The sequence below is a fragment of the Paenibacillus sp. MMO-177 genome (assembly GCF_037147795.1).
Lineage (GTDB): Bacteria > Bacillota > Bacilli > Paenibacillales > Paenibacillaceae > Pristimantibacillus.
The window spans coordinates 57,672-115,342 of the sequence record NZ_JBBCUR010000004.1 but is presented as its reverse complement, the minus strand read 5'-3'; the positions used below and the strand labels follow the sequence as shown (position 1 = coordinate 115,342).

General features: G+C 50.5%; 40 protein-coding genes (1 of these 40 only partly in view). 39 read left to right on the top strand and 1 reads right to left on the bottom strand.

The genetic code is table 11. The features are described 5' to 3' along the window. From WFK81_RS16015 to WFK81_RS15975, 9 genes are all read left to right on the top strand, one after another. On the top strand, positions 1-888 hold the 3' portion of the coding sequence (locus WFK81_RS16015; protein ID WP_336787416.1) for an NADH-quinone oxidoreductase subunit C. The gene continues 114 nt to the left of window position 1, outside the view; only the last 888 of its 1,002 coding nucleotides appear in the window; its start codon lies off the left edge, out of view; the stop codon is at positions 886-888. A 7-nt stretch (positions 889-895) separates the two neighbouring features. Continuing rightward, complete coding sequence (locus tag WFK81_RS16010; protein WP_336787415.1) at positions 896-1,996, top strand: NADH-quinone oxidoreductase subunit D; 1,101 nt, start codon at positions 896-898, stop codon at positions 1,994-1,996. Further along, complete coding sequence (gene nuoH / locus WFK81_RS16005) at positions 1,996-3,009, top strand: NADH-quinone oxidoreductase subunit NuoH (RefSeq protein WP_336787414.1); 1,014 nt, start codon at positions 1,996-1,998, stop codon at positions 3,007-3,009. The genes WFK81_RS16010 and nuoH overlap by 1 nt, the downstream gene beginning before the upstream one ends. A 124-nt stretch (positions 3,010-3,133) precedes the next feature. Then, positions 3,134-3,583 carry an NADH-quinone oxidoreductase subunit NuoI gene (nuoI, locus tag WFK81_RS16000; protein WP_336787413.1) on the top strand — a complete coding sequence of 150 codons (450 nt, stop codon included), beginning with the start codon at positions 3,134-3,136 and terminating at the stop codon, positions 3,581-3,583. Between the two features lies 1 nt (position 3,584). Continuing rightward, positions 3,585-4,100, top strand: a complete 516-nt coding sequence (locus tag WFK81_RS15995) for an NADH-quinone oxidoreductase subunit J (RefSeq protein ID WP_336787412.1) — start codon at positions 3,585-3,587, stop codon at positions 4,098-4,100. Between the two features lies 1 nt (position 4,101). Further along, positions 4,102-4,404, top strand: coding sequence for an NADH-quinone oxidoreductase subunit NuoK (nuoK, locus tag WFK81_RS15990; protein WP_336787411.1), 303 nt, complete (start codon positions 4,102-4,104; stop codon positions 4,402-4,404). A gap of 8 nt (positions 4,405-4,412) precedes the next feature. Then, entirely contained in the window at positions 4,413-6,290 is a 1,878-nt protein-coding gene (nuoL, locus tag WFK81_RS15985) for an NADH-quinone oxidoreductase subunit L (RefSeq protein WP_336787410.1), read from the top strand. Next, positions 6,291-7,922, top strand: coding sequence for a complex I subunit 4 family protein (locus WFK81_RS15980; protein WP_336787409.1), 1,632 nt, complete (start codon positions 6,291-6,293; stop codon positions 7,920-7,922). A 3-nt stretch (positions 7,923-7,925) separates the two neighbouring features. Continuing rightward, positions 7,926-9,491: an NADH-quinone oxidoreductase subunit N gene (locus WFK81_RS15975; protein ID WP_336787408.1), complete on the top strand. Its 1,566-nt coding sequence runs from the start codon at positions 7,926-7,928 to the stop codon at positions 9,489-9,491. A 138-nt stretch (positions 9,492-9,629) separates the two neighbouring features. Here the strand turns inward: WFK81_RS15975 and WFK81_RS15970 are convergent, their stop codons facing one another. After that, positions 9,630-10,826 carry a hypothetical protein gene (locus tag WFK81_RS15970; protein ID WP_336787407.1) on the bottom strand — a complete coding sequence of 399 codons (1,197 nt, stop codon included), beginning with the start codon at positions 10,824-10,826 and terminating at the stop codon, positions 9,630-9,632. A gap of 265 nt (positions 10,827-11,091) precedes the next feature. Between WFK81_RS15970 and WFK81_RS15965 the strand changes: the two genes are divergently transcribed. The 30 genes from WFK81_RS15965 to WFK81_RS15820 all read left to right on the top strand — a co-directional run bounded on the left by WFK81_RS15965 (position 11,092) and on the right by WFK81_RS15820 (position 57,064). Continuing rightward, the gene (locus tag WFK81_RS15965; RefSeq protein WP_336787406.1) at positions 11,092-13,971 is read left to right on the top strand and encodes a S8 family serine peptidase; all 2,880 of its coding nucleotides are present in this window, start codon (positions 11,092-11,094) and stop codon (positions 13,969-13,971) included. Between the two features lie 46 nt (positions 13,972-14,017). Next, positions 14,018-14,281 carry a DUF1146 domain-containing protein gene (locus WFK81_RS15960; RefSeq protein WP_336787405.1) on the top strand — a complete coding sequence of 88 codons (264 nt, stop codon included), beginning with the start codon at positions 14,018-14,020 and terminating at the stop codon, positions 14,279-14,281. A gap of 314 nt (positions 14,282-14,595) precedes the next feature. Further along, positions 14,596-15,960: a UDP-N-acetylglucosamine 1-carboxyvinyltransferase gene (gene murA / locus WFK81_RS15955; RefSeq protein ID WP_336787404.1), complete on the top strand. Its 1,365-nt coding sequence runs from the start codon at positions 14,596-14,598 to the stop codon at positions 15,958-15,960. A 223-nt stretch (positions 15,961-16,183) separates the two neighbouring features. Beyond that, positions 16,184-17,815, top strand: a complete 1,632-nt coding sequence (locus tag WFK81_RS15950) for an efflux RND transporter periplasmic adaptor subunit (RefSeq protein WP_336787403.1) — start codon at positions 16,184-16,186, stop codon at positions 17,813-17,815. Continuing rightward, a complete protein-coding gene (locus tag WFK81_RS15945; protein WP_336787402.1) occupies positions 17,812-18,567 on the top strand; it encodes an ABC transporter ATP-binding protein in 756 nt (251 codons plus the stop codon). The genes WFK81_RS15950 and WFK81_RS15945 overlap by 4 nt, the downstream gene beginning before the upstream one ends. Beyond that, positions 18,509-19,699: an ABC transporter permease gene (locus WFK81_RS15940; protein WP_336787401.1), complete on the top strand. Its 1,191-nt coding sequence runs from the start codon at positions 18,509-18,511 to the stop codon at positions 19,697-19,699. Before WFK81_RS15945 ends, WFK81_RS15940 begins: the two co-directional genes overlap by 59 nt. A 137-nt stretch (positions 19,700-19,836) precedes the next feature. After that, positions 19,837-20,988 (top strand): stage II sporulation protein D, encoded by a 1,152-nt coding sequence (gene spoIID / locus WFK81_RS15935; protein ID WP_336787400.1) that lies wholly within the window; start codon positions 19,837-19,839, stop codon positions 20,986-20,988. A gap of 82 nt (positions 20,989-21,070) precedes the next feature. After that, complete coding sequence (locus tag WFK81_RS15930; protein ID WP_336787399.1) at positions 21,071-21,823, top strand: M23 family metallopeptidase; 753 nt, start codon at positions 21,071-21,073, stop codon at positions 21,821-21,823. A 156-nt stretch (positions 21,824-21,979) separates the two neighbouring features. Then, entirely contained in the window at positions 21,980-22,267 is a 288-nt protein-coding gene (gene spoIIID, locus WFK81_RS15925) for a sporulation transcriptional regulator SpoIIID (protein ID WP_336787398.1), read from the top strand. Between the two features lie 137 nt (positions 22,268-22,404). Continuing rightward, the gene (mreB, locus tag WFK81_RS15920) at positions 22,405-23,406 is read left to right on the top strand and encodes a rod shape-determining protein MreB (RefSeq protein WP_336787397.1); all 1,002 of its coding nucleotides are present in this window, start codon (positions 22,405-22,407) and stop codon (positions 23,404-23,406) included. Between the two features lie 165 nt (positions 23,407-23,571). Beyond that, complete coding sequence (locus WFK81_RS15915; protein WP_336787396.1) at positions 23,572-24,438, top strand: flagellar hook-basal body protein; 867 nt, start codon at positions 23,572-23,574, stop codon at positions 24,436-24,438. 88 nt (positions 24,439-24,526) lie between these two features. Then, entirely contained in the window at positions 24,527-25,354 is an 828-nt protein-coding gene (locus tag WFK81_RS15910) for a flagellar hook-basal body protein (RefSeq protein ID WP_336787395.1), read from the top strand. Positions 25,355-25,367: 13 nt separating this feature from the next. Further along, positions 25,368-25,664, top strand: a complete 297-nt coding sequence (locus WFK81_RS15905) for a DNA-directed RNA polymerase subunit beta (protein WP_336787394.1) — start codon at positions 25,368-25,370, stop codon at positions 25,662-25,664. A 179-nt stretch (positions 25,665-25,843) separates the two neighbouring features. Next, entirely contained in the window at positions 25,844-26,386 is a 543-nt protein-coding gene (locus tag WFK81_RS15900; RefSeq protein ID WP_336787393.1) for a CDP-alcohol phosphatidyltransferase family protein, read from the top strand. 161 nt (positions 26,387-26,547) lie between these two features. After that, positions 26,548-26,976: a 3-hydroxyacyl-ACP dehydratase FabZ gene (fabZ, locus tag WFK81_RS15895; protein WP_336787392.1), complete on the top strand. Its 429-nt coding sequence runs from the start codon at positions 26,548-26,550 to the stop codon at positions 26,974-26,976. Positions 26,977-27,072: 96 nt separating this feature from the next. Further along, entirely contained in the window at positions 27,073-28,785 is a 1,713-nt protein-coding gene (locus tag WFK81_RS15890) for a phospho-sugar mutase (RefSeq protein WP_336787391.1), read from the top strand. 64 nt (positions 28,786-28,849) lie between these two features. Next, entirely contained in the window at positions 28,850-30,952 is a 2,103-nt protein-coding gene (locus tag WFK81_RS15885) for a DUF5693 family protein (protein WP_336787390.1), read from the top strand. Continuing rightward, complete coding sequence (csaB, locus tag WFK81_RS15880; protein ID WP_336787389.1) at positions 30,916-32,073, top strand: polysaccharide pyruvyl transferase CsaB; 1,158 nt, start codon at positions 30,916-30,918, stop codon at positions 32,071-32,073. The genes WFK81_RS15885 and csaB overlap by 37 nt, the downstream gene beginning before the upstream one ends. Positions 32,074-32,131: 58 nt before the next feature. Beyond that, positions 32,132-32,842 carry a WecB/TagA/CpsF family glycosyltransferase gene (locus tag WFK81_RS15875; protein ID WP_336787801.1) on the top strand — a complete coding sequence of 237 codons (711 nt, stop codon included), beginning with the start codon at positions 32,132-32,134 and terminating at the stop codon, positions 32,840-32,842. A gap of 105 nt (positions 32,843-32,947) precedes the next feature. After that, a complete protein-coding gene (locus tag WFK81_RS15870) occupies positions 32,948-34,084 on the top strand; it encodes a glycosyltransferase family 4 protein (protein ID WP_336787388.1) in 1,137 nt (378 codons plus the stop codon). A 594-nt stretch (positions 34,085-34,678) separates the two neighbouring features. Further along, complete coding sequence (locus WFK81_RS15865; RefSeq protein WP_336787387.1) at positions 34,679-38,812, top strand: S-layer homology domain-containing protein; 4,134 nt, start codon at positions 34,679-34,681, stop codon at positions 38,810-38,812. 499 nt (positions 38,813-39,311) lie between these two features. Further along, entirely contained in the window at positions 39,312-41,852 is a 2,541-nt protein-coding gene (locus WFK81_RS15860; RefSeq protein WP_336787386.1) for an S-layer homology domain-containing protein, read from the top strand. 202 nt (positions 41,853-42,054) lie between these two features. Then, a complete protein-coding gene (locus WFK81_RS15855) occupies positions 42,055-44,136 on the top strand; it encodes a hypothetical protein (RefSeq protein ID WP_336787385.1) in 2,082 nt (693 codons plus the stop codon). Positions 44,137-44,255: 119 nt separating this feature from the next. Next, positions 44,256-44,753 carry a hypothetical protein gene (locus WFK81_RS15850; protein WP_336787384.1) on the top strand — a complete coding sequence of 166 codons (498 nt, stop codon included), beginning with the start codon at positions 44,256-44,258 and terminating at the stop codon, positions 44,751-44,753. A 113-nt stretch (positions 44,754-44,866) separates the two neighbouring features. Next, complete coding sequence (locus WFK81_RS15845; RefSeq protein ID WP_336787383.1) at positions 44,867-45,139, top strand: alpha/beta-type small acid-soluble spore protein; 273 nt, start codon at positions 44,867-44,869, stop codon at positions 45,137-45,139. A gap of 170 nt (positions 45,140-45,309) precedes the next feature. Then, complete coding sequence (gene metK / locus WFK81_RS15840) at positions 45,310-46,518, top strand: methionine adenosyltransferase (RefSeq protein ID WP_336787382.1); 1,209 nt, start codon at positions 45,310-45,312, stop codon at positions 46,516-46,518. A gap of 179 nt (positions 46,519-46,697) precedes the next feature. Continuing rightward, entirely contained in the window at positions 46,698-51,128 is a 4,431-nt protein-coding gene (locus tag WFK81_RS15835; RefSeq protein WP_336787381.1) for an Ig-like domain-containing protein, read from the top strand. Between the two features lie 1,034 nt (positions 51,129-52,162). Continuing rightward, positions 52,163-54,877 carry a stalk domain-containing protein gene (locus tag WFK81_RS15830; RefSeq protein WP_336787380.1) on the top strand — a complete coding sequence of 905 codons (2,715 nt, stop codon included), beginning with the start codon at positions 52,163-52,165 and terminating at the stop codon, positions 54,875-54,877. A gap of 290 nt (positions 54,878-55,167) precedes the next feature. Next, positions 55,168-56,328 (top strand): sensor histidine kinase, encoded by a 1,161-nt coding sequence (locus WFK81_RS15825; protein WP_336787379.1) that lies wholly within the window; start codon positions 55,168-55,170, stop codon positions 56,326-56,328. A gap of 7 nt (positions 56,329-56,335) precedes the next feature. Continuing rightward, positions 56,336-57,064: a response regulator transcription factor gene (locus WFK81_RS15820; RefSeq protein WP_336787378.1), complete on the top strand. Its 729-nt coding sequence runs from the start codon at positions 56,336-56,338 to the stop codon at positions 57,062-57,064. Positions 57,065-57,671: the final 607 nt, after the last annotated feature.

Here is a 57,671-nt window from a genome sequence, read left to right as displayed (position 1 = left end):
GATGCGGGCGGTGCGAAGGAGGCGGACGCGGTAGGCGCAAGCGCAGCACCGGAGGACGCGGTGGATGCGGAGCGGGAGGCGAAGCTGAAGGCGGCGGCGGAAGCCCGCGCGGCGAGGGCCGCGGCGAAGGAAGCCGCAAACGCTGGCGGAGCAGCGCCGGAGGGCGCGGTGGATGCGGAGCGGGAAGCGAAGCTGAAGGCGGCGGCGGAAGCCCGCGCGGCAAGAGCGGCGGCGAAGGAAGCCGCAAACGCGGGCAGAGCAGCGCTGGAGGGCGCGGTGGATGCGGAGCGGGAGGCGAAGCTGAAGGCGGCGGCGGAAGCCCGCGCGGCGAGGGCCGCGGCGAAGGAAGACGCAAACGCGGGCGGAGCAGCGCCGGACGCGGCAGAGACGGCGCCACCGCCGGAGCCGTCGCCCAAGCAGCCGGAGCTTGATTCGGTGGCGAGGTTGATTCGCAGCCTCGTTGACGAAGAGGCGCTGGAGGATGCTTATATTAATGAGATGAGCCGGCATATGCCGACGATAATCGTGAAGAATGAGCATTGGATCTCGACGGCCGAACTGCTGAAGCGGCATGAAGAGCTTCATTTTACCTACTTGCGGAATGTATCCGGCGTTGATTATGAGACGCATTTAGAGGTTGTCTATCATTTGGTCCATCTCGAAAGCCGGCGCGAGCTGGCAGTGAAGGTGAAGGCAGACCGCGGCGACCCTGTTATCGCTTCGGTAACGCCCGTCTGGGCAACCGCAAATTGGAACGAACGCGAAATTTATGATCTGTTAGGAGTATCATTCCCGGGCCATCCCGATCTGCGCCGCATTATGATGTCCGACGACTGGGTCGGCCACCCGCTGCGCAAAGATTATGAGCCGCTCGATTCGGAGGTGTAGCTGCAGCGTGATTCGTACCGAAGAACTGCTATTGAATGTCGGTCCCCAGCATCCCAGCACGCATGGCGTTTTCCGTATCGTTGTCAAACTCGACGGCGAAGTCATCACGGAAGCAACTCCGGTTATGGGGTATTTGCACCGCGGTACCGAGAAGCTAGCCGAGCAATTGAATTATACGCAGATTATTCCTTATACCGACCGGATGGATTATGTGTCGGCCATGACCAATAACTACGTGCTGGTTCATGCCGTTGAGACGATGATGGGCCTTGAAATCCCGGAACGCGCGGAGTTTATGCGCCTTATTGTGATGGAGCTGCAGAGGGTGGCCAGCCACCTCGTCTGGTGGGGTACCTATCTGCTAGACATCGGGGCGATGAGCCCGTTCCTCTATGCCTTCCGCGATCGGGAGATTATTATTAATTTATTTAATGAACTTTGCGGGGCCCGTTTGACTTACAATTATATGAGGGTTGGCGGAGTGAAATGGGATGCGCCGCCGGGCTGGCTGGATAAAGTGCGGGATTTCATTCCGTATATGTACGGCAAACTGCAGGAATACGACAAGCTGGTGAGCGGCAACGAGATTTTCCTCGCCCGGATCAAAGGTGTTGGCCGATACGATGCGGCAACGGCGATCGACTATGGTCTATCCGGCGCCAACCTGCGCTGCACCGGCGTAGACTGGGATTTGCGCAAGGCGGAGCCGTACAGCTTGTATAACCGCTTCGAATTTGATGTGCCGCTGGGGCATAACGGGGATTGCTATGACCGTTACGTCATCCGGTTGGAGGAAATAAAGCAGAGCCTGCGCATTCTCGAGCAAGCGCTTGAGCAAATGCCGTCCGGCGGAGAGACGATGGGCAAGGTGCCCCGCGTTATCCGTCCTCCGGCGGGAGAAGTGTATGTCCGTATTGAATCACCACGCGGGGAGATCGGCTGTCATATCGTCTCGAAAGGAAAAGCAGAGCCCTACCGCCTGAAGTTCCGGCGGCCGTCCTTTGTGAATCTGCAGATTTTGCCCAAGCTGCTGGTGGGAGAGACGATGACCAACCTGATTACGATCCTCGGCGGCGTCGACATTGTAGTCGGGGAGGTTGATTGCTGATGGGTGCATGGCTGCATGACTCGATGACTTGGGGCAATGCTGTTATTATTTTTCTATGGGGCGCGGTGTTCCTGTTCGTTGTGCTTGGCTTTGTTACCTACGCCATTTATTTCGAACGGAAGGTTATCGGCTGGATGCAGCTTCGGATCGGCCCAAACCGGGTTGGTCCGCTAGGCCTTCTCCAGACGGTGGCCGACATATTCAAGCTTCTTATTAAGGAAGACACGATTCCGCGCAAAGCCGACCGCCTCCTGTTCGTTCTTGCCCCTATACTCTGCTATGTACCCGCATTTACGGTACTCGCGGTCATTCCTTATACGGATAAGCTTTATTTTGCCGATCTGAACGTCGGCTTGCTCTATTACGCCGCTTTATCGGGTATCTCAACCTTGGCCATTGTACTCGGGGGTTGGGCTTCGAACAATAAATACGCGCTTCTTGGCGGCATGCGCTCGGCAGCGCAAATGATCAGCTACGAGGTTCCGCTCGTTATCTCCGTTGTTGGCGTAATCCTGCTAAGCGGCAGCCTTAATCTGAGGGATATCGTGGCGGCGCAGTCCGGCGGCTGGTTCTGGGACTGGAACTTCATCCCTCAAATTATCGGCTTTGTCGTGTTCATGATTGCTGCGGTATCCGAGCTGAACCGTACGCCGTTTGACCTGCCGGAGGCGGAGTCGGAGCTTGTGGCCGGCTATCATGTGGAATACAGCGGCTTCCGTTTTGCGTTCTTTATGCTGTCGGAGTATGTCTACGTCTATGCGATTGCGGCTTTGACGACCGTGCTGTTCCTCGGCGGGTGGCACGCGCCGGCGCCTTTTCTTGATTTTGTGCCGGGAATCATCTGGTTTCTGCTCAAATTCGCGTTTATCGTGTTCTTCTTATTCTGGATCCGGGCGAGCTTCCCGCGTATCCGGGTTGATCAGCTGATGGGGCTGGGCTGGAAGGTGCTGCTGCCGGTATCGCTGCTGAACGTATTTCTGACGGCAGGTTACCTGGAGCTGTTCGTAAAATAAAAGGGTTGCGCCGAAGCAAGAATTACATCGCAATTCTTTAAGCTAATGCTTACGAAGCAAGAATCATCACAAACAGCCTAAATCAGGCAGTTTAGGTGATCATTCTTTTTAGGAGGATCTAGCCATGAATGGACTTGTGCAAGGGCTTGGCGTGACGCTCAAATCAATGGTATCGAAAAAAGTGACGACTTCTTATCCCGATGAGCCGATTGTTATGCCGGACCGGTTCCGCGGTATTCAGCATTTTATTCCGGACCTCTGCATCGTCTGCAACCAGTGCGCAAGAATCTGTCCGACCGACTGCATTACGCTGACCGGCAAGCCGAACCCGGATCCGGCCAAAAAAGGCAAGGTTATCGACACGTTTGATATCAATTTCGAAATTTGCATCTTATGCGATTTATGCACCGAGGTTTGCCCGACGGAAGCGATTGTGATGACCAATCATTTCGAGCTGTCCGCGTACAGCCGGGATGATCTGTTCAAGGATGTACAGTGGCTGACCGACAATAACACGCTGGTCCGTCAGGATAACAATAACATCGGAGCTCCTGCGAAAGGAGGCGCCAAATAAGTTGTTCAATATTGATTTTAATGGCGAGTTCGCCGCTTTTTTTATCTTCTCGGCGATAATGATCATCGGAGCTGTCCTTATGGTTAGTCTTCAGAAGGTCGTGCATATGGTCATCTCCATGGCTGCGGTGTTCCTGGGCCTAGCCGGGATGTTTGTGCTGCTGGACGCGGAGTTTGTGGCTTTCGTCCAAGTGCTGATCTATGCGGGGGCTGTATCCATTCTGATGATATTCGGCATTATGATGACCAACCATCAGAATAAACAGGCCGATCCGGTTAAGCCTCTTCACGAGACGCTGGCCGCTATAGGAGCGCTATGCTTGTTCGGAATTCTGTTCTACGCCATTCGGACGACGGATTTCCCCGATGCCCAGCCGCTGCAGGCTGCGGGAGATAATACGTCGAGCATTGGCCAGCTGCTGTATACGGGATACATCGTGCCGTTCGAGCTGTTGTCGGTGCTGCTGACGGTTGCCTTTATTGGCGCGATTGCTATTGCGAAAAAGGGGGCGGATTAACATGCTTCCATCCTATTTGACGATGGCGGCGATCCTGTTTTGCATCGGGCTGTACGGAGCCTTGGTGAAACGGAATGCCGTGATCGTCCTGTTATCGATTGAGCTTATGCTAAACGCGGTGAATTTGAACTTGGTCGCGTTCTCCAAATACGGGGTTGTTCCGTCCCTAACCGGCCAGGTATTCGCTTTATTCACCATTACAGTGGCGGCGGCGGAGGCTGCCGTTGGGGTAGCGGTATTAATCGCCTTGTTCCGTGCTCGAGGTACCGTTAATGTAGATGAATTCGACGAGATGAAGAGGTGATGTGACCCGTGGATCAATTAACGAAAGCAGCGTGGCTCATTCCGCTCTTCCCGTTTGCTGCCTTCCTTCTGCTCACGGCCCTGGGCAGGAGCTACCGGCTGGCTGGCGTGCTGATCGGTTCGATTGGCTCGCTTGCATCGCTGGTCATGTCCCTGCTTGTATTTATCGAGAGATTAGGGCCAAATGCGGTGGATTACAGCGGCGACAGCTACAAATGGATTGGTCTTGGCGAATACACGCTAAAGATTGGTTTTGAAATCACGAATCTGAATGCCCTTATGCTTGTGATCGTGACGGTGGTCAGCTTTCTCGTAAACGTGTATTCGGCCGGCTACATGAAAAAGGATGAACGCATCACGGTCTTTTACGGCTATGTCGCGCTCTTTACATTTGCTATGCTAGGGCTGGTGCTGTCCGACAATATGCTTGTCTTCTATATATTCTGGGAGCTGGTTGGCGTATGCTCCTTCTTGCTTGTTGGCTTCTGGTATGCAAAACCTGCGGCACGCGCTGCGGCGAAAAAAGCGTTTATCGTGACCAGAATCGGCGACGCGGGGCTGCTGCTTGGCATAATCGTGCTGTTCTGGTATATGCCCGGCCATGCGCTAGATTTCAACAGCATACATAATGTGTTTACCGAAGGGCAGTCCGGTGCGATTACGATGACCATTACAACCTCGATTGCCCTGCTATTGTTCATGGGAGTAATCGGCAAGTCCGGCCAATTCCCGCTGCATGTATGGCTCCCGGATGCGATGGAGGGTCCAACGCCAATCAGTGCCTTGATCCACGCGGCGACGATGGTAGCGGCCGGCGTATTCCTTCTCGCGAGAACGTTTGATATCTTTGAAGCTTCCGCAGCCGCGATGCATACGGTGGCTTACTTTGGCGGATTTACGGCGATCTTCGCCGCAACCGTAGCGCTCGCGCAAAATGATATTAAACGGATTCTGGCCTACTCAACCATTAGCCAGCTTGGTTACATGGTCATGGCGATGGGGCTTGGCTCGATGACGGGCGGTATTTTCCACCTGTTCACGCATGCTTTCTTCAAGGCGCTTTTGTTCCTGGCGGCCGGCAGCGTGATTCATGCGGTACATACCCAGAACATTCACGAGATGGGCGGCCTTGGCTCCAAAATGCGCATCACGGCATGGACCTTTGCAATCGGAGCGTTGTCTTTATCCGGTATTCCGCCGTTCTCGGGATTCTGGTCCAAGGATGCGATTCTGGCTTCCGCGCTTGACGAGAATCCGTTCCTGTTTGCCGTTGGACTTGCGGCAGCCTTCTGTACGGCACTGTATATGTCTCGGTTGTTTTTTATCGTCTTTACGGGCAAATCCCGACTTCAGCAGCCGGGCCAGGTGAAGGAATCCTCGAAGGTGATGACGATTCCGCTGCTCGTGCTTGCCGTTATATCGGTTGGAGCGGGTTTTGTCGAGACGCCTTGGAACGGTTGGCTGAGCAGCTGGCTGACGGACGGCGCAGAGAGGGCACATGCAAGCGGCGGCGCGATTGTAGCTTCCATCGCGGTTGGAGTGCTTGGCATCTATGTAGGCTGGCTTATGTACGGCAAAGGCAGCATCGAGCGCGGAGCTGCAGCAGCAAAAATGCCGTGGCTCGTTCATCTGCTGCAGCGGCAATATTACGTAAACGAATTTTATGACGCCGTTATTGTCAAAGCGGTGCGTGCGCTGGGAAAAGGCCTGAATGCTTTTGACGAATACGTAATTGGCGGCGCGGTGAGGTTAGTCGGTTTTACGGCCGTAGCGGGCGGCCGGGTATTGACCAGGCTGAGCAACGGGCAGACGCAGACGTACGGCTTGACCGCCGTTATCGGTCTTATCGTTATTATCGCGGCAATCGTTGGAAGGAGGTTTTGGTAAATGACGGACCTGACCGATCTTCCGATTCTATCGATTATTCTCGCAACCCCGCTTGTCGGGCTTCTGGTCGTTCTTCTGCTGCCGAAGCACCGTAACCGTTGGCTGCAGGCGGCAGCAATCGTCGCTATGTTGATTCCGCTTGTCCTGTCCCTATGGCTGTATGCCGATTACGACAAACATCTGGGCGGCAACGCTTATGAGGAAACGGCTACCTGGGTAGATGTTCCGCTAAACAAGGAGACGCAAGCCTCGAATGGGGTAACGAGCTATTCGCTGTCGTTCCGGTATGATGTGGGTATCGACGGGTTGTCCTTGCCGCTTGTTATTCTTACAACGCTGATTACGGCGATGGCGGCTTTTGCTTCCGTTCATGTGAAAAAGCGATGGAAGGCGTTTTACGCCTGGTTCTTGCTCCTGGAGACGGGCGTGCTTGGCGTATTTATGGCGCGGGATTTATTCTTGTTCTTTATTTTCTTCGAAATTACGCTTATTGCGATGTACTTCCTGATCGGGATCTGGGGCTACTTCAACCGGGAGCGGGCTGCTAATCATTTCGTTGTCTATAACGGCCTTGGATCGGCTATCATGCTTATTGCCTTTATTCTTCTTGTAAATACGGCCGGCTTCCATATCGATCAGGATACGTCATCCTTTATTTATAGCGGCAGTTATGCGGATATTCTCCGCAATCTGTCCGATCCTTCGGCATGGGTGAACCTTGCTCCGAATCAGGCGGGCGGACTGAACCCGTTCCATATGTCGGCTACGATGCATACGGTTATTTTCCTCCTGTTGGTGGCGGCGTTCGGAATTAAGCTTCCGATTCTGCCGTTCCACACCTGGATGCTGAAGGTTCACAATGAGGCGCATCCGGCCATTGTCATGATTCACTCCGGCGTGCTGCTCAAAATGGGGGCATACGGCCTGATTCGGTTCGGCATTGTATTATTCCCCGAGCAGGCGAAGGATTGGGCGCTTGTACTGGCATCTCTTGGCTTGGCCAATCTCTTGTACGGGGCGCTTATTGCTTTCCGGCAGACCGAACTCAAGCTGGTGCTCGCTTATTCCTCGATCAGCCATATGGGGATCGTTCTGCTGGGGCTTGCGGCTTTTAACGAGATTGGCTTGCAAGGGGCCGTGTTCCAGCTTGTCTCGCATGGTCTGATCTCGGCGCTCCTCTTCCTCATTGTCGGGAGTTTATACGAGAGGACAAAGACGACAACTTTATCCGAGCTTGGCGGGCTGGCGAGATCGATGCCTTTTATCTCGGGCATTCTGCTTGCCGGGGGTCTTGCATCCTTAGGGCTGCCGGGTCTATCTGGCTTTGTGGGCGAGTTCCTGTCGCTGCTTGGCTTGTTCGACAGCCAGCCTTGGATTGCCGGCTTCTCGGTTATCGGCGTCATTCTGACCGCCGTATACATTTTGAGGGCTGTTTTGAAAACAACCTTTGGCCCTATCGAAGAACGGTATCTCGCGGTTAAAGACGCAAGGCTGATTGAGGCACTGCCGATGATTGTTCTGCTGGCGTTTATCCTGCTTCTGGGCTGTTACCCGTCCGTGCTGACGGATACGTTCCAATATAGCGTGGAAGGCCTGTTCAAACCGTTATTTTCGTTAAGGATGGGGGGATAAGCGATGACCGAATTTATACCGCTGACATGGCAGGATACGCTGTATCTCGCCCCGGAGCTTATCCTTGCCGCCATGTTCCTTATCCTAATCGTAACGGACTTGATTCTTCCGGGGCGGACGAACCGCGCGGTCATTGGCTGGCTGTCTTTGGCAGGCCTCTTGCTGTCGCTTGCAGCCGTCATCTGGCGGATGATGGATATGAATCCGTCCGGCGTATCGGCGGCGGAGGCGGCGGAAGCCGGTAAGGCCATCTCGCTCCTTGGCGCCAGCTATCGGGTGGATGATTACGGCAATCTTTTAAAAATAATCTTCCTGATCGGAACGTCATTGGTTGTCCTGCTGGGGCTTGGCTCGACGCAAAGGGACGATGCGGTAACGGACAAAGCCGAATTCTATTATTTGCTGCTTCCCGCGGCGGCCGGAGCTATGATTATGGCCTCCTCCGGAAACCTCGTTACCTTGTATATCGGGCTTGAACTGCTTAGTATCACGACTTATGTGCTGGTCGGCTTGCGGAAACGCTCGTCGCTATCGGCCGAGGCAGCGTTCAAGTACGTGGTTACGGGCGGAATCGCATCAGCCTTTGTCCTGTTTGGGATGTCCTATCTGTACGGCGTGACCGGCTCGGTAAGCCTGGCGGATTTCCCGACGGCGCTGCCGCAGGCGTTTACGGATTATAAAGCTTTGGTCTATGTAGGGTTCTTCTTCCTGATCGCGGGCTTCGGAATCAAAATCGCGGCCGCTCCGTTCCATGTCTGGGCAGCGGATGTGTATCAGGGAGCGCCAACGCCCGTTTCCGCTTTCCTGGCGGTTATTGCGAAGGGAGCGGCGCTGGCGGCGGTATTCCGCTTCTTGTACAGCAGCGCGTTTTTCCTCTCGGGCGGTGCTGGAAAGCAAGCGGGTGACGATGTCTTTTTCGCTCTGCTGGTCATAGCCGCTGCCGCCATGATAGCCGGTACGGTCTCGGCTCTGCGGCAAAAACAGGTGAAACGGCTGCTCGCCTTATCCGGCGTAGCGAATGCCGGGTATTTGCTCGTTCCTATTGCAATATCGGTGACGATCATCCATAGCAATAACTTCTCGGAGTTTGTGTTTTACCTGGTTGCGTACCTGCTCATGAACGTAGGCGCATTTGCCGTTGTAACGGTAATCGCGAGGGCAGCGGGGCATGAAGAGCTGAAAGGCTTCTCCGGGCTCTATTACCGGGCGCCGTGGACAGCGGCGGCTATGCTGGTCTTTATTTTGTCGCTTTCGGGATTGCCGGTTACGGCCGGATTTTTCGGCAAGCTGTTTATCCTGCTCGGAGCGGCCAGCGTAAAGGCTTACTGGCTGGTCGCCATTATGGCGGTCAGCACCGTCATTTCCTACTACTTCTACTTCGGCATTATCCGGCAGATGTTCATGCGTTCGAACGGAGAGGAAGAGGATGTGATTCATGTGCCGGCCGTAACGGGTATCGTTATCTGGATCTGCGCGGCGGCAACGGTAGCCCTTGGCGTATTGCCGGGTCCTCTGATGAAATGGATCGACACGGTGTTTACGATTCAGGCGGATTTGTTTGTGAGATAGATTTTGTTGGAGTCCAGCGGCTGGAGAGTCGCTGGGCTTTTTTATGTATAGACGACATGGTTGTGGAGAGACGAGAGACCCCGATGGAGAGTGGTGATTTAGGTAAGTATGCCATGCTCTTTATGATTGTAATAGAAACTATTGAACAAAATTAAAACTAGTCTCATCCATATTGTCTATCAGCCAATGCTGGCCATCAGAGCTTTTTAATGTAAATAATACATCGAAGGACTGACTCTTCCAGAACTCTCTTACGTATACCTTTTTGTAGTGAACGTTAGACGCATCCCTTTTTTTCGGCTCTTGTGTTTCTGGCACCGAACTAACCACCCCATAAAAATCTTTGACTTCCTTGCCCCTGTAATTTTCATTATTCATTCTTTTTGTTAATATCTCCGATGAAATATCCCCTATTCCATTAAAATATTTAAACTTGAATTCAATAGTAAGGTTGGATAAAAATTCTCGTGTATCTTTATCACTAATATCGCCGTCTAATAAATAATTATAATAGTTGTTTACAGACTGAATAACGGTTTCGTCGCCTGCATGTGCGGGATGATCGGGATCGAATTTGTATTTTTCATCGGGAAACGTATAGTTCGATGTTTCAATCTTTTTCACTTTGTCTTTAGGCATTATTTTCATTTTTTTCGCAGTCAGATCGTAGCCGATTATATAATCATTATTAATATCAAAACGCAATAAACTTACTTGTTGTCCATCGTCATCTGTAACGAGCATCGACTGGATGTTGCCTTTCTTATGGACATATTTGTTAACGATTTCGTTTTGAGCTAATAACCCGCTTAGATAAACAGATAGAATTAGCATGATAACTAACAGTAGGTAAACATATAGAGTGCAAAATAACTTTATTGTTTTGTTGCCCGACTTGATAAGCTTTATGGATAAGAAGCCCGTTGTTAAATATATGAACATATAGACGAAGTTGAATTTAAAGAAAGAAAAGGACGAATTGAAATCTATTGTATAGAATTGTAAGCAACCTGTAACGAACATGCTTGCTGTCGTTATTGCCAGTAATACCGGTCCGTCAAATTTCTTGCCTTTTAAGATATATTTACTTATTCCATACGATACTAATTGGGCGATAATTAAAGGGAAGATTAATACGCATGTAAACTTAATTCCATTGGCGATATACAAGGTATAGGAGACTGGCGTCACATACACAATGCTTTCGAATATAACTTTTTCAGATAGATACGGTGAGAATGCACCTTGAACATAAAAAAAGCCAATTAAATAGATTGTGAATGGTGCGTACCACATTTCTTTCATCAGGTTGAAAAACTTCGATATAGATTCCAATCTGCAACTCTCCTGTCTTTTCCAATTTTTCTAATTCACTTATCGGAATAAATGGTTAGTGATATTAGGCGGATTTTCCTGGCGATGCTTTACAATGGGAAGTTTACAGGTAATTATCTTTTGCTAGAGACAGGAGATTGGGGCTTGGAAATCGAATGGTAGTAGGAGATAAATAGAGACTATTAACGGCTAATAGAGAAACGTGTGGCAAGAGCATACGTATAATTTGAGACGGAGACAAATATACCGATAAAGGCAGAAACAGATGAGAAGAGATGCTCTCGGCAGCGTATTGAAAAGAACCCTCCCCGCGCTTCTCCTCGCGGGGATTCTCGCCTGCGGGGCGGCTATGCCCGCCACCCCTGCAGGCCTAGCCCCGGCCGGGGCCGCTGCGGCGAGCAAAGCCGCCGCCGGCGCCCCCGCCGGGGCAAAAGAGGAGCCGCAAGGCTGGCTCCTCAAATGGCGCGAACCCGCGCAGGCGCATGAGCTGCGCGGGACGCGTGTGCTCCGCCGCCAGAGCAGCGAGGCGGCGGAGGTCTGGCTCGTCCAGCCCGCGGACAGCGGGGCGGACGCCAGTGCCTGGGCCGCCCGGCTGCAACGCGAGCCGGGCGTGGAATACGTGCACCCGAATGAGCGGGTGCACATCCTCGCCGCGGAACAAGCCGCGGCGGACGATCCTGAAATCGGCAAGCAGACCTATCTGAAGCAGATCGGAGCGCCGGAAGCCTGGAAGACCGTGCGGACGCAAACCGATCTGACGATTGCGATTGTGGATACGGGGATCGATCTTGATCACCCGGATTTGAAGCGGAATCTGGTTCCCGGCACCAACTTTGTACAGCCGAACAAACCGCCGGATGACGATAACGGCCACGGAACCGCGGTTGCTGGCGTTATTGGGGCCGCGGGCAATAACGGTTTAGGAGTAAGCGGCATTCTCTGGGAAGCTAAGCTGATGCCAATTAAAGCGCTTGACTCGCAGGGAGACGGCACCGAACGCGATCTGGGGGAAGCGATCCTGTATGCGGTCCGCAACGGTGCCCGCATTGTTGTCATGTCGGTTGGTCTCAACCGTTACTCGCCTTATATGCTGGACATCGTCAATTACGCCGAAAGCAAAGGGGTGCTCCTTGTTGCGGCCGCAGGCAACGATGGGCTGACCCACGGGGATAAAGCGGAGGTCAAATACCCTGCCGCTTATCCGACTGTGCTTGGCGTCAGCGGAGTGAAGCCTGACAATACGCCGGATCCGCGCTCGAATCCCGGGCCGGAAATCGATCTTGCGGCATCCTGGAATGTATATACGACAGCATTGGGAGGACGCTACAAGAGAGAGGAAGGGACGTCGATGGCGGCACCGCAGGTTGCAGCTGCGGCTGCGTTGGTCTGGGCCTGTTATCCTTCGCTTCAGCCTTATCAGGTCCGGGAGCTTCTGCGCCAGTCCGCCAAGGATATCGGTGCGCCCGGTCTGGACGACAAATCCGGCTATGGTCTGCTGCAGGTGGATAAAGCCGTTACAATGACAGCGAAGTCCGACCGCTTCGAGCCCAACGGCACTCGCGCAGGCGCCAAACCGCTTCCGGCAGGCAAACAGGTTACGGCGCTGCTCTCCAGCGGCAGCGATCTGGACTGGTATACGTTTGATGCTCCCTATGACGGCATCATAACGCTGAATTTTGAAGGGCTGGCCCCAGACGGCAGCGCAACGCCGGCCGTCCGTTTATCGCATTACGTCGGCGATACGCTCAAGGCCTCGGCAGAGACCAAGCTGGGGAGCCGCGAGGTTGATTTTGCGGTGAAAAAAGGAAAGCAGGCCTTCCTGATTCAATATATGAATACCGGCTTGGACCTGAAGCTGCCTTATCTGCTCACGGCAAACTTCAGCATGGCCCCGGATGGCTATGAGCCAAACGACAAACCGTACGAGGCGTTTACGCTTCAGCCGCGCAGCCAGAGCATCATGGGCTCCTTCCATCAGCTTGCCGACAGGGACTGGTATTCGGTAACCTTTACGCAAGGCGGTACGCTTAGTCTCCGGGTAACGACCAACACGGTGCGGATTGATCCCGAGCTTGCGGTTCAGCAGGCGGGGCAGGCGCTTATGTCCTACGATGAGGAGCGGGAAGGCGAAGCCGAGCAGTCTCCTGTCCTGACCGTATCGCCGGGCAAATACTATATCCGGGTTCATAATGCGATCTCTTCCGAAGCAAGTCCTACCGTCGGCACCTATACGCTAAAGATGGATTACGTTCCGAAATACGCGGATCCCAACGAACCCAATGACAAGTATTACGAAGCGCTCATGACAACCTCCGGCACGGAATATGTCGGGGTGATCGGAAGCGCAAGCGATGTGGATTGGTTCCAGATTCGCCTTGACTCAACAAGCGTTGTAGACCTGAATTTGTTTAACGTTCCTGCAGGCAAAATGATGAAGCTGGAAGCATACGATAAGAAGCAGAAGCTGGTCTTCACTCAGTTGACCGGACGAAGCGGATCGCTTCAAGCCGCGAATAAGGTTTTGCAGCCAGGCGTGTACTACATAAAACTTACGGCTAACGGCGCTTTTGACAAACAGTATTACCGTTTTAAAGTGAAGTTCGATCCGCTGGTGGCAGGATTCCGCGATATCGCCAGCCATTGGTCAAGGGAAGCCGTCGTCCAGATGAGCGAGCTTGGCATTGTGAGCGGAACCGGTCCTTATCTCTTTGAACCCAATCGCCCGATTACCCGCGCGGAAGCTGTGGCGATGACGATCAAAGCGTATAAGCCGATTATTTACGGCATGCCGTCCGATATCCGGTTCAAGGATCTGGATTACGACCACTGGGCTTACGGGGCGATTGCCAAAGCAGTTCAGAAGGGGTGGATCAAAGGGTTCCCGGATGGAACCTTCCGTCCGGATCAGCCGGTAACAAGAGCCGAGATGGCGATGATTATCGGTTATGCCGATCAAGTAAAGCCCATAGCTCCCCTTGGCGATCCTTTCAGGGATGTCGGGCGCAATCATTGGGCTGCTCCGATGCTGAACGCACTGAAGCTGAAGGGGGTTATCAGCGGCACGGAGGACGATGTATACGAGCCAGGCAAAAAAGCAAGCCGGGCAGAGTTTACAACGATTTTATACCGGGTATATAGACAATAACCATCGATCAGACATATTGATGTAGAAGAAGGGAAATTAAAACCAGATGGGTATCGATCAAATGGTGAACGATGCGCAAAATGCAACCGGGACCATCGCGTTATTTTCAATTGTCGTTAATTTATTCAGCATTGTGTTCGTCTGGTATATCCTGCAGGAGCTCAAGCTGGACGTGTTTTTCAAATTTCCGCGCAGTCCGAAGGCAAGGATGTTCCAGGTTGTTATTGCCGTTGTTATCGGCCACGGCTTCGCCGGTTTTATACTCGATTATTGGAACTGGACGAAGCTCTTGCGGTATTTTGTCGAATAACAACGCTGAAAAAAGACAACAATGGATACTACAGGACGGTATGAAAATGACACGAGACTACGAACAACTGTATATAAAGCCCCGGATTCGAATTGAAATGCTGTCAGTACGGCAACCGCAGGCAGTACTTTCGACTCGGCACTAGCGCTTTTTTTAGTGCTTTTTGACGATCTTTCTGGTAATAATTTACCGCTTGTCGATTTGTGTAAATGAATGATAAGATGAAGGTTGGATAAAGCATGGATTTGTCATTTTCTTATACTAAAAATGGAACTAATGTTTGGAGAAATTCAGTTCGCGGAGGGAACTATAAGATGACCAAAATTATCGTCCGCGGAGGCCAGCGTCTATCGGGAACGGTCCGTGTCAGCGGTGCAAAAAATGCAGTACTTCCCATTTTGGCGGCCTCGTTATTAGCGGCGGAAGGAGACAGCGTCATCTGTGACGTTCCCCTCCTCGACGATGTAATGACCATTCAGAAAGTATTGGCTTCGTTAGGCGCAAAAATTACTTACAACAATGAGACGATGCAGATTTCTGCGGGGACGATTTCCACCTTTGAGGCTCCATACGAGTTTGTCCGCAAGATGCGTGCATCCTTCCTCGTAATGGGTCCGCTTCTGGCCCGAATCGGCAAGGTCCGGATTTCGCTTCCGGGCGGCTGCGCGATTGGTACAAGACCAATTGACCAGCACCTGAAGGGCTTTGAGGCAATGGGAGCGGAGATTACGCTTGGACACGGCTTCATTGAAGCAAGTACAAAGACGCGTCTTAAAGGTGCGAAGATCTATCTGGATGTAGCCAGCGTCGGGGCAACGGAAAATATTATGATGGCCGCCGCTTTGGCGGAAGGCACAACAACAATCGAGAATGCGGCGAAAGAGCCGGAGATTGTTGACCTTGCTAACTACTTAAATGCCATGGGCGCAAAGGTTCGCGGTGCCGGTACGGGCGAGATCCGCATCGAAGGCGTTGACTGTATGCATGGCGTAACGCATAACGTTATTCCCGACCGCGTGGAAGCAGGCACGTATATGATTGCTGCTGCCATCACTGGTGGAGACGTATTCGTGGAAAATGCGATTGGCGATCATTTGACGCCTGTCATCTCGAAGCTTCAGGAGATGGGCGTTGATGTCTTGGAATCGGATAACGGCATTCGTGTCCGTGCTCCTAAAGTACTTAAATCGGTGGATGTGAAAACATTGCCGCATCCGGGCTTCCCTACGGATATGCAATCCCAGATGATGGCTTTGCTGCTCGTGTCGGAAGGAACCTCGGTCGTAACGGAGACGGTATTCGAGAACCGCTTCATGCACGTGGAAGAGTTCAAAAAGATGAATGCGCAGATTAAGGTCGAGGGCCGTTCGGCATTCGTAACCGGCAGTGTGCCTCTTGTTGGCGCCAAAGTATGCGCAACCGATCTTCGCGCCGGCGCTGCACTGATCTGTGCGGGACTTCGTGCGGACGGAGAGACGGAAGTGTCCGGCATTTACCACGTAGACCGCGGTTATGTCGACATTACGGGTAAACTTGCCGCTCTAGGCGCGGATATCAGACGGATTGAACCGGAAGCTCCGGTTGCCGCGGTAGCCGCAGCTCCAGCTGTTGAGCTTGAGCCCGTCAGTACCTACAAACGCGAGACTGCTATGTTAAAAGTACAGCCTACTTGGGCGTAACGGATAAGTATATGAAGAAAGCTGGTTCCTGACAAAGGAAGCAGCTTTTTTTGTGCAATTTTACACCCCCGCCTAAGGAAGGCGAAGCCGTATCACCTAGCGTGTTCGCTTCCGCCGGCCTTTGACGCCCTGCTCTCCTGCTCATAGGCTTGTTCATGCTCTGTTCATTTTCCCGTGATATATTCGTCGGTAGATATGACCGATGGAGGGTGGAGTACAGTCAATGAAGAAGTGGACATTATGGCTTGGTATCATCATTATTCTTGCTGCCGCCGGCGGGGGCGCGTATTACTACTATTACATGCGCGACGACAAGGCAACAACCGAGACGCCTCTTGCCATTCAGGCCAGAGCGATTAAAGGCGACATTAAGACCTCGATAAGCGGAACGGGCTCGGTAGAGGCCAACTCGAGAGAGACGGTAACCGCAGGCAAGAGCGGCACGATAGCGACGCTCTCCTTCAAGGAAGGGGATAAGGTGAAGAAAGGGCAGGTGTTAGCCACTTTCGAGGATAGCAGTAATTATGATGATCAGATCGAGACGATTAACAAAAATATCACCAAAACAAAAAGTCAAATCGCCGATAAGCAAGAGGAGTATAAACAGGCGATCGGCACGGAGAATGAAGAGCAAACGACGAAGTCAATCAAGGATGAGATTGACGATCTGCAATCAACCATAGATGATTATAACGATCAGCTTCAAAAAATCTACGAGGATCAAGCGAAAGAAGTAAAGCAGGTTATCGCCCCGATTGACGGCGAGGTCACCACAAGCGATATAAGCGTTGGCGATGAGGTTCAAGCGAACACGACCATTGCGGAGATTGTAGACTATGCGCATCTTGAGTTTGTTACGAACATTGACGAGCTCGATATTCCTCAAGTGAAGCTGAAGCAAACGGCTCAAATAACGCTTAGCGCGATTACGGATCATACGATCGAGGCGACCGTGTCCGAGATAGCGAAGGAAGGCACCTCTTCGAACGGTTCGGCTTCCTACAGCGTGAGCTTGCTGCTGAATGATATCGATGGCGTTATGGTCGGCATGTCCGGCCAGGCGGATATTGTAACGGAACAAAGCAAAGATGCCGTGCTTGTGCCGGTTAACGCGGTTGTGGAATTCGGCGGAAAATCCTACGTACGCGTTCCTGGCACCGGAAGCGGAACGGGGGCTTCACCAGGCGGAGCGGCAAGCGGCCAACAAGGCCAGCGCAACCAAGGTACGCAAGGCGCGACAGGCAATGAGGCGGCGGCAGGCGGCTGGCAAGGCAGAGGCGGAGCTGGCGGCAACGGGGGAGGCAGCTTCAGATTCCAAGGCGCCGGCGGAGGAACAACGACGGCGGGAGGCGGCCAAGGCACAGGACGCAACATTGCGGCTGCAGACGGCGGCAATCAGAGCGGAACGGGAACGGCACCGGGAGGCAACGCTCCCGGAAGAACTGGCCAAGGTGCCGCACAGGGCGGCACTGCCCAAGGCAGTACCGGCGCTTCCGGTGGCAGAAGCGGAAATGCTCAAGGCGGCAGAAACGGCATGGCTAACCAAATGAGAGAGAGCATTACGCTTGGCGGTCAACTGAAGGAAGTAACGGTCGGGATCAGCAACGAAACTTACGTGGAGATCAAATCCGGTTTAGCGGAAGGCGATACCGTTCTGATTCCGGTAGCAACAGGTGCGCAAGGCATGGGCTCTTCCTCCACTCAGCAGCAACAGCAGCAGTTCGGCGGTTTCGGAGGCGGCTTTGGTGGAGGCGGCTTCGGAGGCGGCGGATTTGGAGGCAGCTTTGGCGGCGGAGGCGGAAACGTAAGAACCTCGACACGGGCAGCAACTGGCTTCGGCGGTGGTTCGCGATGACCGGGCAATCCGCACTGATTGAAATGAACGATATCGTCAAGTATTACAAGATGGCCGGAGAGAAAATGACGGTCTTGCACAATATATCGCTGACGGTCAACCACGGTGATTTTTTGGCCATCGTTGGCCCGTCCGGCTCGGGCAAGTCCACGCTGATGAATATCATCGGCTGTCTGGACGTGCCGAATGAAGGCAGCTATAAGCTCGATGGCATGGAAGTGCGCGGACAAAGCGACAACAAGCTGACCGAGATGCGCAATAAGAAGATCGGGTTTATCTTTCAAGGATATCATCTGCTGCCCAGGCTGACGGCGCTTGAGAATTGCGAGCTTCCGTTAATCTACAGGGGGCTGTCCGCGAAGGAAAGACGCAGCCGGGCGATGGAAGCGCTGGAACGCGTTGGACTTGGCGAGAGAATGGGCCACCGTCAGAACGAGCTGTCCGGCGGCCAACAGCAGCGCGTAGCGATTGCGCGGGCACTCGCTACCAATCCGCCGCTCTTGCTGGCGGATGAACCGACCGGCGCGCTTGATTCCAAGACGGGTATGGAGGTGCTGGGCATGATGGAGGAGCTCCATCGTGCCGGACAGACCATTGTATTGATTACGCATGACATGGAGGTCGCTCAGCGTGCGAGCCGTACGGTAATCATCCGGGATGGGGTGCTGACGGAGCAGAAAAGGAGGGACAGCCATGAAGATTACGCAGGGCCTCATAATGGCGGTCAAAAGCGTCTTATCGAACAAGCTTAGAACCATCCTTTCGATGCTTGGCATTCTGATCGGGGTTGCGACCGTTATTGCGCTTGTTGCGATGGGCAAGGCGTCATCCAACGAAGTGGCAAGCCAGGTATCGACGCTTGGCAGCCCGGATTCTCTCTCGGTTACGATTACAGGACGGGGTACGGTTACCTCTTTGTCTGTCGATGAGGCGCTGAAGCTTGGCGATTTGAATAACGTCAGCGGGGTTGCTCCCATTACAAGCACAACCGGCTATGCCAAATACGGCCGGACTCAGGTTTCCGTAAGCGTAGAGGGCATAACGCCGGAATATGAGGAAGTGAAAGACTTCAGCGTGCAGGACGGGAGGTACATTGCAGCTCCCGACATCAATAACAAGACCAAGGTAGCTCTTATCGGGACGCAGACCGCTAAAGACTTGTTCGAGGATGAGAGAGTGGATCCGGCTGATGCTGTCGGACGAAAGATTACGATTAACGGTTATATCTTCACCATTGTAGGCTTGCTGGAATCCAAAGGCGACTCGCTGACAGGCTCCAATGACGAGAAGATACTCATTCCGATTTCGACGGCCCAGAAGATCTTTCAGGTTAACGGCGTGACTACGATTAATATGAAGGTAACGGATACCAAGCAGATGAGCTCGGTTGTCAGCGAGGTGGAGGCTACCCTGTACCAGAAGTTCCGCGGCAACGAGAACGCCTACCGGGTTCTTAACCAGGAAGAAGCGATGAAGACGCTCAATTCCGTTAACGAAACGATGAACCGGCAGCTGATTTACGTGGCCGCAATCTCGCTTGTCGTTGGCGGAATCGGGATTATGAATATTATGCTTGTCTCCGTAACGGAGCGTACCCGAGAGATTGGCATACGGAAATCGCTAGGGGCGAAGAAGAGGGACATCTTATTCCAGTTTCTCGTAGAAGCCGTCGTCATAAGCGGTCTCGGCGGACTCCTGGGTATCCTGATCGGCAATATCGCCTCTTATATCATAGGCCAGGTGATGAAAACGCCAACCGAAGTACCGATGAATACGATGCTTTTGTCCTTTGGCTTCTCGGCTTTTGTTGGTGTGGTCTTTGGTTATCTGCCTGCGAATAAGGCAGCAAGTCTGCGTCCGGTAGATGCGCTGCGCTATGATTAAAACAATAGAATATACGTCGTGCTTGAACGAGAACCGCCGGTTCTATCCTATCAATCAGGCTCATAGAATAAATCCATCAAGGCCGGCTTTAAGAGAGTCCACTCTCTTAAAGCGGCTTATAGGTGGAGAGGAGAACTATGAGATACGTAATAGGCAGACCGAAACGGGCGATCGGGCGTCCCGTCAGCAGGTGGCTACCCGCTGTATGCTGGACGGCCTTCGGAATTGGAATTGTGATGAGTATCGCTGTACTGCTGGCGACTTCCGCATACCGGAACGCCGAATCGGGCAGCAGCGGATCTGATCGGTTCCAGGAAGAGAGCAGCGGCGTAACGTCTAGCAATAAGGCGTCTGCCGGAGGGTTCGGGCAGGCGCCTTTGCCGTCTTCAAACGGAAAGCCCGGGGCGGCGACAGAAGGCAAGCAAACGTATATTACGGTCTATTTAACGAAAGAACAGCGTACGGAGCGCATCGCGCTTGAGACCTATGTCAGAGGCGTCGTCGCAGGGGAAATGCCTGCCGATTTCGAGCTCGAAGCGTTAAAGGCCCAGGCTATCGCCGCGCGCACTTATATAGTGAGAAGGCTTGAGCTTGATGATCATAGCGGAATGCCGGCAACGGGCGCGGGCTCCCGGGCCGATGTCACGGATACGATCGATCATCAAATCTACGTTTCGCTCGATAAGTTGAAGGAGCTTTGGCCAAAGGACGAGCAGGAATCGAGAATGGCGAAGCTGAATGAAGCGGTAAGCGAAACCCGCGGTGAAGTCATCACCTATGAAGGCGAACCGATTCAGGCGGTATTCTTCTCCACGAGCAACGGGTATACGGAAAACTCGGAGCAATATTTTCAAGAGGAGCTCCCCTATCTGCGAAGCGTGGCAAGTCCTTGGGACAAACAGATTTCGCCCCGCTATCAGGACACGGTTAAGCTGCAACTCTCTGATTTTTATGCAAGACTAGGGCTCGCGGGCAAGAAGAAGCCGGTTATACGAATATTGGACAAAACAGAGGGCAACCGGATCGCCGATATTCGGATAGACGGCAAGACGTATACCGGACGGGAAGTGCGGGAGAAGCTTGGACTGGCCTCCTCAGAGTTCACTTGGAAGCTGGACGGGGACGAGATTGATATAACGACCTTCGGCTATGGGCATGGCGTGGGCATGAGCCAATGGGGAGCCAACGGCATGGCGGAGGAAGGGAAAAGCGCCGAGCAGATCGTAACCTACTATTATACCGGAACAAAAGTCGAGCAAGCTTCGAAGCTTGCAGCGAAATTCCGTTAAAAGTTTCATTTCTCAAAAAATAGTAACCCCTCACGTATAAAGCTAGATGTTCTGGCAACAATGGCTAGTGAGGTGATATCAAATGAATGAAAATCAAAACAAACCTAAGCAAGAATCTCCTAAAAACGTACTAGGAGAAGTATCTGCCGCTAAGTCTAGCAATGGCTTTAAAAAACTGCTGTCTAAGAAATGGGTAACCCCGGCAGCGTTTATGGCAGCCGCGGCAATCATCGTAGCCTTAATGTGGATCTACCAGGGTTCGGACAACACCAAAGAAACTTCAGCTACGACTTCCGAAAACACGGAGACCGTTGCAGGCGGCGATGCCGCGAAGCCGAATGACCAAGCGCTCCAAGCGGAAAGAAAAGGCGAGAAAATGGAATGGCCGGTAGCGAACAAAGACAATCTGGATGAAGTGCTCCCTTACTACGACGTAAACGCAACAAGCGACGAGAAAGCGAAAGCCGTTATCCAAATCGGCGATAACACGCTTGCTCCTCACACCGGCGTAGACTTTGCGGATCCAAGCGATCAGCCGTTTGACGTACTCGCTGCTCTCTCCGGTAAAGTAACCCGCGTAGAGAAGCATCCTACAAACGGTAACGTTGTAGAGATCAGCCACGGCAACGGTCTCGTAACGGTATACCAAAGCCTTAGCGACATCCAAGTAGCCGTAGGCGATGACGTGAAGCAAGGAACGAAAATCGCGGTAGCGGGCCGTAACGATCTCGAGAAGGATCTCGGCGTTCACCTTCACTTCAGCGTACAGGAAAACGGCAAGTCGGTTAACCCGTCTACCATCGTTGGCCAATCGCTCGCTCAAGAAAAAAAATAGGACGAAAGTCTCACAGGCAGGGGTGGAAACCCCTGCCTGTTTCGTTTTTTTATGAAAATTTTAGGCCAAACACGCCACTAAGGCTTGACCATAAAGAATATATACCCGTACCCCTCATATACTGTACCAAACTATCTCGAGTAGGGAGGCGGGAACGTGCATGATTACATCAAAGAACGAACCATTAAAATAGGTCGTTGCATCGTGGAAACCAAACATACGGTGCGTACGATCGCTAAAGAGTTCGGCGTTTCCAAAAGTACGGTTCATAAAGATTTGACTGAGCGCTTGCCGGAAATTAACCCCGACCTGGCGGACCAGGTGAAGCACATTCTCGAGTACCACAAGTCGATCCGTCATCTGAGGGGAGGGGAAGCTACAAAGATCAAATACAAGAAGACCAGCACGAAAAAAAGGGAAGTTATCGCAGCCGGCAAAAACTAAACATTTTTCGAGTTTTTGTGCACATAGGTAGAGGAATTTTGTGGTTTTTGGCGAATAATGTACATCAGTATGTCCTATGTCGTGGGAACTATTTGTGGACGGGATGATTACATTATTCGTTGGAGGACTATAGCCTTATGCTTAGCAAGGATATCGGTATTGACCTGGGTACGGCAAACGTATCCATTCACGTGAAAGGAAAGGGCGTTGTTCTCGACGAGCCTTCGGTAGTCGCGATTGAAAGCGATTCGAAACGGGTGCTCGCCGTTGGCGAAGAAGCGCACCGCATGGTTGGGCGTACGCCCGGCAACATCGTTGCCATCCGTCCGCTTCGCGACGGCGTTATTGCCGATTTCGAAATTACGGAAATTATGCTTAAGGCTTTTATTGACCGCGTTGAAGGCCGCAAATGGTTCAGCCGTCCGCGTATTCTGATCTGTGCCCCTACCAATATTACGTCGGTAGAGCAGAAAGCGATTCGCGAAGCGGCTGAACGCAGCGGCGCGAAGGAAGTATTCCTGGAGGAAGAGCCAAAGGCTGCCGCTATCGGGGCTGGGATGGACATATTCCAGCCTAGCGGCAACATGGTCGTGGACATTGGCGGCGGTACGACCGACGTGGCGGTTCTGTCGATGGGCGATGTTGTGACCTCGTCCTCGATCAAAGTCGCGGGGGACAAGTTCGACTCTGCGATAATGAAATACATTAAAGACAAGTACCGTCTGTTGATCGGTGAGCGGACAAGCGAAGATATCAAGATCAAGATCGGTACGGTATACGAGGATGGACGTCATGACGAGATCGACATTCGCGGACGCGACATGGTATCCGGTCTGCCGCTGACGATTACGATTCGTTCCGCGGAAGTGCGCGAAGCCCTGTGGGACCCGGTGATGTCTATTGTTGCTGCGGCAAAAATGGTGCTGGAGCGTACACCGCCCGAATTGTCGGCCGATATTATCGACCGCGGCGTCATTCTGACCGGCGGCGGCGCGCTGCTGGACGGACTGGATGCTCTGCTGGCGGACGAGCTTAAGGTTCCTGTTCTTATCGCGGAGGACCCGATGCATTGCGTCGTGAAGGGGACAGGCATCCTTCTTGATAATTTGGACAAGCTCGGCAAAAAAAGCCGGGCCTAAATTTGTGCAGGTAGGGCGCTGTGGGGAGCGCGCCGAAGCATAAATGAGTCGAAGGTCGCAGAGAGGTTCTATAACGGCGCTTGCGTACGGAGCCGATATTATATAAGAAGAGATACGATTTTTTAGAGCACGGCTTCGTAAGCGGACCGGCCGGGGAGGCGCCACATGTTAAGAGGTCTTTATACGGCTGCGGCGGGAATGACCGCGCAGCAGCGCAGACACGATACGATAACGAATAATATTACCAATATTAATACGCCGGGTTATAAGCAGACTTATGCGGTAACCCGTTCTTTTCCGGAGATGCTGCTGTCGCTGACGGGAGTTGACCAGAAGGACGAGAAACAGATCGGCAAGGTCAGTACCGGCGTGTTCGCCGAAGAAAGCCTTGCGATACATCTGCAGGGCGACCTGATGCAGACGGGCAAATCATCGGACTTTGCGCTCGTCTCCAATATCGATGTGCCGGGAATGTCTTTTGATGCGTCCGGCAAATACGTATCGCCAGACGGCAAAGTGACGTTCCAGCCTCAAGCCTTTTTTACGCTGCAGGACAAGAACGGCGAGATCCGCTATACGCGCGGAGGCTCCTTTACCTTGACTTCGGACGGCTTTCTGGTAGCCGGTGACGGATCAAACGTGCTGGGAACGGACGGGAATCCGATTCAATTTCCATCCGGCGTCAGTCTCGACGGCCTGACCTTGACGGCGGACCAGCGTTTCGTTGACGCAAAGACGGGAGCGGATTCGGGAAAACAGCTTCTGCTTACGCGAATCGATAATCCCAATGAGCTGGCCCGCGAAGGGGACGGCAAATTCCGGCTGGCCGGCGGTGCCCGGGATGTCCGTCCCGTTGCCGCTGGCGAACGCGTTGAAGTGCGCCAGGGTTACGTAGAGCGCTCCAATGTAGATGCCGCGCAATCCTCGGTGGATTTGATGGCCGCGCTGCGCGCTTATGAAGCGAATCAGAAGGTTATCCAATTCTACGATGAAAGCTTGGATAAAGCGGTCAATCAAGTAGGCCGGGTATAGCTTAAGCTTACGAAGCAAGAATTACCACAAGCAGTCTTCAAATTTAAGCACTCTGTGTGGTAATTCTTTTTGGGAGGCACATATATAAATGAACAGCTCGATGATAAATGCCAGCGTATCGATGAATGCCCTGCAGCAGAAATTGGACATGCTGGCGGATAATATTGCGAATGTGAATACGGTAGGCTATAAACGCAAGGAAGCAACCTTCGAGGATTTGCTGAATAATACAAGGAAGCAGCCGGATGCGTTCAATCAGCCCGGAAGACTGACTTCCCTGAACTTCAATCAAGGCTGGGGCTCGAGGCTTGCGATGATCCAGCCGAATTTGCAGCAGGGGACGATCAAAACGACGGACAAGGATACCGACCTTGCGATTGAAGGAGACGCTTTGTTCGAGGTTGCCGTTAACGCAAACGGGGACCGCGCTTATACCCGCAATGGCGCGCTGCAGTTGACGGTTGCGGCAAACGGTGATACGATTTTGGCAACGCCGGAAGGATATCCGGTTATCGCGAATACGCCGGCAGGCGAGGGACCGCTTGTTGTGCCAAGCGGTTATAAGCTTCGGGTTAATCCGGACGGTACGGCGGAAGGCGTAGCTACAGACGGAAGCACGATTAGGCTTGGCTCCATCAAGCTTGTTCAAGCGACCCGGCCCTCAGCCTTAACGCTGGTTGCCGACAATTTGTACGAAATAGCCGACGGCATTAACGTGGCAGACGTGCTGCAGAACGTAACGCCAAACGGCGAGAATGGCATAGCGCTTCGTCAAGGCGCCCTTGAGCAGTCGAATGTTAATTTGGGTGACGAGATGACGGAGCTGATTAATGTGCAGCGTGCTTACCAGATGGCCGCAAGAGCTTTAACGTCCAGCGACACCATGATGGGGTTAGCCAACAGCCTGCGCAAATAGATAGGGTGAGAGTATGACGGATGAACGGGCGGTTCTGACGCGGAGCGCGCCAAAAAATCAGGAGAAGCCGCCAGTCGAGGAAAGAAGCGAAGCGGTGGGCGGCGACCATTCCGAGAAAAAGCAGCGTTCCACAGGTGCGCGAATCACATTTTGGATTTTGCGCAAAAGCATTGTGCCGGTCATCATGGTTATTATGCTCATCACCGGTCTGTATGTCGGCTATGCGGTTCTTGGCAAGCAGCCGGGCAGCGATGTATTCCATTGGGAGACCTGGCAGCATATGTATGATTTGGTCTTCTCCGATACGTAGAACATGAATATTTATTAATGAAGGGCTGTTTCCGGAAGTCATTATGTTATGGTGACTGGGGAGCAGCTTTTTTTGGTTTCCCGCGGACAGCAGTGCTGTTTTCATTTTCATAAGGTAGTTGTATAATGATTGGGAACCTTGTATAGAAGAAACGGATAAAGGTAGAGGGGCGTGCGCGTTTGAATCTGCCGAATTTTTTGACCTCGCTGCGTTTTGCAATGATCCCCGTCTATGTCGCGATATTCGCGCAGGGACACATGATTTACGCCTTTCTGGTTGTCGTGGCAGCAGGCCTCACGGATATACTCGACGGGTATATTGCCCGGCGCACAGGGCAGGTAACGACAGTCGGCCAAATGCTCGATCCGCTCGCAGACAAGCTGATGTTCATTTCCGTCATTTTATCGCTACTCCTTGCCGGCCACATTTCGTGGGCAGCGGCTGCAGCGATCTTTTTGCGCGATTTGGGAATGATAGCCGGAGGCATGGTGTTTCACTTTAAAGGAAAAAAGACCGTGCCGGCGAATTGGATGGGCAAACTGACAACGGTGCTGTTTTATATCGGCATCATGTTCGTATTTCTGGAAGCGCCTTTTGCAGCCATTTACTTGTGGGCAGTTATTGCCTTCTCGTTCTTGACGGCAATTGTGTACATCATTTTGTTCCAGGCGCTGAACAAGCCGGACTCCGGACAGAACAAGACCATTGGGCCGGAGCAATAGGCAGAAGGCACACAAAGAGGCTTGGCCCGTGGATTATCGATATCCGCCAGCCAAGCCCCCTTATCTTAACCTTCACAACCTGCAGTTTGCTGAAGGGTACTAATAGTTTCTGTAATGTAAAAGTATTTTATACCTGTTAACCCGTGAAAGGAGCGAAATTCATGCTCGATATTAATCAAATTCAAGAAATTATTCCGCACCGTCCGCCGTTTCTGCTCGTAGACCGCATTACGGAGGTGGAACCGGGCGTCCGCGCCGTAGGCATCAAGAACGTAACAATGAATGAACCGCATTTTGTAGGGCACTTCCCCGGATATCCGGTTATGCCGGGCGTATTGATCGTTGAAGCGCTCGCGCAAGTAGGATCCGTTGCGATGCTGATGGTTGAAGCGAACCGCGGCAAGCTTGGTTTCTTCGCCGGCATCGACGGCTTCCGTTTCCGCGGCCAGGTAAAACCGGGCGACACGCTTACGCTGGAAGTGGAAATTACTCGTCTTAAAGGGCCAATCGGCAAAGGGAAAGCGACAGCAAAAGTTGACGGCCAAGTGGTTGCGGAAGGCGAGCTTATGTTTGCTTTGTCGGAACGATAAAACTTACCTCTAAACGCGGTCGCTCATCTTCGAATGGCTTCGATAGAGGTTTTAAAGAATCATCATCTTTCTTAAAAAAAGGAGTGAAGCTGTTTAATGAATCAAAATGAAAAAGCAATTGAACGTTACCAGGCTTGGCTGAATGACGCGCTTATCGATGAGGCTACAAAGGAAGAGCTTCGCAGCATCGAAGGACAAGAAAAGGAAATTACGGACCGCTTCTACCGCGATCTTGAGTTTGGGACAGGCGGCCTCCGCGGCGTCATGGGCGCAGGCACAAACCGTCTGAATGCTTATACCGTAGGCAAAGCTACGCAAGGTCTCGCGAACTGGATCCTCTCCCGAGTGGAAGGACAACCATCCGCCGTAATCGCTCACGACTCGCGTAACAACTCGCCCGAGTTTGCGCTTGACTCCGCTCTGGTGCTTGCCGCAAACGGTGTAAAAACTTATCTGTTCCCTTCGCTGCGCCCGACGCCTCAGCTTTCTTACGCGGTACGCGCGCTTGGCTGCTCGACGGGTATCGTTATTACGGCGAGCCACAATCCGCCGGAATATAACGGCTATAAAGCTTATGGCGCGGACGGCTGTCAGCTTATTCCTGAAGACGCGGAGCAAGTTATTGCTTCTATCGGTCAGGTGACCGGTTTTGATCAAGTGAAAAGAATGAGCCGCGAGGACGCGGAAGCGCAAGGCCTTCTTGTATGGCTTGATGCGGAAGCAGACGAGCAATACACGGATACCGTTGTTGCGCAAAGCTTGAACAAAAAGCTGCTGCAAAGCGGTCTTGGCGAGAAATTCAAAGTGGTCTTTACGCCGCTTCACGGTTCCGGCAACCTGCCTGTCCGCGAAGTGCTGCGCAAAGCGGGCTTCAGCAATGTTCATATCGTAGCCGAACAGGAGCAGCCTGACGGTTATTTCAGCACGGTCAAATCTCCGAATCCGGAAGAGCGCGAAGCTTTTACGCTTGCGATGAAGCTTGCCCAAGAGATTGATGCCGACATTATTATGGGTACGGACCCGGATGCAGACCGCATGGGTGCGGTTGTTAAGAACAACAATGGCGAATATGTCGTCCTGACAGGCAATCAGTCGGGCGCCTTGATGATCGAATATGTGCTTAGTCAATTGAAGGAGCGCGGCCAGCTGCCGGCTAACGGCGTCGTGATCAAGACGATCGTTACCAGCGAGATGGGGGCCGATATCGCTCGTTCCTACGGCGCAGCCGTAGAGAATACATTGACGGGCTTCAAATATATTGGCGAGAAAATGACGGCTTACGAACAAACCGGCGAGCATACTTTCCTGTTCGGCTATGAAGAAAGCTACGGCTATTTGACTGGCGACTATGCCCGCGACAAAGATGCCGTTGTCGCTTCGTTATTGATTTGCGAAGCAGCGGCATACTATAGCAGTCAAGGAAAAACGTTGTACGACGTTCTGCTTGAGCTGTACGCCAAACATGGCTTCTACCTGGAAGGTCTTGAGTCGCGTACGCTGAAGGGCCTTGACGGCGTTCAGCAAATTGCCGGCATCATGAATGACTGGCGCAACAATCCGCCTGCCGAGATCAACGGCGTGAAGGTGGAAAAAGTGCTTGATTACCTTGGAGGGCTTGACGGTCTTCGTCCGGAGAACGTACTGAAATACATGCTCGCCGACGGATCGTGGTTCTGCCTGCGTCCATCCGGTACGGAGCCTAAGATTAAGGTTTATTTTGCCGTTCGCGGGCAATCGACCGAGCATGCTTCCGAGCTGCTTGGAAAGCTCCGCGGCACCGTAATGGAACGCGTAGACAGCAAAGCTTAATCCGCCGCGGCGGGTTATTGTCAGATAGGGATTACATTCGCAAGAGATTGAACGGAGGATTATTGTGCTTCAACGTTGGCAGCAATGGAACCGCAAAGCGATACTCTGGCTGTGGGTTATTGCAATTATTGGCGTAATCGCCGCAATGCCGATCGGTATGAATCGAATGAATATGGAAGCATCCTCGAAGTCCGTGGAATATGTATTCGATTATCGCGATCTGGTTGAAATCTCGGAATACCAGACGCGGCCGCAGCAGTTTATCGACGAGCAGTTGGAAAAAATGAAAAGCGCCGGCATTACGACGATGTCCCTGTACGAAAGCTCCTTAAAGGAGCTTTCCCAAGCCGGGCGCCTGAAATATTACAACTCGAAGGATATCGCTCTGCTTCAAAGCAAGCTGGAGCCGGTAGGACAGAACTTTACCTATATTCTGTTCAGCGGCCCGGAAGAGGAAGAGAAGATTGGACCAATCATCCGTCAGGCGATGGATCATGCCGGTGCCGTATACCGTCCTTGGTCCTTTGACGGCCGCAACGGTCTTGTCATTGAAATGCCGCTGCAGTCCGTACTGCTGCAGCCGATGGATTTTGACCCGATCACGCTTCAAACCCTGCACGACAAAGGCTTTCACATCCTGGCCCGTTTCTCGGACCGCGTGCTGCCTTACGATGAAGCCGCTACGGATGCGCAGCTGGCCCGTCTGAAGGAAGTTGGCGTAACTCGCGTATTGTTTGACGGCGCTGCGGTGAAGGGCTACAAGGATCAAGCCGTGCTTCACAGCCTTAATTCGTTCGCTGATTTGCTTAACAAATACGGTATGGGTATCGCAACGATCGAGAACTTGAAAAAACCTCAAGCCGGCATAAATAAATTAGCATATATTACAAATTATAATATCGTGCGCCTGTATTCCCTGTCGGCTGAAGATGCAATCGGCAAATCGCCGGAAGTGCTCATCGACCGCTTCCTGCTAGCTGCGAAGGACCGCAACATTCGGATGTTCTTCCTGAATGCCGGCGTGCAGACAAGCCTGGAGAAGTCGGCCGTCGTAAGCGGTCTGGATAATCTCTATATCACGATGAAGGGCAAGGACGGCCTGGTTCAGCGCCTGACAGATGCAGGCTTCGCCCCGAATCTGGCACAACCGTTTGACGTGAAGCACCCGTCTTACATCAAGCCGCTTAAGATGGTTGTAGCCGCAGGCGCTGTTGCTCTGATTGCCCTGCTGGTTAACGTATTCATCCCTGGCACGCTGATTCCGCTTTATTTGATCGGACTCGTTGGGGCAGCAGGCCTGTTCCAGATTAACAGTCCGCTTGCCGAGCAGGCACTGGCGCTTGGAGCCGGTATCAGTGCTCCTACCCTTGCGCTTGTCTGGGTCATGAATCGCGTCTATGCCCGTACTGAGGGCAGTCTCCGCACGGTGGGCGGAGCAGCCTGGAATGGGCGAGCTGGCGCTTCCGGCGATGGCAAATGGATATTCGAAGGCCTGACAGCCCGCCGCCGCCTCGGCCTTGCGGTTATCTGGTTTATCGTAACCGCCCTGATCTCGCTGATGGCGGTGCCGTTTGTCTTTGGTCTTCTGAACAATATTACGTACAGCATGGTGCTTCAGCAATTCCGCGGCGTCAGCCTGCTTCATTTGGCGCCTATCGGCTTAACGGCGCTTTATGTGCTGCTCTATACCGGCAACTCTCCGGTACGCCGTATCCGCAAGTTTGCCAATATGCCGATTACGGTGTTTATGGTTGTCGCCTTTGTGGTAATTGCCGTAGTAGGCATGTACTACTTGTCGCGTACAGGCAACGAAGGTTCGGCTTCCTCGCTGGAGCTGACGTTCCGCAACTGGCTGGAGCAGACGTTTGGCGTTCGTCCGCGGAGCAAGGAGTTCCTCTTGGCGCATCCGCTGCTGCTCGCCGGCCTGTTCCTTGCGCTTCGTTACCGCGCGGCGTGGGTGTTCATTATTGTAGGCTCGATCGGACAGCTGTCGATGGTCGATACGTTCGCTCACATTCATACGCCGCTGTACATTTCGATTATCCGCGTATTCCTCGGTCTAGGCCTTGGCGCGATTATCGGTCTGATCTTGATTGGCGTGTGGCAAGTGGTGGAAGGGGTTTGGCGTAAATGGTCACCGGGACTGATAAAAAAAATTACCGAATAGTCATCTCCGGCTACTATGGTTTTCGCAACAGCGGCGATGAAGCGGTACTCCGCTCGATCCTGCTTGCGTTAGCCGAGCAGGGCGAGGCTAACGGTATTCGAATTCAGCCGGTCGTGCTGTCGGCCGACCCGGCTTGGACAAGCCGCATGTACGGCGTGGAAGCCGTCCGGAGGATGCATCCGAAGGACGTGCTGAATGCGCTCCGTGCAAGCGACGGGCTGATCAGCGGCGGCGGAAGCCTGCTGCAGGACGCCACAAGCGCAAAGACGATTCCGTATTACACTGGAATCATCAAGCTTGCCCAGTGGCTTGGCAAGCCGACGTTTATTTATTCGCAAGGGATCGGGCCGGTGAACCGGCGCTGGATGGATCCGCTCATCCGCTCCAGCATGCGGAAGAGCGCGTATGTGTCGGTGCGGGACGCCGAATCCGCTGAGCTATTGAAGCGGATTGGCGTTGCGCCTGGCCGGATCGAGGTTGTACCCGATCCGGTGATGGGGCTGCCGCTGCCGGCTGGCGCGGCAGCGGGGCGGGCTGCAGCCGCCGCAGACATTGCTGCGGCTGTGCCCGTGCTGGGCGTGTCCTTGCGGCATTGGCGCAAGGACGGCGCCGATCTTGGCCGCGCGGCGGACGCGCTGGCCGAGCTTGCCAGCCGCCGTCCCGTGCGGCTTCGGTTCTTACCGTTCCATACCCCCGACGATGCGGAAACATCGAAGCTGGTCATGGAACGACTCAGCGGCAGGCTGGCCGGCGGAAGCTCGGCTGAGCTGGCCGCCCCTGGCGACGACCCCCAGCAAATGCTGCTGGAGGTAAGCCGCTGCGATGCGCTGTTTGGCATGCGCCTGCACGCGCTCATCTACGCGGCGAACCAGATGGTTCCGATGCTTGGCTTATCGTACGATCCGAAGATCGATCAGTTCCTTCACCGTCTCGGCCTGACGCCGGTCGGCACGACTGAACAGCTCGATCCAATCGCTTTCGCGGACAGCGCCCAGCGGCTGCTGGACGACGCAAACGGCTGGAAAGAGAAGCATCGCGAAGCGATCGAACGATTAAGACAACAATCGCAGCAGCCAGCGCAACAAATTGCGCAGTTATTGCGTCATACCATATCGAGGTGATTTTCACTTGTCGAAACAAGTCCCAACGGTGCCGATTTACGGAATTCCATTCTCCAAGATGAGCATGGACGAGACGGTCAGTTATCTAACAGAAGCAATTGAGCAGAAGCGCCAGACGCATGTCATTACGGCTAATCCGATCATGGTAATGTCGGCTGTTGAAAGCCAGGATTACTACAAGATGATGAGAAAAGCCGAGCTTATCGTACCGGACGGTGCGGGAGTCGTATGGGCGGCCAATTATGTGGGTACCCCGGTGACAGAGCGCGTAACGGGCTTTGACCTGTTGCATCGTCTTATGCAAGAAGGCGAAAAACGGAAATGGACAGCTTATTTGCTTGGCACATCGCAGGAAATTATTGAAGCGGCGGCCGAGAAGCTGCAGCTGCAATATCCGCAGGTTCGCATCGTAGGCTGCCGCAACGGCTACTTTGGCCCTGATCAGGACACGGAAGTAATCGAAGCGGTTCGGCAGGCAGCACCGGATTTACTGTTTGTGGCACGGGGCGCGGAAACGCAGGAGCCTTGGATTGCCAAATATAAGAAGCAGCTTGGCGTCCCGCTTATTATGGGAGTTGGAGGGAGCTTCGATATTATTGCAGGCAAGCTGAAAAGAGCGCCATTGCTGTTCCAGAAGCTGCGTTTGGAGTGGTTTTACCGGTTATTACAGGAGCCGAAAAGGCTGCCAAGAATGATGGTATTGCCGAAATTCGTCGTGAAAGTGGTTCGCGATAAAGAAAACGTCAAGAAACCACGCCCTACTTCGTAATAACCTCCCAAAACCGTTGAAAATAAGTGAAAACGGGATTTGGAGTTTCTTCTTCTGTCGGAGTATAATTCACTTCGGTAGATAGAAAAAGGGGAGCTGCACAATATGCCAGCAGGCTTACTGTACACATTAGGATTTATCTTATCTTTAATAATAGCTCTAGTTATGACACCGCTTGTTAAAAAATTCGCTTTCAAGATTGGAGCGATCGATAAACCGAACCACCGCAAAGTACATACGCGGATTATGCCACGTATGGGTGGTCTCGGGATCTATCTTGCTTTTGCAGTCGGATTTCTCATTCTGATGCCGTTTATTCCGGACGGATTGCTGAACCAAGAGGGAGAGAATCTGATCCGCGCCGTATTGGTTGGCGGTACGATGATTATCCTCATTGGCGCGTTTGACGACCGCTTCGAGCTGTCGGCTAAGCTTAAGCTGGTTGCGCAAATCGCTGCGGCATGCGTAGTGGTATTCGGCTTCGGCATTAAAATCGACCTGCTCAACGTACCGTTTGGCGCGACGATGCAGCCGATCGAAGCTTGGGTAGCGATTCCGATTACGATCTTCTGGATCGTGGGCGTTACGAATGCAATCAACCTGATCGACGGTCTGGACGGGCTCGCAGGCGGCGTATCCGCGATTGCGATTGGTACCATCCTCGTGATGGCGATCATCATGGGCAACGAGCCGATTATCTTGCTCAGCGTTCTGCTTCTGGGTGGCATCGTTGGGTTCTTGTACTTCAACTTCCATCCGGCCAAAATCTTTATGGGCGACTCCGGCTCTTTGTTCCTGGGCTTCTGCCTGGCGATGCTGTCGATGACAAGCTTCAAACAGATTACGATCGTATCGTTCGTAACTCCGCTGCTTATCATCGGTGTACCGCTGTCCGATACGTTCTTCGCGATTATCCGTCGTCTTGTGAACAAGCGCCCGATCTTTGCACCGGACAAAGGACATCTGCATCATTGTCTGCAAGAGCTTGGCTTCAGCCATCGCAAGACCGTTCTTATTATCTGGAGCGTGGCCGCGGTGTTCGGCGGATTTGCGATTCTGCAATCGACCGTCGTGCAATCGTCCTCCGCAAACTGGATTACGTTTATCGTGATCTGCCTGGTGATCTTCAGCCTGCAGATCGGCGCGGAGCTTATCGGTATCGTGGACAAAACGCGCCGTCCGCTTATTAACTTCTTAAACCGCATGTTCCGTCCGAAGGTAGATGCGGGAAGCTCGAAATAATTAGATATCCTTATTACCATAAGGTTGTTCCTCTTAAGCAGTCCCTTGGACCGCTGGTGGGACAACCTTTTTTGCTTCGCTGGCATCTTTGTCGTTCCGGAACTTTGCGCCTTCATGGACGCTGCTCCTGCATAAAGTCCCTAAGGGACCTTAAGGGTGGGTAAGGCGTAGGTAGTTCGGAGATTAAAGTCCCTGAGGGACCTTAATGCGGCCGATGTGGCGGTATTCTGTACTGGATTAAGCAACTTGGAGTGAATTAAGATCCCTAAGGGCTCTTAAGGCCGAAAATAGGAGCAACAGAGAAGAGGTTAAGCTCCCTCAAGGATCTTAACCTCTTTTCGTTGTGTGCGGAACATGGTTCATTAGAATTTCTTTATAATTCCAATCTGCCTAATGGACTAACATTTTAGGCCCAGGGGACCGATAACAACAGTACAGAACTATTCTTCATCCGAAGAGGGCAAGGGAGGAAGCGGATCGAATCATACAGCTGCACGTACAATCGACCTCTAATTGCAATGTCAACCAGTTGGACCAGTCGATCGTCACTAATTCCTTACGCTATGAGCCATTACATAAAGGAGGAACAACGTTTTGAAAAAGCTATTATACCTTGTGCTGTCGCTGGCGCTTCTAATTACGCTGCTGCCGCCGTTTGGTACACCGCACAAAGCATCTGCCGCAGGGACTTATTTTTTATTTCCCAGTGAGCAATACAGTGCTGGCAGCGCGCGGATCACTACAGACCAGCGAGTAACTCTCAAAGGTACAATCAATAATGTCGTAGGTAACTCGATCAGCTACAGTGTTTACAACGTTTCGGTTAGCGGTGGCCAAGAGACGGTTGTAAATTCGATCGAGAATCAGACGGCCAATATCTCTTTAAGCGGGAACAATATTTCGGTTAATAACGTGGAATTGTATCCGGGCCTCAATAAGCTGACTTTTAAAGGGATCTACGGTACTTCTACAGTCAGCGAATCGATTTACATCGAATATCGCAATAGCCCGATGCTTTACGATTTGACAGCAACCATTCGCGGTACAAGCTATCCGATTTTGGAGGATCAAACAACGGTTCTGCAATCAGCCTTGTCTGACGGCAAAACAAGCGAAGATATTTCCATTAGCGGTAAAGCGCCAAACGCAACGAAAGTTTCGGTTTCCGTGAACGGCAAGAGCTACGAATACAATGTGTCCGATGCGGGCGATTACAAGTTTGTTGCTTCGCCGTTAAACATCAAATCAGGCAAAAACATTGTCACGATTCGGGTTTACAATAACAGCCAAGTCGTAGAAACCACAAGGGAGATCGCTTTCTACAACGGTTCTTCGACCTTCTACGATATGTCTGTAACGGACGGAACAACATCGATCGATTTAGATAAGACATCCGATTTATCCGTTTCCTCCGGCAAGACACTGACACTGTCGGGTAAAGCGATTATCCCGGTTAAGTATGCGAGCAACGCTTATACGCCAAACGTAGCGGACTTTGCCAATCTGGCTAGCCAATTTCAATATTTGCCGCAATGGATTGGTGGACAAAACTATCAGCTCGTAGCGACAGATATTAAAGGTGTGAGTCCAGACAAGGATTCCATTACACAGACTACAAAATACATTACAGTCTCATTCAGCTTTGCTATTGGCGACACAAGCTCAACCGGTTTCTCGTATGAGACGCCATATCGGTTCAAAATGCAGGGTTATAACGTTGTGGATGCTCAATCCCAGCAATCAGGGACTTATACATTAACGCTCCATAACAGTACATTGCCTTATATCTATGACGTCAACTACCTGACTGGCTATACGGCAGGAATGAAAGGCGATATTACCAAGCTGCAAGTACTCGAAGGCACTGACATTGAGAACGCGAATATTTACTCGCTTCCGATGGGTGTTGAGGTACTGATTGGGAACTACACTTCTTTGGGAACGAACTTAAACAATATCGTTTCATTAGTAGACAGTGCGGGGAAGGATTTGCTACCTGCAGCAGGTATCGCGTTTAGTCAAGATACGGTGAATCAAGTTGTGTATAAAAATGTAAACGGAACATCGGTTCCATTCCTGCGCGTATTTATGGAAATTTCGAAGCTGCCTACCGCCGGTACCCAGCAACTTTACTTTAAAGTAAAGAATAATAATTCACTTAAAACCGCTTCTATTAAGTTGCTATACGGTCCTTTCGTGAAATACGACAGCTTGTACAATGGCATGCAGATTAAGTACGACACGACAATGAAAGTTAGCGACGGCATTCAGTACATTTTTGATCAGCTTGGCAACTTCGCTGGTCAATTTATGAATATCGCCAATGAGGATGAGATTGTTTATCCCGGTGATACGAAGCCGCAAACCGTATTCTTCTATATTAACAACGTAGAAGTACCGCTTGCTCAAAATGGTTCTACTACCAAGACTAAGTTCAAGCTTGCTGTAAATAAAGATACAAACGGCGTAGATACGATAAAAGCAACGGCCTTTGGCGTTTTGAACAAAACAGGGGAAAACACCTTTAAGATTGTTTATAAAACATCAAAAAACAATTACGAGAACACGGTTAAAATCAACATTGTTCCAACCAACCTGCCTTCAATTCCGGCAGCAAATACGGACGGAGTATATCCGTACAGTGTGAATCTGCAAGAGCCGCTTGCAAATGACCCTAACTTCACGAATGTATCGAATATTTACTCTACAAAAGAAGCACGGATGAATGTATACGGTACATTCGATTTTGTGGACCTGGGTGACGATCCGATAGAGATCGCGAACAAAATGGCAGAACTTCAGGATCCAGACGGAAATCCTAATACTGATGATAGCTTGCTGAAGAACTATATTTTAAAAGTGAGCTCTCCGAATTTCGCAAAGGATATTGTGTGGGACCTGACAAGAGAATTCACTCCAACGTCTAATGGTAAAGTAGCTGGAGATGCAATTAATTCCGCAGCGAAAAATGGAGCAGGCCCTGTGGCAGGTATTAAGGTTTTCTATGATGTTGATAAACAATACTTCTACTTCATTATGGAAGACCAAGAGATTCCTGAAGACGGCAGTGCACAGGTCTATACGTTTACCGTATTTAATAGCGGTGAGGCGGGTCCGCGCGCGACTTACCGTCTCGAGGTTGACCCTGTTGCTATTCCGTACACGGTGCTCGCGCCTGTAATGGAAGAACGGAACCTCAATTCGAACTTTGTAGACGTCATTATTGCCTCGCCAGGTGCGGATTCGATGACGATTAACAAGCTTGCAGCTAAGAAGGTCACCTATCTTGACTACAGCCAAGATCCTGTAACTCCGGTACCGATCGCGGCATACAAGGTTCGCGTAACTGGCCTCAAAGCCAATAAACCAACAGCTATTCCAATTGTCATTACCCGCGGCAAGGATAAAATTACCGATTCCTTAACCGTTAATTATGAACCGGCGAACATTCCTGGTGCACAATATACGGAAACGATGGCAAACTCTCATAAAGTATTTGACGGAACTCTGGCATTGACGTTCCCGAAAAATACAAAGCTTGTCCGTCCTTCTTACAACTCGACAAGCAATAATTCAAGCCAAATTTACAGCGATAATCAACTTCTGTTTGGTATCGCCAATCCTACGGATGGCGTAATTAATCGTTATGAATTCAGAAGCCAACCGGCGGATTATTGGTCGGAGAATGCAGTTGGCTCGTACTATTTGAGTGAATTTTTCTCGGACCGCTTCATTAAAGTAAGCTCGCTCTTCTGGATCGATGGAGGTCTGGCGGATGACGACGCTACGAAAGCATACGATCCGGTTACAACCGGACAAGACCCTTATCCATACGCAATGGTTCAAGGTGATTCGACTAAGCAATTCTTCAAACGTTTCAGCAGCGGAAGAGAGATTATTCCGTCCCAGTCGGGTACGCTGACGTTGTCCTATGATCCAAATATCTCGCAAGGCGCCGGAACAGTCGTTACGGTATTCCGCTATGACCCGTACGAGAATGTCTGGGAGAATATGGGCGGTACCGTAGATGATAAAAAACACACCGTTAAAGTGCCTTTCCAGAAGTTTGGCTATTATGTAGTGGGCAAGCTGACATATGGTTTCAATGACATCAATGACCATTCTTATGCCCGCAACGCAATGGAGGCTATTTTTGCCAAAGGCGTTATGAACGCAGAAGATCCTACAGGTATCTTTGGGGCAGATCAATATGTATCCCGCGGCGAATTTGCTCGCATGATCGTTAAAGCTCTGAGCATTCCTTTAAACTATGAGGGGCCCAAGCATTTTATCGATGTACCGGTTGACCCGATACTAAATATGGACGCCCTTTATGATTACCGTTATATTGAGACGGCCGCCAGAGCGGGTATCATTCGAGGCACACAGCCAGTAACATTCGAGCCGGATACGAAGTTGACTCGTCAAGACGCATCGGTTATTCTAGCAAAAGCGCTTAATCTGAAGCTGGAGACTAACGCTGCTAAAGCCAAAGCTGCACTGGATAAAGCATTTAAGGATTCCGCGAACGCCGATTACTACGCGGTACCATCGATTCTTGCGATTCAGAAGAAGGGCTTTATCCAAGGCTCTATGATTAATCCTAAAGACAAAAAGGCCGGTTACGTGTTTGAGCCTAGATCAAGACTGCTGCGCAGCGATGCGGCAATCCTGATCGCCAAAGTTATGGCAAGCAACAAAACATTACCTGCAATTTACGCGAATTAATGGTTAGAGCAGATCGGCTCTTGGCCGGTCTGCTCTATTTTTGTTATTAATTTCTAAAGTAAGTTTATCCATGGAAAATGTTTTGCAATGACGAGATTGATAGGTCAAGCTATACTAGGTACATACCTAGGGAAGGGTAGCAATACATAAAACAACCGAATCGAAAATAAACTCAGAAATTTTTTTATACTGAGCGCAACTTTTTGAACTGCTCTGCGTTTAATTACATGACATTGCAAAAACGAGGCATGTAGTACCTTGGGACTACTATTCTTTCAACAAGTGGAATGATTTCTCAACTTCCTCTTTACGCTAAGGGTAGCCCATTGTATAATGTTAAAGTGGTAGGTCTTCTCTAGTATTATATTTATATGGTTTTTTCGCAGGTTTACGAGTTTCTGCGACATGTTCTTACATAGGGTTGAAGCATGGAAGCAGACATCATTTATATTAATTTATTAATTTATGCTCTTAACTCGGGGAAGGGGGTGAATCGGCTATGAGAAATACGAGCAATTCATTTTCTAAACAAAACTCTCAACAACCGAAGGTATTTAGAGGAGGAGAAAAAAAGGTTATGAAGAAAAGTTTACTTTCGCTGGCACTCGCTGGCTCCATGCTTTCCGCTTTGGCAGTTCCTGCATTTGCAGCTACTCCATCTGACGTAGTTGGCAAACCGGTTCAAAATGCAGTTGAGGCTCTGACTGCTCTGGGTATTATCAATGGTTATGCTGATGGCACATTCAAACCAGACAACACGATCACTCGCGCTGAGCTGGCTAAAATCGTTATCGTTGCTACTGGCAACGAAAGCGCTGCTACCCTGATGGCTAACACAGCTCCTTCGTTCAAAGACGTTAAAAAAGGTGTTTGGTACACTGGTTACATCAACGCAGCTGCAGCTAAAGGATTCATCCAAGGTTACAACGGTAGCTTCCGTCCAAACGATCCTATCAAGTTCGAAGAAGTAACTGCGATCTTGGTTCGTGCGCTGGGCTACAAAGATAAATACCTGTCCGGTTCGTGGCCTTACAACGTATTGCTGCAAGCTAACGATGTGGGTCTGTTCAACGGTGTTGAACTTGCAACAGGCTCTAACGCTACTCGTGGCGTAGTTGCTGAACTGACTGAAAACGCTCTGAGCGAAAACCTGGTTCAATACGATGCTGACGGCAACGTATCCAACGTTCAAGTTGGCAATCCAAAAGTTGACCAATACCTGATCAACAAATTGGGAACAAGCAGCACTGAAGTTGTTAAACTTTCCGCTCTGACTTCTGACAAAAAGATCGCTTTCGTTACTGGTGATGTAGCTGTTGCTGACAACTACTTTATCACTGGCGGCAAAAAACTGGCTGACCTGATTGGTCATTCGGTAAGCGTTCTGAAGAACAAAGACGGTAAAGTTATTGCAGTAACTGATGCACAAGCTGCTGCCAACTCTGTTACAAAAACAACTGATGCTGCTCCAGCAACAACAACGTTCGAAAGAAGCACAACTGCTTCCGCTAAAACGTTCACAATCGGTGGCACAACTTACACTACATCGACTGATTTTGTTGTGTACAACAACACTGATCTGGATGCAACTAACAAATTGACCGTTAGTGGTGCTAAAGAAGTTCAAATCTTCAAAAACAGCGCTGGTCTGGTTCAAGCAGTTCTTGTAAACAACTGGGCAACGAACCTTGTTCTGTCTGATGTTGTTGCATACACGAACTACAGCAGAATCGTAGCCAAGAACGGCTTCTCTTCCAAAGTAGACGCTAACACATCGATCACTTTGAACGGTCAAGCAGCTACTCTGGCTGACCTGAAAGCTAACGATGTAATCAACGTAATTGAGAACGCTGCTGACAGCGCGCTTAAGATCGTTGCTACTCGTACTACAGTAACAGGTAAAGTAGAAGCTAACGGTACTGATGCTGGTTCTGCTACTGTTAAGGTTAACGGCACTACTTATAAAAACGTTGCTGGTGGAGCTGCTCCTACGCTTGGAACAGAATATACATTCTTCCTTAACAAAGACAACGAAGTTGTATACTTCGAAACTCCAAGTGCAGTAAGCGCGAGCACTTATGGCATCATCTATGATGTTAAAACTAACACTTCCATCATCGTTGACGGTGAAGTACAAACTGGTTGGACTAAGGTGGTTTACTACTCCCTGAAAGACCAAAAAGTAAACACTGTTTACACGAAAGATACAGATACAACAACTGCGTTGATTAATAACCTTGTTGAACTGAAATTCGACAGCAATGGTAAAATTGATCTGACAGCTACTGAAACTGCTGCTGCGGTTGATGTAACTGCTGCTGGTACTGTAACTGCTGACCCAACAGCAACCAAACTTACTGTTGGTACAACTAACTACATCACTAACAGCAACACTATCTACATCAAAGTTGGTATCAATGCTACTGATATCACTAAAAATACTGTAGCTAACGCTACTGCTGCAGACGTTGCTAAGAACGATTCCGTTGTGGTTAAATCCGCAAACGGTGTTGCTCAGTACGTAATCGTTAAAGCAAAAGGCGCTGCTACAGCTAAACTGCCTACAGTTCAAGGTCTTTTCGTAAGCCAGTCCTCCGTAACGACTGCTGACGGCACGTCCTACTCTGTAAAACTCAATGTTAAAGGCGAAGAGAAAACTTACGCAATCGGTGCAGCACTTGCAGCAACTGTTGCTAAGAACGACGTTGTTACATTGAAAGATACAGATACTTCTAACGCGGTATATGACACTAACACTGCATACAACACAGAAGCTGCTACACTCACAAATGTGAAATACGATGCAAAAACATTTGTTGCTGGTGGCACAACTTACCTGGTAACTGCTAACACTCAAATTGTTCTCTTGAACAAAGCTGACGGTAAGCTTAACCAAGGTACAATCACTGATATCGGCGTAGCTGCTGACGGCACTAACTACGGTACTGGCACTGGCCAATACAAAGTTATCGTTCAAGGTAGCGGCGATTCGTACGGCGGTATTGCTGAAGCTGGCGTAGTCGTAGTAGTTGCTTACTAAGATTCGCTGACTTAACTAGAAAGCTGAGAGCTTATGCTCTCAGCTTTCTTTTATTTTTAAAGGACATGTTCACATGCAGTTCATATACATTCGATATAGTTACGGATATAGGCGGAGCAAACATTTTTGAGATGTACCGAAACTTATGGGATTCCATTCTCGTCTATTTAAGTAAATCTAATTATACGGAGTGAATGTGACAATGCGGAAAAGCTTTAAACGATCGACTATGCTTGTATCCCTCTTCGTTGCTTTCGTGATGCTTCTCAGTGCGATACCGGTGTCTTTCGCTGCATCAAGTTCTTCTGTCAACAAAAAGGTGTACGTAACGAATGCTTCGTATGTGCAGCTGACAGATGCCAGCATAGTTCCGAGTGCCAATGGCGCAACGGCCAGTTTCACCTTTGAATTTTATAACGGAGATAGTTCAGCTATTAATCTTGTAGATTATTGGGCACGGTTGAAGTCCAAAAGCGGAGCAAAATATACGCTGACTTTACTAGACAAAGCCAACAAGAAAACGATCAGTTCGAAGGCCAGTACTACGCTCACTTTCTATAGCGCAGTAGGATCGAAAGTTACTCTTGATCAATTGATTTTGAATTTCGTGAAGTTCGACTTCTCGGTTTCCGGTTATGAGAAAACCATTGGCTCATTTACTTTCCCTGCCGGCTACAATAACGATATCAAGCTTGGTGGTTACAAAACGCTTAAAATCAGCAGCGCCAATGTAAACATGCGCATTGACCAGAACACCGTTTCCAAAACCAAGGACTACTATAATGTGAACTTATCTTTTGTAGCTCGTAACACTAGCCAATTCGGGGTTGCCATTCCGGAATACAATTACTACTTAAAAACATCTAGCGGCTTATACAAGTTAAAGCTGAAGAATACTTCGGATTCAAATTTAACGCTTGAGCCTGCTGTACTTAACTCCATCCGATTGACAGGTTCGATTCCAAACACAGTATCGACTTCGGGATGGAAGTTGGTTATTACACAAAAGGTAGGAGCGGACACCAGTCAAGTTGAATTGCCAGTAGCATCGTTTATGGTACCGTTCTCGTTGGATACAACTCCAGGTACGGCTAAGCAAACCTTCACCGACGAAAAAGGTACTTATGAAGTAGAATTACAATCCGTACAGCGTATGCCATGGGGTAATGATGATAATGTGATTGCAAAACTTTCAATTAAAAACAAAGAATCTGTTTATCTGCCATTACCTGATCTAACAGGTACAATGCAGTTGGATGAGAACATTACGATTAATGGCCAGACCGTTAAAAATGCTGGTGATATCGGATTAGCGCCAGGAGCCTCTACGACCGTAACCTTCATCGGCAAATTGCCATACGGATACAATTGGAAAAAATTCGAGCTTCAATTGAGCGAGAAATCCGGCACAGATAACGTTCAAGTAGCAGAAGTAACGAAATCGGCGATTACAGACATATACTCGGTTGATGCAGGTAAGGTATATACGCAGAAATCGATTGGTTCTGAAATGAGCGTTAAAGTCACGGATGTCCGTACCTACAAAGGTGATACTACGGATACCTATGCAGTATTTATGGATGTAACAAATAATCAGACCCGAAGCAAAGTTATGCCGCAGTGGACGGGATACTTCAAGTCTGCTACAGGTAACTATTACGAAGCAACCATTCAGAAAACGGCCACTTCGGTAACGCCAGGCAATAAAGAACAATTGATTGTGTATACTCAACTGCCTAACAATGTTAGTCGTGATGGTTTGCAATTGTTGCTTGGTGAAGCGATTGACGCAAATGGGCTCCTTAAAGGTGCAACTGGTACTCCTACTGGTTATATCCGCGGCGTATTGTTTGGTCTGCCGGCTGAGAATACAGACTTGACCAACAATCATGCTATTAAAGTAGGGCCTTACAACATTGACTTTAATTACTTTAACGTATTTGCTGATGGTGACTCGTTAGAATTTGATATTGGTAGCAAGGTCCAACGCGACTATACCTATGATGGCTTTACACAGCCTAAGTTGACTATGGAGCTCGAATATGAACCTGCAGGTGACGTGCTTTGGACAAAAACTATTAATCTGGAAGGCAAAGCGGACAATAGTTTAACTTGGAAGATTGGAGACAATTACAACTCCTTTAGCGAGCAAACGAAAAGTAACCAGTATTGGAGTAGTTACAAATTAAATGTTTACGAAACCGTAAACGGAAGCAAGAAAAAGCTCTTCTCTAAAGAAATTAAGTTCTCTTCTCTCATCAACTGGCTAGACGGCGAACATTAATAGTTCAGAAATAACTGGTTAATCCCAAACAAATCTAGTATCTTATTAGAAGATACTAGATTTGTTTGTTTGTGTTTGTTTGCTTAAGTTTTTTGCTATAAGAAAGGAGTTTGTCGAAATTGAAGAAGTATGCACTACGTATTGTACTCGCTGTTGTTCTTGTGGGAGCAGGCATTATTGCTGGGGTGAACTGGCCGACAACCCTTGAGGCGGAATCAAATGCAGCTGTGCCAGGTACGGCTGATGATCCGGTTGTAACCAAGAGCTATGTGGATGAACAAATTGCTAAAGCAGGTTCCGGTTCCAATGGCGGAACAACGCAGCCGGACACCGGCGGGGCAAGCGCAAAGCTGGAGGTTGTCTCTGTCCCTAATGGTAAAACCCTCATTGCGAATGAAGGCACAGAGGTTGTCGTGCGTTCAGGTAAAGCCGTTGTATATAGTTCGGACGCCAATGGTATTGCAGATTTGACGGATGGCAAAGATTTAACGAATGGCAAATCCATCACAGCTAACCATCATATTCTATTCCCACGTGCTGGACGAGGTATTACGACTGATCCATCTTATAAAGGTTCGTTGACTGTATTAGTACGTGGCAGCTACGTTATCCAGTAACGTTGGATGTTATAGAACATTTTACCCGCACAGTAAATAAGTTATACGCTTCAAACCGCCCGGAAGGACGCACAATAAAGTCACGTTCCTAATATAAATGGAGGTGTCTTATTATGAGTCGTCGTTCCAACAGAGTGGTTGTACCGGAGTGTAAGGAAGCTCTAAACCAAATGAAGTATGAACTTGCGGCTGAGCTTGGTTTATTCGCATCACATGGCGTTAGCACCGGTGCGGATACGGAGTTTGCCGGAGAGCTTGGCTCGGTAGGCGGCGGTACGCATATTCAATGGCGGGAAGTCACAAGCCGTGACGTCGGTTCGATCGGCGGCAGCATCACGCAGCGTCTTGTTGCCCAAGCCGAAAAAGTGTTAAACGGCTATGTTTAATACGGAAACTTAACTTTTATCAAAAATTGGTATCCGTTGACACCAAGCGACATTTTCGGTATTATACTGTTTTAGAGAGTTGTCTAACAACCTTTTCCTACGGGAAAAGGTTCATTTTTTGTGTAGGATGTCTGCACTTATTTCATACTAGCTGTAGGAGGTTGATACGGATGTCTGTAAAAGGTCGTCACTTGTTTACATCGGAATCGGTTACAGAAGGCCACCCGGATAAGATTTGTGACCAAATCTCGGATGCTGTTCTGGACGCGTTTCTGGAAGCGGACCCTTACGCTCGCGTAGCTTGCGAAGTTTCGGTTGCAACTGGTCTTGTACTTGTTATTGGAGAAATCAGCTCCCGTGCTGATTATGTCGATATTTCCGCTATTGCTCGCCGTACAATTAAAGAAATTGGTTATACGCGTGCAAAATACGGTTTTGACTCCAGCACTTGTGCGGTGTTGACATCGCTTAATGAACAATCCGCGGATATCGCGCAAGGGGTTAACGCTGCGCTTGAGAACCGCGAAGGGAAAGACGTTCAGAAGGAAAACGAAGATATCGGTGCCGGTGACCAAGGCCTGATGTTTGGTTTTGCAACGAACGAAACGCCTGAGCTGATGCCTTTGCCAATCGCATTGTCGCATCGCATCGCTCGCCGCCTGTCCGAAGTTCGTAAGAACGACACGCTGGGCTACCTGCGTCCGGACGGCAAAACGCAAGTTACGATCGAGTACGTGGACGGTAAACCGGTTCGCGTAGACACAATCGTCGTATCGACTCAACATGCGGAAGAAATCTCTTTGGAGCAAATTCAAAAGGATATCCTTGAGCATGTTATCAAACCGGTTGTTCCAGTGGAATGGCTGGATGAGCAAACGAAATACTTCATTAACCCTACAGGCCGTTTCGTAATCGGCGGTCCTCAAGGCGATGCTGGTCTGACTGGCCGCAAAATCATCGTTGATACTTACGGCGGTTATGCTCGTCATGGCGGCGGCGCATTCTCCGGCAAGGATCCAACGAAGGTTGACCGTTCCGCAGCTTATGCAGCTCGCTATGTAGCTAAGAACATCGTTGCCGCAGGTCTGGCTGACAAATGCGAAATCCAATTGGCTTATGCCATTGGCGTAGCGCAACCAGTATCGATCAACGTTGACACTTATGGCACTGGCAAGGTATCCGAAGAGCTTCTGGTTGACGTAATCAAAAAGAACTTTGATCTTCGCCCAGCAGGCATTATCAAAATGCTTGACCTTCGCCGTCCAATCTATGCTCAAACAGCTGCTTACGGTCACTTCGGCCGTACGGATGTGGATCTCCCTTGGGAGCGCGTGGACAAAGCAGAGAACCTTAAAGCAGACGCACTTGCTGCGAAATAATTGCTTTCGTAACCAAGCCCTGAATCTTCGGATTCGGGGCTTTTTTGTTGTTCTTTTTTTCGAAAAGTGCAACCTTTTCGCCCTGGTTATCGACTAATACCTAGTTAACCTAAATTTTTCAAGTTGATTTGCCGACAAATAGGGTACAAGTGTATTTAGCCGGGGAGTGATTGCGGGAAATGTTAGTACGAAGCCGATTAAGTTTCATGATAGCTGTCTTATTAGTGCTCCAACTCGTTCTTTCGGGATGGTCAAGTGACGCTCAGGTGGCACAAGCTGCCTCAAGCGGACCTATCGTTGTAGGCATGAGCCCAGCGGATAATGCGACTGGTGTCACGCCTACAAGCGATTTGACGCTGACTTTTGATGAGGCGGTAACAAAAGGCGCCGATTCAGCCGTTATTACCATTTATAACTATAATACAAGCAATATTGTCGAGAGCATTCCGTTGTCCTCTTACAAAATCAGACTCGATGCGACAGGCCGGGTGGCCACCATTGATCCGGACGCAACTTTAGACGTAAATACGGATTATTACGTGTTGATTGATTACGGCGCTTTTGCCAATGTATCTAACGGTGCTTATTATGCCGGCATTTCCAGTGCGGCAACATGGAACTTCAAAACCGCAGCGGTGGTTGATACAACTAATCCATCGATTGTAGCCAAGTCACCGGATTCGGGCGAGCTTAAAGTAGCTGTAGACAGTAAACTCATCCTTCAGTTTAGCGAGCCTGTCTATGCCGCAAGCGGCAGCGTGACATTAAGCAGCGTAACGGATACGAAAAGCATTCCGGTGACCTCTAGCATGGTGCAAGGCAGCGGTACTAGTACCATTACCATTACGCCAAATGCATCTCTGGATTCCAACACCGATTATTTGGTTACGATCCCGAGAACGGCTTTTCAAGATCGCGCAGGCAATGCGATGGAGACAGGGGGATCATCGTATGTAAGCTGGAGCTTCCGTACGGATCTTGCCCCGCTTAATATCGTTTCGGTTATACCTGCAAATTATGCAACCTCTGTATCCGTTCTAACGGATAAGCTGACCATGACGTTCGACCACAACATTGCGGCCGGAACCGACAAGTATATCGAGATCAGAGACGTAAAGAACAATACATCCTTTGCCAGAATCAAAACAAGCTCATCGCAGGTTGCGATTATGGGAGCAACGGCAACCGTTACATTGCCGGCAAGTCCTAAGTTTAATGCGAACTCGTCTTATTATGTGTTAGTTGATGCCGGCGCTTTTATCGAGACCGATTCGGGCTCCAATTATCCGTTCCCGGGAATTGCTAATGCATCCGCGTGGAATTTTACAACCGGGTATGGCAATGATACAACCAAGCCGGCTCTTAAGAGCCTTCAGCCAACAGCTGGCGGCATTCTAACCGCTACAACAGGCAAGCTTGTATTAACGTTTACGGAGCCTGTCTTCCAGGACAACGGCACGATTGAGATCCGTACGGTAACAAACGGTACCTTGTTCCGCTCCATTCCGGTTACATCCGGTCGCGTATCCGGCGGCGGTACGGACACCATTACGATTGATGCAACCAGCGCTTACGGCGGCGAGGCCGCAAAAGCTTTTGTTAATAATACAGCTTACTATGTAACCGTCGGAAGCCGCGCTTTTAAAGACGGGGTAGGGTTGTATTTCGACGGATTAACAAGCTCAACTAGCTGGAGATTTACGGTTACTCAGGATAATGTGAAGCCGACCTTGGCGGCTACTTCTCCGGCTAATAATTCGACCTCCGCTGATCCAAAAGCGACTTTGTCCGCAACGTTTAGCGAAGCCGTACAGCCGGGCAGCGGACAAATCTGGATTCAATGCGTGAGCAGCCCCAGCAGCCAATGCGCGACTCCGTCGGTTGGAACCTCGGTTTCCGTAGATCCGCTCAACAATAAGAGACTCGTTATAACGCCAAACCAGGCTCTTCAGGCAGGAACGGCTTATTATGTCGTTATTGACCCAGATGCGGTATCCGACCTTGCGGGCAATACGTTTAACGGTATTCAGAACGAATATCAATGGGCATTTAAGACGCTTGGCGGGGATACAACTCCTCCGGCGATTTCGAAGCTGGAAGCAAATGGCTCAACTATTGTTATGACCTACAATGAAGATCTGATGGAGAACTCGATTCCAACAGCAGGCAGCTTCTATATAACGGTTGACGGCGCGTACCGCTCCGTTATCGGGGTTTCGGTATCCGGGCCAAAGGTGACGCTGACGTTGTCCAGCAACATTGTAGACGGGCAGCAGGTTAAGCTTTCTTATTCCAAGCCTTCGGTCGCAACGTCAGGCATTCGGGACCTCTCGGGCAACCAGGCGCTTAGTATCTCTTCTCAGACGGTAACGACCGCAGTAGATACAACAAAGCCTCAGTTAACTGGCGGAACCGCAGCAGGCGGTATCGTGACTCTGATTTTCTCGAAAAATCTAGCTTCGGTCAGCAGCTATGCTTATTCGCAATTCAGCGTATATGTTGGAGGCAATTACTACACGCCAACGTCGGTGTACAGTACAGGAAATAAAGTCGTTCTGGCCATTAATGCTTCGATCGATACCAGTTCTACCGTGAGAGTATCGTACAGCGCCGGATCTTATCCGCTGCAGGATGCCGCGGGTAACAAAGTAAGCAATTTCAGCAATTATTCACTGTCCAATACGGTAGATACATCGCTGCCAACGGTGCAAACCATTGATGCTTACGGTTCCTCCATCATTATTACTTATAATAAAACGCTGGATTCAACCAGAAGACCGTCTACCAGCCAGTACAGCGTACTTGTTAACAATTCGCTGCGCAGCGTAACGCAAGTATCCGTCTCTGGTTCGCAGGTTCTCCTTACGGTAAGTCCGGATATTCCATCCGGTTCATCGGTCAAGGTATCCTATTCCAAGTTGTACACAGCCGTAGCTGATTTGTCCGGCAATGAAGCGGCAGCATTTACGAATGCAACGGCTTCGGTAGGGAACGGTTCATCTTCAGATACCGGATTATACGGGGCGGTTGTCAAAGGAACCAAATTGACATTGTCCTTCTGGAAATCGCTCAGCTCTTCCTATGTGCCTTCCTCCGCTTACTTCTCTGTGAAGGTTAATAATTCGGCGGTCCCGGCAACTAACATAACCATCAGCGGCAATACGGTTGTTCTCACGCTTGCCAAAGCGCCTGGCGTTGGCGATGCGGTTACCGTTACTTATTACGCGACTTCTACTAACAGTTTGCGTACGTCTGACGGAACGGTTATCAACAGCTTTACGAATGTGACGGTGGCCAATCAGACAACGCTTATCGATTCACTGCCTGGCGGTTATGAAGAAGCAAGCGGCGGAGGGATTGGATTAACGACATCGATGGCGACGCAGACTTCGGATATTTCGCCTGCTGGCTATACGACTACCCGTTATACGATCCAAGCCGATAAGCTTTCTACTGCGTATTCGGCAGCAAGAGGCGCGGGAATGAGCAATGCGCGCGTCGTGTTCACAGTGCCAAGCTCCGAGAGAGCCGCGGTTGTGGCTGTTCCGTTAACCGTATTGGAGACGGCGTACCGTTCAAGCAACGGAGCGTCTTTTGCCGTACAGTACGGAACAAGCTCGTATGAGATTCCGCTTAGCGCGCTGGCTTTCAAGAGCATGGCATCTATGATCGGATCCAGCTCAACAACAGGCAACCTTTTAATTAAGATTGAAAAGGGCTCTAATTCGAACACAAGCGGCCTGACTTCGGCTATCAATAAAGCAGGGGCATCTCTTTTGTCGTCGCCAATTACGTTCGAGACCTCGGTTGTTAACGGAACGACCGAAAAGAATCTTTCGGAATTTGGCGGCTATGTAAAACGGAGCTTTGAGTCGTTAATAGCTGCAAATCCAAGCAACAGTGCGGTTGTATGGCTGGATCCGCAAACCGGCAAGCTGTCGTACGTACCAACTACATTCTCGACGGAGAACGGCGCGAATATCGTATCGTTCAAGCGGAAAGGCAACAGCTCTTACGCTTTGGTGAGCGGTTCATCGAAGTTTAACGATATCGGCTCGCATTGGGCGGGTTCAACGATCAAGATGATGTCGAATAAATTCATTATTGAAGGACGTTCGGGATCCACAACGAAGTTTGATCCGCAAAGCTCGATTACGCGTGCGGAATTCGCGGCTTATATTGTTCGCGGTCTCGGTTTGTCCGGAAGCCGGAGTGATGCTTCGAAGTACAAGGACGTAACAGCGGGTACCGTTACAGCCGCGTATATCGGCGCAGCCTCCAAAGCGGGAATCGTAACGGGCAATACGGACGGCACGTTTAAGCCAAACAGCCCGATTACGCGCCAGGAGATGGCGGTCATGATGTCCCGAGCGGCCAAAGCTGCGGCGGTGACGATCTCGCTGCCACAATCGGATTCGGCCTACCTGTCGAAATTCAGCGACCGGACGAAAGTAGCGTCCTGGGCGAAGAGCGACTTGGCTAAAGCCGTATACATGGGCGTTATCACCGGCCAGACCGAAAACACCTTCGGCCCAACCAAAAACGCTACTCGCGCCGAAGCTATCGTTATGATCAAACGATTGCTCGAGTATGTAAATTTGCTAGACTAATTTAACTTTCTAAGCCCCGTCGTTGCGACGGGGCTTTTTTATGTGCAGAAGTGGCAGTGTGGAAGGTCGAAATGGGCGGTGGCGTAGAAGTTAGGGTCCCTGAGGGATCTTAAGTGAGCAAAAAGAGTAGCTAGTCAGGTCGTTAATGTCCCCAAGGGACCTTAAGATACCGAAAGTGGCAGAATAGGCGGTCGAAATGGGCGGCGGCGCAGAAGTTAAGGTCCCTGAGGGACCTTAAGCAAGCAAAAAGAGTAGCTAGTCAGGTCGTTAATGTCCCTAAGGGACCTTAAGCTGGCGAAAGTGACAGTGTAGCCGGTTGGATTGGACGATGGCGCAGAAGTTAGGGTCCGAGGGATCTGAAGTGAGCAAAAAGAGTAGCTAGTCAGATCGTTAAGGTCCCCAAGGGACCTTAAGATGGCGAAAGTGGCAGAGTAGGCGGTTGAAATGGGCGGCGGCGTGGAAGTAAAGGTCCCTCAGGGGCCTTAAGCACGAAAAAGGAGTAGCTAGATAGTAGGTTAAGGTCCCTAAGGGACCTTAAGATAGCGAAAGTGGCAGAGTAGGCGGTTGAAATGGGCGGTGGTGCAGAAGTTAAGGTCCTTGAGGGACCTAAAGCGAGCAAAAAGAGTAGCTAGTTATGCAGTTAAGGTCCCTTAGGGACCTTAAGAGATAGAACCTGCGGGTCATCAGTGGGCGGCACTAGGCCCACGCGATGACCTATTTCTTTCGGTCATCCCCCAAGTGCTGGGGGATGGGCGGGCGGGGTAGAGGGGCGGAGAGAAAAGGTCATTCTGGAGAAATGAAATGTTCGCCTTTGCAGACGAATTCTAACGATCTATCGTTATAATTCAAAGAATTCGTCTGCAACAGCGATCGGAAGAATGACCTTTTCTCGCAGCCTTGCCCTTCCCAATAGTCCTATCATCACCCAGCACTTCCCTCCTATTTTTATTAAGAAATTTTTATGCACGGAACTTTTCTCCCCTTCTAATAGTCTATAATAGATAGATTAATAGATTAGGAGAGTTGCTATAACGATGAGTAAGGTACATAACAGCAAAGTCCGGCAGGCGGGAAGTCTAGGCAAAAAGATCGCGGTTGTCGTAATCGGTGGCACATTGCTGGCTCAGCCAGTCTCGTCAGCTATTTCTTATGATTGGAACCCGTTCCAAGCAGGCACAGCGGCTGCTGCTACGGCAGAGCCATCCCTCAAGCTTCTCCAGCAGTCCTATATTACGGCTGGCGCGCAAAGAATGGACTATCTCTGGACGACAACACGCAGCGGCAAAGCTGCTCAAGCGAATATTCATGTTATTCAAGTGGATTTAACCAATCCTTATGTAAACTTGAACACGATGAGCGGCAAGAACAATACCGTAGGCAAGCTGAATACGGTTATGAATATGACGAAAGAGAACGGCGCGGTTGCGGGCATCAACGCCGATGTGTTTATCACAACAACGGAAGGCTCGCCAATGGGCGCGCAGGTTACAAGCGGAACGCTTATGACAAGCCCGATGCAAATCAAGGGCATGTATGCTTTTGCCGTGACAAAAGACCGTAAGCCGGTCATCGACAGCTATACCTTCGACGGTAAAGTAACATCCGCAGACGGCTCCAGCTTTACGCTGGCAGGATTGAACCAGTCTGCTTACATACCGGAGGGCGGCTCCTCGAACTACAGCCACCTTAACGCTCTCTATATTTACAATAGCGCCTGGGGCGGCGCGGAGCGTCCCAAGAATTCGTCTACAACTCCAACGGAAGCACTTGTCGTAAACGGGGTTGTTCAGCAAGTCTCGGACGGCAAGCCGTTAACCGGGACGATCCCGGCAGACGGTTATATCCTGCGCGGCCACGGGACAGCGGCACAATTTATTCTCGAGCATCTGCAGGTCGGCCAGTCGGTAACCTCCGATTACTCTCTTGTATCCGCTGCATCCGGGCAAAAGGTCGATCCTTCGTCCTTTGAAATGCTGGTAGGCGGACATACGATTCTCGTAAATAACGGCGCAGCTGCATCTTTCTCCCGCGATATTACCGGCGTAAGCGGATCCTCGTACGTATCCCGTACGGCGGTTGGTTATTCCCAAGACGGTACAAAGGTCTATCTGATTACAAGCGAGGACTATGCTGACAGCACGGGGCTGAATCTGAAAGAATTGCAGCAGGTGATGGTGAAGCTTGGCGTGTACAAAGGGATCAATCTCGACGGCGGCGGGTCAACAACAATGATTGAGCGCCCGCTTGGCGAGACTTCGCTTCGTCTGGCTCATTCGACGCAATACGATACCACGCAGCGCAGCATTGCCAACTCGATTGGCGTGTTTACAACGGCGCCGCAAGGCAATCTGAAAGGGATTACGATTAGCGGTTCGAACGTTCTTTTTGTCGGACAAAAGGCAACCTTCTCGGTTAAAGGCTATGATACATATTACAATCCCTATACGGTAGACGGAACGAATGCAAGCTGGAGCAGCACTACGGGTGTTGGCTCGTTCAGCGGCAATACGTTTACGGCTTCCAAACCGGGTTCAACCAATATTACTGTAAAATCCGGCTCTGTGACGGCAACTTATCCGGTTGAGGTTATCGGCAAGGATCAAATTGCGGAGCTGAAGCTCGACACGGCGGCTGGCGTCCTGTCGAAAGGCGCAACGGTGTCCATTCCGGTAAAAGTCACCTTGAAAAACGGCAAAACCTACAAGCTGACTGGCGACTCGCTGCAATGGGAGTTCACAGGTTTTACCGCAACGACAAGCGGCGACACGCTGACGGTTAACTCCGTCAACTCCGGTGCGACAACAGGCTACGCGATTGGCCGTTACGACGGCTATCCGACGATGATTCCGTTCACGCAGGGCGGTTCCGAGAAAACGTTGGAGACATTCGAAAATGTAGCCTACGGAATTAATACGCAGGTTACGCCTGCTGCAACAACAACGGGCAGCGTGAAGCTGGTGACGGACCTGCCGGGTCAAACATCCGGCAAAGCGCTGCAAATTTCCTACGACTTTAGTGCCGGAACCGGTACAAAAGCGGTGTACGCGCAGTTCAACGGCACCTCCGGAAAATCGGTGGACGGCTCGCCGGTATCGATGACGATGGACGTATACGGCGATAAGAGCTTGAACTGGCTGCGCGCCGAATTTGTGGATGCCAACGGCACAGTCCACCTGGTGGATCTGGCGAAGCAGCTCGACTGGACAGGCTGGAAATCGGTTAAAGCCGACTTGTCCGCCAAAGGAATGGCTTATCCGGTTAAGCTGAAACGCGTTTACGTGGTTACAACGCCGGACGGCCAGGATGAGCGTGCCGCAACCGGCGCGGTAGGCATCGATAACATTAAGCTGCAATATGCGGCGTCGGCGACAACGCCAACCAAAGGCCATATCGAAATGACGATCGGCAAAAAGTCGGCGGTCTCCAACGGTAAAACGATCACCATGGAGGTCGCTCCGTTTGAAACGGGCGGTACGACTTATGTACCGATTCGGTTTGTTACCGATGCGATGGGGGTTACCCTGAAATGGGACAATAAGCTCAATCGCGTGACCGTTCTGAACGGTTCGAAAATGCTTGAAATGGTCATCGGCAAAAAGGAAATTAATATCAACGGCGCGCTCTCCCAGACGGAAGTAGCTCCGATGATCAAGAACGGAAGAACGTTAATTCCGATCCGTTTGGTTTCCGAAAAACTGGGTCTAAAGGTCACCTACGATAGCAAAACGAAAAAGATTGCCATCGATTAATGGTGGACGAGCGGCAACCAACCTGTGTTATGATAAAGGGGAATAGCCTTTAACAAGGTGAAACGGCCTCGCTGTCCTTGGGCAGCGGGGAGAGTTTCATTCCGGAGAATTCTAAGCGCTATTAATAAGGTGAAACTTATATATTCTTAGAATTTGAGAAAAACTTCTATCGAAGTACTTCGAAGATGAAGGGCCGCGTTTCAGTGGTAGTTTTTATCCCCAATCAGAAAGCTGGTTTTCGAGTTTGAAACTTATACTTTCTGATGTGGTAAGAAAGGTTGCCGATTGTTTTGGACCAGCACATAGTCGATATTAATAGAGTGATTACGAATGCAATCTCCGTGATGGAGGACAGCAAACTTCAAATCTACGAAATATGCGAATCAGCGCGCCAGGAGTTGGAATCTCTTGGCCAGGAACTTGAAATTGTTCTTGCCGAAACGTTAACGACAATCGAAAGAGTAGACCAGCTGGAGCAGGACTACCGGCGCGCCCGCATTCGGCTGACTGAAGTTAGCAAAGACTTTGTTCGATATAAAGAAGAGGACATCAAAACCGCTTACGAGAAGGCGACTCAAATTCAGCTCGATTTGATGGTCTACCGGGAGAAGGAAGCCTATCTGAAAACTCGCCGGGATGATCTGCAGAAGCGGGTCCGCAATGTCGAGAAGTCGATCGAGCGGGCGGAGACGATTGCCTCGCAAATTAATGTCGTGCTCCAGTATTTGTCCGGCGACCTGAACCAGGTATCGCGTATATTGGAGTCGGCGAAGACGAGACAGATGATAGGTCTTAAAATCATCGTAGCGCAAGAGGAAGAACGGAAGCGGATTTCGCGGGAAATTCACGACGGACCGGCTCAATCGCTTGCCAATATCGTGCTTCGAACAGAAATTGTGGAAAGAATGCTACTAAAGAAGGAATTTCAAATGGTGCAGGACGAATTATTAGATCTGAAAGGTCAAGTTCGTTCCGGACTGGAGGAAATACGAAAAATTATTTTCAACCTGCGTCCGATGGCCTTGGATGATTTGGGTCTTGTACCTGCACTTCGCAAGTTCGCTCATGACTTTGAAGATAAGACAAAGATCCGGACAATCTTTGAGCTTAACGGTAAAGAAGTCAGGATGCCGTCAGCCATGGAGGCTGGTGTTTTTCGTCTAGTTCAGGAAGCGTTCACCAATGCGCAGAAGCATGCAAGAGCATCCTTTGTTACGCTGGAGGTTGCTTTTACGACAGAGACGGTCACGATTACGATCGTGGATAACGGTATTGGATTCCAGAGCGAGCAGACGGAAGCCCATGCTCAGAACAACTCTTCTTTCGGCTTGATTGGCATGCGCGAGCGTGTAGATCTTCTTGAAGGGAGGATGGAAATCGACTCAAAATTAGGACAAGGGACGAAGATTATAATCAACATCCCAATTTCAGTAGAGAGTAGAAAGGAGTAAGATGACGATGAACCAGGCTGCGCCGGCAAGTAAGCGCAAGATTAAGGTATTGCTTGCGGATGATCACCAACTTTTCCGCGAAGGACTTAAACGGATTTTGAACATGGAAGACGATCTCGAAGTAATTGGGGAATGCGGAGACGGCATACAAGTGCTCGAGTTTTGCAACCACACGATTCCAGAAATCGTGTTAATGGATATCAACATGCCAATCGAGAATGGCGTTGTAACGACCGAGAGGCTGAAGACGATTTTTCCCGATGTAAAAGTTATTATTTTGTCTATCCATGATGACGAAAGCTATGTATTCGAGACGCTCCGCAAAGGGGCCACCGGTTACTTGCTGAAGGATATGGAAGCGGAGTCGCTCATTAACGCGATCCGTTCCGTCGTGAACGGTCATGCCTATATCCATCCGAAGGTGACTGGCAAGCTGATTAACCAGCTGCGCCGCATGACTTACCTGGATGAGATGGGTGTGATTTCGGGCGCTGCGGCTGGCATGGAGCCAGGCGTGAAGTTCGTAGCGGGCGAAGACAATCCGCTGACTCGCCGCGAGGCGGAAGTGCTGCGTCTTATGGCGGAAGGCAAGAGCAATAAGATGATTGGCGAGTATTTGTTTATTAGCGAGAAAACCGTTAAAAACCATGTCAGCAGCATCTTGCAGAAGATGGAGGTTGACGATCGCACGCAAGCGGTTATCCAATCCATTAAATATGGCTGGGTAACGCTGTAGCCGGGCTAGCTTCATTCACACGCGAAGGGTGCTTGGCTTAACCGGCGCGCAGGAGGCGAGGGGCTCGATCGAAGGCAGACCAAAGCTGCATGCGAGAGGCAGGAACCCGGTGAAAAGCGGCCCGCCATCAGGCGGCCGAAGTCAGATCAGGTCTGGTTACAGGTGCATAATAGAGTCCCGTGTCGTAGACGCGGGATTTTTTGTGTTTTCTGGGGGTAGGAGGGGGTTAGGTCCCTCAGGGACTTTAAGGTTGACGAAGTGGCAGTATAAGCTGCTGAAATGGGCAGTGGGGGGACCTTAAGGTTGGCAAAGTGGCAGTGTGAGCTGTTGAAATGGGCAGTGTCGGGGGAGTTAAGGTCCCTGAGGGACCTTAAGAGTGAAAAAAGAGTAGCTATTTGGTTGATTAAGGTCCCTGAGGGACCTTAAGGTTAGCGAAGTGGCAGTATAAGCTGCTGAAATGGGCAGTGGCGCGAGAGTTAAGGTCCCTGAGGGACCTTAAAGGCGGAAAACGAGTAGCTAGTTGGTTGATTAAGGTCCCTGAGGGACCTTAAGGTTGGCGAAGTAGTAGTATGAGGCGCTCAAATGGGCAGTGACGGGGAGTTAAGGC

Excerpts from the sequence above, each read along its gene's own strand:
- nuoI (WP_336787413.1), top strand. The coding sequence starts at position 3,134 with ATGAATGGACTTGTGCAAGGGCTTGGCGTGACGCTCAAATCAATGGTA.
- WFK81_RS15845 (WP_336787383.1), top strand. The coding sequence starts at position 44,867 with ATGAGTCGTCGTTCCAACAGAGTGGTTGTACCGGAGTGTAAGGAAGCT.
- fabZ (WP_336787392.1), top strand. The coding sequence starts at position 26,548 with ATGCTCGATATTAATCAAATTCAAGAAATTATTCCGCACCGTCCGCCG.
- nuoH (WP_336787414.1), top strand. The coding sequence starts at position 1,996 with ATGGGTGCATGGCTGCATGACTCGATGACTTGGGGCAATGCTGTTATT.
- spoIID (WP_336787400.1), top strand. The coding sequence starts at position 19,837 with ATGAGATACGTAATAGGCAGACCGAAACGGGCGATCGGGCGTCCCGTC.
- murA (WP_336787404.1), top strand. The coding sequence starts at position 14,596 with ATGACCAAAATTATCGTCCGCGGAGGCCAGCGTCTATCGGGAACGGTC.
- WFK81_RS15915 (WP_336787396.1), top strand. The coding sequence starts at position 23,572 with ATGTTAAGAGGTCTTTATACGGCTGCGGCGGGAATGACCGCGCAGCAG.
- WFK81_RS15950 (WP_336787403.1), top strand. The coding sequence starts at position 16,184 with ATGAAGAAGTGGACATTATGGCTTGGTATCATCATTATTCTTGCTGCC.
- nuoK (WP_336787411.1), top strand. The coding sequence starts at position 4,102 with ATGCTTCCATCCTATTTGACGATGGCGGCGATCCTGTTTTGCATCGGG.
- WFK81_RS15830 (WP_336787380.1), top strand. The coding sequence starts at position 52,163 with ATGAGTAAGGTACATAACAGCAAAGTCCGGCAGGCGGGAAGTCTAGGC.
- WFK81_RS15980 (WP_336787409.1), top strand. The coding sequence starts at position 6,291 with ATGACGGACCTGACCGATCTTCCGATTCTATCGATTATTCTCGCAACC.
- WFK81_RS15930 (WP_336787399.1), top strand. The coding sequence starts at position 21,071 with ATGAATGAAAATCAAAACAAACCTAAGCAAGAATCTCCTAAAAACGTA.
- WFK81_RS15910 (WP_336787395.1), top strand. The coding sequence starts at position 24,527 with ATGAACAGCTCGATGATAAATGCCAGCGTATCGATGAATGCCCTGCAG.
- WFK81_RS15960 (WP_336787405.1), top strand. The coding sequence starts at position 14,018 with ATGGGTATCGATCAAATGGTGAACGATGCGCAAAATGCAACCGGGACC.
- csaB (WP_336787389.1), top strand. The coding sequence starts at position 30,916 with ATGGTCACCGGGACTGATAAAAAAAATTACCGAATAGTCATCTCCGGC.
- WFK81_RS15965 (WP_336787406.1), top strand. The coding sequence starts at position 11,092 with ATGAGAAGAGATGCTCTCGGCAGCGTATTGAAAAGAACCCTCCCCGCG.
- WFK81_RS15975 (WP_336787408.1), top strand. The coding sequence starts at position 7,926 with ATGACCGAATTTATACCGCTGACATGGCAGGATACGCTGTATCTCGCC.
- WFK81_RS15860 (WP_336787386.1), top strand. The coding sequence starts at position 39,312 with ATGAGAAATACGAGCAATTCATTTTCTAAACAAAACTCTCAACAACCG.
- WFK81_RS15875 (WP_336787801.1), top strand. The coding sequence starts at position 32,132 with ATGAGCATGGACGAGACGGTCAGTTATCTAACAGAAGCAATTGAGCAG.
- WFK81_RS15855 (WP_336787385.1), top strand. The coding sequence starts at position 42,055 with ATGCGGAAAAGCTTTAAACGATCGACTATGCTTGTATCCCTCTTCGTT.
- WFK81_RS15890 (WP_336787391.1), top strand. The coding sequence starts at position 27,073 with ATGAATCAAAATGAAAAAGCAATTGAACGTTACCAGGCTTGGCTGAAT.
- WFK81_RS15820 (WP_336787378.1), top strand. The coding sequence starts at position 56,336 with ATGAACCAGGCTGCGCCGGCAAGTAAGCGCAAGATTAAGGTATTGCTT.
- WFK81_RS15870 (WP_336787388.1), top strand. The coding sequence starts at position 32,948 with ATGCCAGCAGGCTTACTGTACACATTAGGATTTATCTTATCTTTAATA.
- WFK81_RS15940 (WP_336787401.1), top strand. The coding sequence starts at position 18,509 with ATGAAGATTACGCAGGGCCTCATAATGGCGGTCAAAAGCGTCTTATCG.
- WFK81_RS15905 (WP_336787394.1), top strand. The coding sequence starts at position 25,368 with ATGACGGATGAACGGGCGGTTCTGACGCGGAGCGCGCCAAAAAATCAG.
- metK (WP_336787382.1), top strand. The coding sequence starts at position 45,310 with ATGTCTGTAAAAGGTCGTCACTTGTTTACATCGGAATCGGTTACAGAA.
- WFK81_RS15945 (WP_336787402.1), top strand. The coding sequence starts at position 17,812 with ATGACCGGGCAATCCGCACTGATTGAAATGAACGATATCGTCAAGTAT.
- mreB (WP_336787397.1), top strand. The coding sequence starts at position 22,405 with ATGCTTAGCAAGGATATCGGTATTGACCTGGGTACGGCAAACGTATCC.
- WFK81_RS15835 (WP_336787381.1), top strand. The coding sequence starts at position 46,698 with ATGTTAGTACGAAGCCGATTAAGTTTCATGATAGCTGTCTTATTAGTG.